The sequence below is a fragment of the Streptomyces sp. NPDC049813 genome (genome assembly GCF_044465085.1).
Classification (GTDB): Bacteria; Actinomycetota; Actinomycetes; order Streptomycetales; family Streptomycetaceae; genus Streptomyces.
On record NZ_JBITLI010000028.1, the window covers coordinates 1 to 43449 of the forward strand.

The 43449-nt window shown below is 72.7% G+C and carries 42 protein-coding genes, 1 pseudogene and 1 riboswitch; of the genes and pseudogenes, 15 read left to right on the forward strand and 28 right to left on the reverse strand.

Going from position 1 to position 43449, the window contains the following annotated elements:
- The first annotated feature begins 326 nt into the window (after positions 1 to 326).
- Entirely contained in the window at positions 327 to 797 is a 471-nt protein-coding gene (locus ACIBW6_RS34385; protein WP_399066784.1) for a nuclear transport factor 2 family protein, read from the forward strand.
- 111 nt (positions 798 to 908) lie between these two features.
- Positions 909 to 2495, forward strand: a complete 1587-nt coding sequence (gene lnt, locus ACIBW6_RS34390) for an apolipoprotein N-acyltransferase (RefSeq protein WP_399066786.1) — start codon at positions 909 to 911, stop codon at positions 2493 to 2495.
- A 218-nt stretch (positions 2496 to 2713) separates the two neighbouring features.
- On the opposite strand, the gene ACIBW6_RS34395 is transcribed toward lnt, so the two are convergent.
- Complete coding sequence (locus tag ACIBW6_RS34395) at positions 2714 to 3619, reverse strand: Gfo/Idh/MocA family protein (protein WP_399066789.1); 906 nt, start codon at positions 3617 to 3619, stop codon at positions 2714 to 2716.
- A gap of 231 nt (positions 3620 to 3850) precedes the next feature.
- On the opposite strand from ACIBW6_RS34395, the gene ACIBW6_RS34400 reads away from it, so the two are divergent.
- Positions 3851 to 4312, forward strand: a complete 462-nt coding sequence (locus ACIBW6_RS34400) for a hypothetical protein (protein ID WP_399066791.1) — start codon at positions 3851 to 3853, stop codon at positions 4310 to 4312.
- A 49-nt stretch (positions 4313 to 4361) separates the two neighbouring features.
- Here ACIBW6_RS34400 and ACIBW6_RS34405 read toward each other — a convergent pair whose 3' ends face one another.
- From ACIBW6_RS34405 to ACIBW6_RS34435, 7 genes are all read right to left on the reverse strand, one after another.
- Complete coding sequence (locus ACIBW6_RS34405) at positions 4362 to 4940, reverse strand: hypothetical protein (protein WP_399066793.1); 579 nt, start codon at positions 4938 to 4940, stop codon at positions 4362 to 4364.
- 90 nt (positions 4941 to 5030) lie between these two features.
- Complete coding sequence (gene ung / locus ACIBW6_RS34410; RefSeq protein ID WP_399066795.1) at positions 5031 to 5714, reverse strand: uracil-DNA glycosylase; 684 nt, start codon at positions 5712 to 5714, stop codon at positions 5031 to 5033.
- 128 nt (positions 5715 to 5842) lie between these two features.
- Complete coding sequence (locus tag ACIBW6_RS34415; protein ID WP_399066796.1) at positions 5843 to 7420, reverse strand: ABC transporter substrate-binding protein; 1578 nt, start codon at positions 7418 to 7420, stop codon at positions 5843 to 5845.
- Between the two features lie 184 nt (positions 7421 to 7604).
- Positions 7605 to 8372: an SDR family oxidoreductase gene (locus ACIBW6_RS34420; protein ID WP_399066798.1), complete on the reverse strand. Its 768-nt coding sequence runs from the start codon at positions 8370 to 8372 to the stop codon at positions 7605 to 7607.
- A gap of 17 nt (positions 8373 to 8389) precedes the next feature.
- Positions 8390 to 9151: a 3-oxoacyl-ACP reductase FabG gene (gene fabG, locus ACIBW6_RS34425; protein WP_399066800.1), complete on the reverse strand. Its 762-nt coding sequence runs from the start codon at positions 9149 to 9151 to the stop codon at positions 8390 to 8392.
- Between the two features lie 144 nt (positions 9152 to 9295).
- Positions 9296 to 9679, reverse strand: a complete 384-nt coding sequence (locus ACIBW6_RS34430; RefSeq protein WP_399066802.1) for a DUF3037 domain-containing protein — start codon at positions 9677 to 9679, stop codon at positions 9296 to 9298.
- A complete protein-coding gene (locus tag ACIBW6_RS34435; protein WP_399066805.1) occupies positions 9676 to 10512 on the reverse strand; it encodes a HipA family kinase in 837 nt (278 codons plus the stop codon). The genes ACIBW6_RS34430 and ACIBW6_RS34435 overlap by 4 nt, the downstream gene beginning before the upstream one ends.
- Before the next feature lie 106 nt (positions 10513 to 10618).
- Between ACIBW6_RS34435 and ACIBW6_RS34440 the strand changes: the two genes are divergently transcribed.
- Complete coding sequence (locus ACIBW6_RS34440; protein WP_399066807.1) at positions 10619 to 11074, forward strand: Rieske (2Fe-2S) protein; 456 nt, start codon at positions 10619 to 10621, stop codon at positions 11072 to 11074.
- Here the strand turns inward: ACIBW6_RS34440 and ACIBW6_RS34445 are convergent.
- Positions 11061 to 11702 (reverse strand): cysteine hydrolase, encoded by a 642-nt coding sequence (locus ACIBW6_RS34445; RefSeq protein ID WP_399066809.1) that lies wholly within the window; start codon positions 11700 to 11702, stop codon positions 11061 to 11063. The genes ACIBW6_RS34440 and ACIBW6_RS34445 overlap by 14 nt on opposite strands.
- Before the next feature lie 162 nt (positions 11703 to 11864).
- On the opposite strand from ACIBW6_RS34445, the gene ACIBW6_RS34450 reads away from it, so the two are divergent.
- Positions 11865 to 12332, forward strand: a complete 468-nt coding sequence (locus ACIBW6_RS34450; RefSeq protein ID WP_399066811.1) for a pyridoxamine 5'-phosphate oxidase family protein — start codon at positions 11865 to 11867, stop codon at positions 12330 to 12332.
- 129 nt (positions 12333 to 12461) lie between these two features.
- On the opposite strand, the gene ACIBW6_RS34455 is transcribed toward ACIBW6_RS34450, so the two are convergent.
- Complete coding sequence (locus tag ACIBW6_RS34455) at positions 12462 to 13382, reverse strand: LysR substrate-binding domain-containing protein (protein ID WP_399066814.1); 921 nt, start codon at positions 13380 to 13382, stop codon at positions 12462 to 12464.
- 74 nt (positions 13383 to 13456) lie between these two features.
- Between ACIBW6_RS34455 and ACIBW6_RS34460 the strand changes: the two genes are divergently transcribed.
- Entirely contained in the window at positions 13457 to 14410 is a 954-nt protein-coding gene (locus tag ACIBW6_RS34460; RefSeq protein ID WP_399066816.1) for a DMT family transporter, read from the forward strand.
- Between the two features lie 267 nt (positions 14411 to 14677).
- Here the strand turns inward: ACIBW6_RS34460 and ACIBW6_RS34465 are convergent, their stop codons facing one another.
- Positions 14678 to 16018: an aminotransferase class I/II-fold pyridoxal phosphate-dependent enzyme gene (locus ACIBW6_RS34465; RefSeq protein WP_399066818.1), complete on the reverse strand. Its 1341-nt coding sequence runs from the start codon at positions 16016 to 16018 to the stop codon at positions 14678 to 14680.
- A gap of 37 nt (positions 16019 to 16055) precedes the next feature.
- On the opposite strand from ACIBW6_RS34465, the gene ACIBW6_RS34470 reads away from it, so the two are divergent.
- Entirely contained in the window at positions 16056 to 16736 is a 681-nt protein-coding gene (locus tag ACIBW6_RS34470) for a pyridoxamine 5'-phosphate oxidase family protein (protein ID WP_399066820.1), read from the forward strand.
- Positions 16737 to 16983: 247 nt separating this feature from the next.
- Here ACIBW6_RS34470 and ACIBW6_RS34475 read toward each other — a convergent pair whose 3' ends face one another.
- The 3 genes from ACIBW6_RS34475 to ACIBW6_RS34485 form a co-directional block, all read right to left on the reverse strand.
- Positions 16984 to 17877: a DMT family transporter gene (locus tag ACIBW6_RS34475; RefSeq protein WP_399066858.1), complete on the reverse strand. Its 894-nt coding sequence runs from the start codon at positions 17875 to 17877 to the stop codon at positions 16984 to 16986.
- Between the two features lie 720 nt (positions 17878 to 18597).
- On the reverse strand, positions 18598 to 19647 hold the full coding sequence (locus ACIBW6_RS34480; RefSeq protein ID WP_399066822.1) for an EamA family transporter: 1050 nt from the start codon (positions 19645 to 19647) through the stop codon (positions 18598 to 18600).
- 232 nt (positions 19648 to 19879) lie between these two features.
- A complete protein-coding gene (locus tag ACIBW6_RS34485; protein WP_399066860.1) occupies positions 19880 to 20407 on the reverse strand; it encodes a Clp protease N-terminal domain-containing protein in 528 nt (175 codons plus the stop codon).
- Between the two features lie 148 nt (positions 20408 to 20555).
- On the opposite strand from ACIBW6_RS34485, the gene ACIBW6_RS34490 reads away from it, so the two are divergent.
- Both ACIBW6_RS34490 and ACIBW6_RS34495 read left to right on the forward strand, forming a co-directional pair.
- Positions 20556 to 20762 (forward strand): hypothetical protein, encoded by a 207-nt coding sequence (locus ACIBW6_RS34490; RefSeq protein WP_399066823.1) that lies wholly within the window; start codon positions 20556 to 20558, stop codon positions 20760 to 20762.
- A gap of 89 nt (positions 20763 to 20851) precedes the next feature.
- Entirely contained in the window at positions 20852 to 21280 is a 429-nt protein-coding gene (locus ACIBW6_RS34495) for an SRPBCC family protein (RefSeq protein ID WP_399066825.1), read from the forward strand.
- 118 nt (positions 21281 to 21398) lie between these two features.
- On the opposite strand, the gene ACIBW6_RS34500 is transcribed toward ACIBW6_RS34495, so the two are convergent.
- Positions 21399 to 22019, reverse strand: coding sequence for a PadR family transcriptional regulator (locus ACIBW6_RS34500; RefSeq protein WP_399066827.1), 621 nt, complete (start codon positions 22017 to 22019; stop codon positions 21399 to 21401).
- A gap of 347 nt (positions 22020 to 22366) precedes the next feature.
- Between ACIBW6_RS34500 and ACIBW6_RS34505 the strand changes: the two genes are divergently transcribed.
- Both ACIBW6_RS34505 and ACIBW6_RS34510 read left to right on the forward strand, forming a co-directional pair.
- On the forward strand, positions 22367 to 22609 hold the full coding sequence (locus tag ACIBW6_RS34505; RefSeq protein ID WP_399066829.1) for a dihydrofolate reductase family protein: 243 nt from the start codon (positions 22367 to 22369) through the stop codon (positions 22607 to 22609).
- Positions 22610 to 22701: 92 nt separating this feature from the next.
- Positions 22702 to 23501 (forward strand): annotated as a pseudogene (locus ACIBW6_RS34510) (PhzF family phenazine biosynthesis protein).
- Positions 23502 to 23511: 10 nt separating this feature from the next.
- On the opposite strand, the gene ACIBW6_RS34515 reads toward ACIBW6_RS34510, so the two are convergent.
- Positions 23512 to 24312, reverse strand: a complete 801-nt coding sequence (locus tag ACIBW6_RS34515; protein WP_399066831.1) for a CPBP family intramembrane glutamic endopeptidase — start codon at positions 24310 to 24312, stop codon at positions 23512 to 23514.
- 186 nt (positions 24313 to 24498) lie between these two features.
- Here ACIBW6_RS34515 and ACIBW6_RS34520 point away from each other — a divergent pair, with 186 nt between their 5' ends.
- Positions 24499 to 26268 carry a substrate-binding and VWA domain-containing protein gene (locus tag ACIBW6_RS34520; RefSeq protein WP_399066832.1) on the forward strand — a complete coding sequence of 590 codons (1770 nt, stop codon included), beginning with the start codon at positions 24499 to 24501 and terminating at the stop codon, positions 26266 to 26268.
- A 6-nt stretch (positions 26269 to 26274) separates the two neighbouring features.
- On the opposite strand, the gene ACIBW6_RS34525 is transcribed toward ACIBW6_RS34520, so the two are convergent.
- On the reverse strand, positions 26275 to 27795 hold the full coding sequence (locus ACIBW6_RS34525) for a glutamate-cysteine ligase family protein (RefSeq protein WP_399066834.1): 1521 nt from the start codon (positions 27793 to 27795) through the stop codon (positions 26275 to 26277).
- Positions 27796 to 28316: 521 nt separating this feature from the next.
- Between ACIBW6_RS34525 and ACIBW6_RS34530 the strand changes: the two genes are divergently transcribed.
- Positions 28317 to 28904 carry a hypothetical protein gene (locus tag ACIBW6_RS34530; protein WP_399066836.1) on the forward strand — a complete coding sequence of 196 codons (588 nt, stop codon included), beginning with the start codon at positions 28317 to 28319 and terminating at the stop codon, positions 28902 to 28904.
- Positions 28905 to 29224: 320 nt separating this feature from the next.
- Positions 29225 to 29425 carry a DUF5999 family protein gene (locus tag ACIBW6_RS34535; RefSeq protein WP_399066862.1) on the forward strand — a complete coding sequence of 67 codons (201 nt, stop codon included), beginning with the start codon at positions 29225 to 29227 and terminating at the stop codon, positions 29423 to 29425.
- Between the two features lie 55 nt (positions 29426 to 29480).
- Here the strand turns inward: ACIBW6_RS34535 and gcvP are convergent, their stop codons facing one another.
- Complete coding sequence (gene gcvP / locus ACIBW6_RS34540; RefSeq protein ID WP_399066838.1) at positions 29481 to 32366, reverse strand: aminomethyl-transferring glycine dehydrogenase; 2886 nt, start codon at positions 32364 to 32366, stop codon at positions 29481 to 29483.
- Positions 32367 to 32549: 183 nt separating this feature from the next.
- Positions 32550 to 32644: riboswitch (glycine riboswitch) on the reverse strand.
- 114 nt (positions 32645 to 32758) lie between these two features.
- On the opposite strand from gcvP, the gene ACIBW6_RS34545 reads away from it, so the two are divergent.
- Positions 32759 to 33157: a PRC-barrel domain-containing protein gene (locus tag ACIBW6_RS34545; protein WP_399066840.1), complete on the forward strand. Its 399-nt coding sequence runs from the start codon at positions 32759 to 32761 to the stop codon at positions 33155 to 33157.
- 48 nt (positions 33158 to 33205) lie between these two features.
- Here ACIBW6_RS34545 and ACIBW6_RS34550 read toward each other — a convergent pair whose 3' ends face one another.
- From ACIBW6_RS34550 to ACIBW6_RS34595, 10 genes are all read right to left on the reverse strand, one after another.
- Positions 33206 to 34588, reverse strand: a complete 1383-nt coding sequence (locus ACIBW6_RS34550; protein ID WP_399066842.1) for a DNA polymerase IV — start codon at positions 34586 to 34588, stop codon at positions 33206 to 33208.
- Positions 34589 to 34634: 46 nt separating this feature from the next.
- A complete protein-coding gene (locus ACIBW6_RS34555) occupies positions 34635 to 35261 on the reverse strand; it encodes a MerR family transcriptional regulator (protein WP_399066844.1) in 627 nt (208 codons plus the stop codon).
- Positions 35262 to 35453: 192 nt separating this feature from the next.
- The gene (locus ACIBW6_RS34560; protein WP_005475662.1) at positions 35454 to 35927 is read right to left on the reverse strand and encodes a bifunctional nuclease family protein; all 474 of its coding nucleotides are present in this window, start codon (positions 35925 to 35927) and stop codon (positions 35454 to 35456) included.
- An 85-nt stretch (positions 35928 to 36012) separates the two neighbouring features.
- A complete protein-coding gene (locus ACIBW6_RS34565) occupies positions 36013 to 36744 on the reverse strand; it encodes a MerR family transcriptional regulator (protein ID WP_399066847.1) in 732 nt (243 codons plus the stop codon).
- A 22-nt stretch (positions 36745 to 36766) separates the two neighbouring features.
- On the reverse strand, positions 36767 to 37726 hold the full coding sequence (locus ACIBW6_RS34570) for an FHA domain-containing protein (RefSeq protein WP_399066864.1): 960 nt from the start codon (positions 37724 to 37726) through the stop codon (positions 36767 to 36769).
- Between the two features lie 64 nt (positions 37727 to 37790).
- A complete protein-coding gene (locus tag ACIBW6_RS34575; RefSeq protein ID WP_399066849.1) occupies positions 37791 to 38696 on the reverse strand; it encodes a DUF881 domain-containing protein in 906 nt (301 codons plus the stop codon).
- 5 nt (positions 38697 to 38701) lie between these two features.
- Positions 38702 to 39034 (reverse strand): small basic family protein, encoded by a 333-nt coding sequence (locus tag ACIBW6_RS34580; protein ID WP_031069011.1) that lies wholly within the window; start codon positions 39032 to 39034, stop codon positions 38702 to 38704.
- Positions 39031 to 39936, reverse strand: a complete 906-nt coding sequence (locus tag ACIBW6_RS34585; protein WP_399066851.1) for a DUF881 domain-containing protein — start codon at positions 39934 to 39936, stop codon at positions 39031 to 39033. The genes ACIBW6_RS34580 and ACIBW6_RS34585 overlap by 4 nt, the downstream gene beginning before the upstream one ends.
- A 91-nt stretch (positions 39937 to 40027) precedes the next feature.
- On the reverse strand, positions 40028 to 42523 hold the full coding sequence (locus tag ACIBW6_RS34590; protein WP_399066854.1) for a sugar phosphate nucleotidyltransferase: 2496 nt from the start codon (positions 42521 to 42523) through the stop codon (positions 40028 to 40030).
- Positions 42524 to 42637: 114 nt separating this feature from the next.
- A complete protein-coding gene (locus tag ACIBW6_RS34595) occupies positions 42638 to 43246 on the reverse strand; it encodes a CDP-alcohol phosphatidyltransferase family protein (protein WP_399066856.1) in 609 nt (202 codons plus the stop codon).
- Positions 43247 to 43449: the final 203 nt, after the last annotated feature.

Sequence of the window (43449 nt, forward strand, 5' to 3'; positions counted from 1 at the left end):
GCACCGCGGCAAGCTCCCCAGCCCTCATACAGCCAGCGAACTACCACCCACCCACCACGACAAGACCACGTAACAAAGCACTACTAGGGCCTGTCTGACAATTCCCGTCTGCCCCACGACGCCTGGCACGCACTCTCGCCGCACCGGGCGCAAGGCCAAGTACGTCCAGTACGAGGCCTTGCACCCGGCACGCCGAGAGCACGCACCAGACGCCGCGGGGCCGCCCTCCGGGCGACGACGGGAATTGTCAGACAGGCCCTAGCGGCGCACAGCCCGGTGGCGCACGCCTCTTGGCGGGGGAACACCGGGGGCTCGACACTTGGCCGATGACGCAGCGCGTGGAACTGGCGACCGTCCTGGACCGGCTCGCGGTCGACGAGTTGGTGACGGGGTACGCCGTGGCCGTGGACGACGGGGACTGGGCGGCCTACCGCGCGCTGTTCGCGCCGGACGGGCGCGCCGACTACCGGGACGCCGGCGGCGTGGAGGGCAGCGCGGCGCAGATCGCGCGCTGGCTGGCGTCCACGATGGAGCTGTTCCCGATGCGCCAGCACCTGATCGTGAACCGGCTGGTGCGGTTCGACTCCGTCGACCGGGAGATCGGCGACACGGCCCGCGTCCAGGCCGACTACGTCAATCCCATGCGCCTGGCCGGCGAGGGCACCGCCCCGGACTTCGTGTGCGGCGGCCGCTACGCCTTCGGGCTCGTGCGCACGCCCGGCGGCTGGCGGCTGCACCGGGTGACCGTCCACGAGAAGTGGCGGCGCACCCCCGAGCGGGCCGCTCCCGGTGCCTGACCCGCTCCCCCGCACGGACCGCCGCCCCTGTCCTTGATCGCGCGCGACGCGCACACTGGGGGGACGCGGCGGGCGTCGCCGGGTGTCGTACGGACGGGGAGGCGCGGGCACATGGGGCGATGGCGGCAGCGGCTGGACACGTCGCCCTGGTGGCGCGGGGCCGCGGCGGTCCTCGCGGGCGCGCTGCCCGCGCTCGCCTTCCCCGCGCCGTCCCTGTGGTGGTGCGCCTACGTCGTACTGGTGCCCTGGATGCTGCTGGCGCGCTCCGCCGTGTCCCCGCGGCGCGCGGCCCTGGACGGCTGGCTCGGCGGTCTCGGGTTCATGCTCGCGGTGCACCACTGGCTGCTGCCGAGCCTGCACGTGTTCACGGTCGTGATCGCGGCGCTGCTCGGTGCGCTCTGGGCCCCCTGGGGGCTGCTGGTCCGCCGGCTGCTGCGCGGGGCGCCTTCCGCGGCCCGGGCCGGGGCCGCGCTGGTGGCCGTCCCGTCGGCCTGGCTGATGGTCGAACTGGTCCGCTCCTGGCAGGGGTTGGGCGGCCCCTGGGGGATGCTCGGGGCCAGCCAGTGGCAGTCGGCACCGGCGCTGCGGCTGGCTTCCGTGGGCGGCGTGTGGCTGGTGAGTCTGCTCGTGGTGGGGGTCAACACGGCGCTCATGGTGCTGGTCGTCGCGCCCGGGACGCGGGCCCCCGCGGTGGCCGGGCTCGTCGCGACGGCCACCGTCACGGGCGCGGCCTGGGCGTGGGCTCCGCGCCCGGAGACCGACGGGCAGGTGCGGATCGCGGTGGTGCAGCCGGGCATCGTCAAGGGCACTGCGGGCGCCGACAGCGCGGAGCGCCGGTTCGCCCGCGAGGAGGCCCTCACCCGGCAACTGGCCGGGCGGGACGTCGACCTGGTGGTCTGGGGGGAGAGCAGCGTCGGCCACGACCTGACCGAACAGCCCGCCCTGGCCCGCCGGATCGCGGCGCTCTCCCGCGCCGTCGACGCGGACGTCCTGGTCAACGTGGACGCGCGCCGCCCCTCCGCCGACGCGACCGGCGGCCAGGGCATCTTCAAGAGTTCGGTGCTGATCGGCCCGGACGGGCCGACCGGCGAGCACTACGACAAGATGCGGCTCGTCCCCTTCGGCGAGTACGTGCCGGCCCGCTCGCTGCTCGGCTGGGCGACCTCGGTCGGGAAGGCGGCGGGCGAGGACCGGATGCGCGGCACCCGGCAGGTCGTCATGGACGCCCGGCACGGCGGGCGGACGCTGCGGATCGGGCCGCTGGTCTGCTTCGAGTCGGCGTTCCCGGACATGACGCGCGCGCTGACCCGGGACGGGGCGCGGGTCCTGCTGGCCCAGTCGTCGACGTCGTCGTTCCAGCACAGCTGGGCGCCCGCGCAGCACGCGTCGCTCGCCGCGGTGCGGGCCGCGGAGACCGGCCGGCCGATGGTGCACGCGACGCTGACCGGCGTCTCCGCCGCGTACGGGCCCGGCGGCGAGCGCGTGGGCGGCCTGCTGGCCACCTCGGCGAGCGCGGCCCGCGTGTACACGGTGCCGACGGCCCACGGCACGACGCTGTACGTCCGGTTCGGCGACTGGCCGGTGCACGTAGCGGTGGCGGCGCTGCTGGCCCTCGCGGCGGCGGAGACGGCCCGCCTGCTGCGACGCCGGCCGCGGCCCGCGGAGGTGGTGCGGGTCGGAGTCGGCCAGAGCCGGTGAGCCGGCCCGGCGCCGTGGCGGGCGCGCGTACGTCAGCCCGTGCGGGGCTCTTGTGCGTCAGCTCGTGCGGGGCCTGTACGTCAGCTTGTGCGGGGCCCGTGCGTCAGCTTGTGCGGGGCCCGCGTGCCAGCCCGTGCGGGGCCCGCGTGCCAGCCCGTGCGGGGCCCGCGTGCCAGCCCGTGCGGGGCCCGCGTGCCAGCCCGTGCGGGGCCCGTGCGTCAGCCCGTGCGGAGTGCCACCTCGCGCACGACCCGTTCGCACAGTTCGTGCGTGGCGAGCGCGTCGCGGGCGCTGAGCACCCGGCCCCCGCGGACGGCGTCGAGGAAGGCGAGCACGACCTGCTCGATGCCACGCTGGCGGGCGACGGGGACCCAGTCGCCGCGGCGGCGCACGGTGGGCTGGCCCTTGTGGTCGATGACGTCCGCGAGGTTGACGACCTGTCGCTTGGTGTCCTGGCCGGACACCTCCAGGATCTCCTCGGTGGAGCCGCTGAGCCGGTTCATGACGCCGAGCGCGGTGAAGCCGTCCCCCGCGAGCTGGAGCACGACGTGGTGCAGCAGGCCGTCCTCGACGCGGGCGCGCACGGTGACGTCGTCGATGGTGCCGGGCACGAGGAAGCGCAGGGTGTCGACGACGTGGATGAAGTCGTCCAGGACCATCGAGCGCGGCTCCTCGGGGAGCCCGACCCGGTTCTTCTGGAGCAGGATCAGCTCGCGCGGGTGCTCCAGGCACTGCGCGTACCCGGGCGCGTGCCGCCGGTTGAAACCGACGGCCAGGCTGACGCCGTCCTCCTCGGCCCGCCGCACCAGCCGCTCGGAGTCGGCCAGTTCGTAGGCGAGCGGCTTGTCGACGTACGTGGGGACGCCCGCCTCCAGGAGCCGCGTCACGATCTCGGGGTGCACGGCGGTCGGCGCGTGCACGAAGGCCGCGTCGAGCCCCTGCGCCAGCAGCGCGTCCAGGTCCGTGTGGCGCCGCCCGGCCGGGACGTGGAACTGGTCGCCGACCCGCGTGAGGGTCGCCGGCGTCCGGGTCTGCAGATGCAGTTCCACCCCGGCCAGCGTGGTGAGCACCGGCAGATAGGCCTTCTGCGCGATGTCCCCGAGTCCGATGCAGCCGACCTTCACGTCCGTGTACTCCTCTGTAGCCGTGCCCCGTCGCGTCCGCGCAGCATACGGGGGCGGGGCGCGGGCCCGCCGGGGCGGTGGCCCCGCACCCGTCCTGCCCGGCACCGCACCACCCCGCCCCCTCCGATCCACCCGCCCTCCGTCCACCGCGGCAGCGGCCCGTCACCCGTGCGGGCCAACCTCGTCCGCTCGGGTTCCCTTGCCGCGACCGTGTCCAGCAGAGTGGCGCGGGTGCTCCGAAAGCCCAGCTCAGCCGCGCTCCTGTTGACCGCGGCCGCCGCCGTCACCGCCACCGCGTCCGGATGCGTGAGCGTCCGCGCCCCGGTCGCCCCGGACCCGTCCGGTCCGTCCGTCACGGCACCCGTGCCCCGTCCCGAGGGCCACGCCGGGCGGCCGCTGGTCCAGGCCCCCGCGCGCGAGGCGCTGAAACGGACCGGCCCGTCGCCGCGCCCGGCCCCGGCCGCCCCGCGCACCGCCGCGCCGGTCCCGCCGCCGCGGCCTGCGGCACCGGTGCGGCGCGCGGCACCGCGTCCCGCGGCCCGGACCCCCGCACCGCGCCGCGCGCCGGCCCCGGCGGCCACCCCGAAGGCGCCGCCGACCACCACCGACGTCTGTGCGCTGGGCCGCAAGTACGGCGGCTGGGACCCGGACAGCCCGCAGTCCGTCATCTGCCGCGGCGCGTACGGCGGTTGAGCGACACCGCGGGGTCGCGGCGCCCCTGGACCCGCCGCGCAGCGCCCCCTCAGGTCCCGCTGCGCGGTGGTCCCAGCGGATCGCCGCCGGGGCGGCCGGGGCTACGGCCGGGTGGGCCGGCGGAGCCGTCGTCCTCGTCGGCCCCGCTGTCCGGCAGTGCGGCCACCCGCTGTTCGAGCCGTCGCAGGGCGGCGCGGACCCCTGCCCCGTACCCGTCGTCGCCGAGCGCGTCGACCACCGCCCAGGCGCGGGCCAGCTGGCTCCGGGCCGCGCCGGGACGGCCCAGCTTCACGTAGTCCGCCGCCAGATTGAGATGCAGCGACGGGTACAGGGCCCGCAGCGCGAGGGACTCCTCGTGCGCGGCGAGCCGCTCGCCGGTGAGCCCGTCGGCGGCGGACAGCGCCCGCAGGTCCCAGGCCAGCTCGTCGGCCGGGTCGTCCTGCGTGTCGGCCATGTAGTGCGCGAGGGTGCAGCGGTGCAGCGGGTCGCCGTCCGCGCCGATCTCCGCCCACAGTCCGAGGAAGCGCTGGCGCGCCTCCTCGCGGTCCCCGGCGTGCGCCAGCATGACCACCTGTCCGATGCGGGTCATCATGGCGTCGTCCGCCGCCTGCTCGCGCTGCTGTGCCACCGGCTCCTCCAGAAGATCGTCGACCGGTCGCGCGCCGGTCGCGGTGTCCGACGCTAACGGCCGCCGTCGGCCGTCACGGTCAGGCGCGGCTCAGCCCAGATCCGGGATGCGCCAGTCGATCGGCTCGTGGCCCTGCGCCGCCACCGCCTCGTTGATCTGCGAGAAAGGCTGCGAGCCGAAGAACTTGCGCGCCGACAGCGGCGAGGGGTGCGCACCCTTCACCACGATGTGCCGCTCGGTGTCGATGAGCGGCAGCTTCTTCTGCGCGTAGTTCCCCCACAGGACGAAGACGGCCGGGTCGGAGCGGTCGGCGACGGCGCGGATCACGGCGTCGGTGAACTTCTCCCAGCCCTTGCCCTTGTGCGAGTTGGCCTCGCCGGCCCGGACCGTCAGCACCGCGTTCAGCAGCAGTACGCCCTGCTCGGCCCAGGGCATCAGGTAGCCGTTGTCGGGGATCGGCGTGCCCAGCTCGGCCTGCATCTCCTTGTAGATGTTCCGCAGCGACGGCGGCGTCCGCACGCCCGGCCGCACCGAGAAGCACAGGCCGTGTCCCTGGCCCTCCCCGTGGTACGGGTCCTGGCCGAGGACGAGGACCTTCACCCGGTCGTAGGGCGTCGCGTCGAGCGCGGCGAAGACCTCCTCGCGCGGTGGGTAGACGGGCCCCCTGTCCCGCTCCTCCTCGACGAACTCGGTGAGCTCCTTGAAGTAGGGCTTCTGCAGTTCCTCGCCGAGGACGCCGCGCCAGGACTCGGGCAGCATCGCGGTGTCGGTCACGTCAACAACCTCCGGGGTACGGGCACCTGTCCGGCCGCGCGCGGGTCCCCCCGAGAGCAACCGGTTCTCGATACCCACGAACCTACCGGCGCCCACTGACAACGACCGCCCCGCACCCGGGCCCCGGCTCACCAGCTGGTCTTGCGCCGGAGCTCCCACATCATCATGATCGCCGACGGGTCGAGGGCGCGTTCGCCGCCGGACACCTCCTCGCTCGCGGCGATGTACTGCTTGCCCTGCCACAGCGGCAGCAGCCGGGCGTCGTCGGCCATGATCCGCTGCGCCTGCTCGAACTGCCGCACCACGGCGCCCCGGTCGCGTGCGCCGCGCGCCTGCGGCAGCAGCTCGTCGGTGATCTCGGGCGACTCGTACGGCGTGTTCAGCGCGTTCTCCTCGCCCACGAACGGCGCGATGAAGTTGTCGGCGTCCGGGAAGTCGGGGAACCAGCCGCGCCCGAACACCGGGTACTCCCCGGCGCGGTACCCCTGCTCGTACGTCTTCCAGGGCCGGCTCTTGAGGGTCACCGTGAACAGTCCCGACGCCTCCAACTGCTCCTTGAGCGCGGCGAACTCGGGCTCGGTCGCCGACCCGTAGCGGTCGGTGGTGTACCAGAGGGTGAGCGGCACCGGTGCGGTGATGTGCGCCGCGGCGAGGATTCCGGCCGCCTTGGCGGCGCTCGGGTTGCCGAAGTCGTCGAAGAAGTCGGTGGTGTGACCGGCGAGGCCGCGCGGGACCATGGAGTACAGCGGTTCGACGGTGTCCTTGTAGACCTCGTGCGCGATGGCCCCGCGGTCGACGACCTGCGCGATGGCCCGGCGCACCGCGCGCTTGCCCGCCCAGGGGTCCTTCGGGTTGAAGACCAGGTAGCTGATCTCGGTACCGGCGCCCTCGACGAGTTGCAGGCCCTCGGCGCCGCGCCCGCCCTGGAGGTCGACGACGTCCTCGGCCGCGAGTCCGCGGAAGGTGACGTCGATCTTCTTGGCCTTGAGGGCGGCGACCATCTCGGAGGACCGCTGGAAGTAGCGGATCGTCACGGCGCTGTTCTTGCGGTCCGCGAAGCCCTTGTAGTGGGAGTTGCGGACGAGCCGCGCCTCCTTGCCGTCCGTGTACGCCTCCAGCGCGTACGGGCCGGAGCCGGTGACCCGGCCGTCCGTGCGCAGTTTCCTGGCCGGGTACTCCGCGGGGTCCACGATCGACATCGCCGGGGTGGCGAGCACGAACGGGAACGTCGCGTCCGGCTTGCGCAGACGGAACGTGACGTCGCGCCCGCCGCGCGTCTCGACCCGGTCGAGGCTGCCCAGCAGCCCGTTCGGTCCGCCTTTGACGCCGATCGCGCGGATCCGGTCGATGGAGTACTTCACGGCCGCGGCGTCGAGCGGGTCGCCGTCGGAGAACCGCAGGCCCGCGCGGAGCCGGCAGTGGTAGACGCGGTTGCCGCTGTCGGCGAAGGAGCACGCGGCGGCGTCGGCCTCGGGTCGGGCCGCGCCCGAGGGGAAGGCGACGAGGGTCTGGTAGACGTTGCGGAACAGCTCCCAGGAGCCGTCCCAGGAGGCCGCGGGGTCGAGGGTGCTCGGTGCGCTGGTGGTGCCCACCACGAGGGGATCCTCGTCCGCGGAGGCGCCGGACTCCAGCAGGCCGCACCCGGCGACCAGGGCGGTCGACGCCGTCACCGCAAGGGTCCGTGGGGCAAGCAACCGTCTGAACACGCGCACGCTCCTCGATCGGCCATGCCAAGAGTCGGCAGACCATACCGCAGTGCCCCGCCGGGTCAACTCCCCTTCCCGGCGGGGCACTTCGACGTCACGGTGTCGGACGATGCGTAACTGTGCGGGTCGGCGGCCGGGCGGCGTCACCCGGTGCCGGCAGCCGCCGCCCGCCCCCGGCCGCGGGTCAGGCGACGCCCGCGTTGAGGAAGATGCCGCCGTCCACGACGAGGGTCTGCCCGGTGATCCAGTCGGCCTGGTGCGAGGTGAGGAACGCGGCGGCACCGCCGATGTCCTCGGGCACCCCGAGCCGGCCCAGCGGGTAGCCCGCCGCCGCCTCGGCCTCCCGGCCCTCGTACAGGGCCTGCGCGAACTTGGTCTTCACGACGGCCGGGGCGATGGAGTTGACCCGCACCTTCGGGGCGAACTCGTGCGCCAGCTGGAGCGTGAGGTTGACCATGGCGGCCTTGCTCATGCCGTACGCGCCGATGAAGGGCGAGGCCGAGACACCGGCCACGGAGGCGATGTTGACGATCGCGCCGCCGTGCTCGCCCTGCCAGGCCTTCCAGGTCTGCTGCGCGAACCCGAGCGCGGAGACGACGTTGGTCTCGAAGACCTTGCGGGCCACGTTCAGGTCCAGCTCGGCCATCGGGCCGAAGACCGGGTTGGTGCCCGCGTTGTTGACGAGGAAGTCGACCCGGCCGAACGCCTCCATGGTGCGCTCGACGGCGGCGGCCTGGTGCGCCTCGTCGTGGGCCTTGCCCGCCACGTAGATGACGCGGTCGGAGCCGAGTTTCTCCACGGCCTCCTTCAGCGCGTCCTCGCCGCGGCCGGTGATGCAGACGCGGTCGCCGCGCGCGACGAAGGCCTCGGCGATGCCGTAGCCGATGCCGCGGCTGGCACCGCTGACCAGCGCGACGTTGCCGGACAGGGGCGGGAGTTCAGAAGTCGTCATGTCCGTTGCCTCCGGGCTTAGTTGAGCGGTCCGCCGGCTACGTACATGACCTGGCCGGAGACAAAGCCCGCCGCGTCGCCGGTGAAGAAGGCGATGGCGTTGGCGATGTCCTCGGGGCGGCCCACGCGCTGCACCGGGATCTGCGTGGCGGCGGCGGCCTGGAAGTCCTCGAAGCCCATGCCGACGCGCTCGGCGGTGGCCTTGGTCATCTCGGTGACGATGAAGCCGGGGGCCACGGAGTTGGCGGTGACGCCGAACTTGCCGAGCTCCTTGGCGAGGGTCTTGGTGAAGCCCTGCAGACCGGCCTTGGCGGCGGCGTAGTTGACCTGGCCGCGGTTGCCGAGCGCCGACGAGGAGGAGAGGTTCACGATGCGGCCGAACTTGGCGTCCACCATGTGCTTCTGGACGGCCTTGGACATCAGGAACGCACCGCGCAGGTGCACGTTCATGACGGTGTCCCAGTCGGAGGCGCTCATCTTGAACAGCAGGTTGTCGCGCAGGACGCCCGCGTTGTTCACGAGGATCGTGGGCGCGCCCAGCTCCTCGGCGATGCGCGCGACGGCGCCCTCGACCGCCGCCTCGTCGGAGACGTCGCAGCCGACGGCGAGCGCCTTGCCACCGGCGGCGGTGATCGTCTCGACGGTGTCCTTGCAGGCGGCCTCATCGAGGTCGATCACGGCCACGGCGCGGCCCTCTTCGGCCAGCCGGACGGCGGTGGCGGCGCCGATGCCGCGCGCCGCTCCCGTGACGATCGCTACGCGCTGCTCAGTGGTGGACATGCTCTCGGTCTCCTCGCCCTAGAGGGCGGCCGCCGCCCCGGAACGGGTGAGCGACCGCTTAGTACCCTGTGCGGGTGACGCTAGAAGCCCTGGCACCCGGTGTCAACGTACCCACCGGGTGCCCCTGATCACTCGGCCCTCCGCTCAGCGCACCAGGAGCGTGAGCAGCCGCTCCGCCTCGGCCGCCGGATCCGCGGTGAGACCGGTGTGCACGGGGCCCGGCTGCACCACGGTCGAGCGGGGCGCGATCAGCCACCGGTAGCGGCGTCCCGCGTCGTCGGCCGCGGCCTGACCGGCGCTCTCGCCGCCCCGGCAGTGCCGCTCGACGGCGTCGAGCAGGGCGCGGACGCCCACCACGTCGGCCTGCGGATCGAGGGCCAGGAGGCGTGCCTCGTCGAGGTGCGTGAGCGCGGTGACGTAGGACCGGGCGCGGCAGTACAGGACGACGCCCGCGTTCATCTGCTCCCCGCGCTCGACGCGCGGCACGACCCGCAGCAGGGCGTACTCGAAGACCTCGCGCTCGTTCATCGTGCCTCTCCTCGTGCCTCTGCTCGCGCCTCGCCGCGTGTCACCCAGCCGGGCGTGCGCGCGGGCCCGGTCGCGGTGGTGCCGGGCAGTTCGACCCGCTCGTGGACGGTCGCGGCGCGCTCGGCCAGCAGCTCGACGTACGCGCGCCGCACCGCGTCGGGGCCCGCGAACCCGGGCTCGTCCGCGAGCCAGACGTCGGGCACGTCGGCGGCCGCCTGCCCGAGGACCTCCTCGGTGACCAGCGGCGCGAGCGCGGCGGCGGCCGCGGCGACGTCGGGGCCGAACGGGGCGAGCGCGTGGTCGGTGGCGTCGTAGGGCCGGCCGGTCCAGGCGGCGGCCCCGCGCCAGTTGTGGTGCCAGATCATGGTGGCCCCGTGGTCGATGAGCCACAGGTCGCCGCCGTGGACCAGCATGTTGGGGTTGCGCCAGGAGCGGTCGACGTTGTTGACCAGCGCGTCGAACCAGACGATCCGGCCGGCCTCCGCGGGCCCGACGGTGTACGCGAGCGGGTCGAAGCCGAGCGCGCGCGGCAGGAACCGCATCCCGAGGTTGGTGCCGCCGCTCGCCTTGAGCAGCTCCTGCACCTGCGGGTCGGGCTCCCCCAGTCCGATCACCGGGTCCAGGTCGAGCGCGACCAGCTCCGGCACCCGGAAGCCGAGCCGGCGTGCGAGCTGCCCGCAGATCACCTCGGCGACGAGCGTCTTGCGGCCCTGTCCCGCGCCGGTGAACTTCATGACGTAGGAGGTCAGGTCGGAGGCCTCGACCAGGCCGGGGAGCGAGCCGCCCTCCCTCAATGGGGTGACATAGCGGGTCGCCGTGACGTCGGTGAGCATGCGCCCAGGTTAGGAGATCGGTGATCCGTTGAACGCTCCGGGATCACGGCACGTACGGGTAAGCACCCCCACGGGATCCAGGCCCGCCCCTCGAAAGGAACCGAGCATGACCGTTTCACCGAACTCCGCGCCCCTGGGCGCGGCGCCCGCCCGCCGGACCGTCGTCGCGGCGGTCGGCGCCGTGGGGCTCGCGGCGGCGCTGAGCGCGTGCGGCGACGAGAAGGGCGGCTCGTCCGAGCCCGCGGGCGACGCCGCGTCGGCCGGGGCCGGCGGGGGCAAGGAGCTCGCCAAGACGTCCGACATCCCCGAGGGCGGCGGCAAGGTCTTCGCCGACGCGGGGGTCGTGGTGACGCAGCCGAAGAAGGGCGAGTTCAAGGGCTTCACCACCACCTGTACGCACCAGGGGTGCGCGGTGACCGGCGTGGCGGACGGCAGCATCGACTGCCCGTGCCACGGCAGCAAGTTCTCCATCGCGGACGGCAGCGTCACCAGTCCCCCGGCCACCCGGCCGCTGCCCGAGAAGAAGATCACGGTCAGCGGCGACTCGATCAGCCTCGCCTAGGGCGCTTCCATGCCGCGAGCACGTCCGGTGTCGTGGTGACGGTGGCGACCAGGGCGAGCGTGTGACGGATCATCGCGGGGGTGTAGTCGGCGGGCACCCCCGCGATCGCGTCCCTGGGGACGACGACGGTGTAGCCGAGGTTCACCGCGTCGAACACGGCGTTCGGGATCGCCACGTTGGCGGAGACACCGGTGACGACGAGGGTGCGGCAGCCGAGGTTGCGCAGGAGCGGGTCGACGTCGGTGCCGGCGATCGGGGAGAGTCCGTGCAGGCGGCGCACGACGAGGTCCTCGTCCGCGACCTCGATCGGCGGCGCGATCCGGACGGCCGAGGTCCCCCGGAGCTGCTGGACGGGGAGGCGTTCGGCGGCGCGGAAGAGCCGCCCGTTGCGGTTGGCGCCGCGGCCGTCGGGGCGGCGCTCGGCCACGGCGTGCAGCACCTGGACCCCGGTGTCGTGGGCGGCGGCCACCAGGCGCGCCACGTGGACCAGCGCACCCGACGACCGGGCCTGCGCGGCCAGTTCGGGCAGCGCGCTGTCGGTCCCGACGACGCCCTGCTGGCATTCGACGGTGAGCAGGACGGTGCTCGCCGGGTCGAGCAGTTCGGCAAGGTTCTCGCGCGTCGGCATGGCTCCCCCTGTACGTCCCAGGTGCGTCGGCGGTCGGGCGGCACGCCGGACCGTCCCGTCCGGCGTTCGACGGATGCTGGAGACTAGCCACCATTGCGTGGGCGCGGAAGAGGCCGCATGCTGCCTTCCTGACGCAGCGTCAGTCGACGACAGGGAGTGCCCATGACCGCCACGCAGCGCCGGGGCCGCCGGATCATGATGAGCCCGCAGGAGCGGGAGGCGTTCCTCGCCGGGCAGCGCACCTGCCGGGTGGCCACGGTGTCCGCGGACGGCACCCCGCACGTCAGCCCGCTCTGGTTCGTGTGGGACGGGACGTCGCTGTGGCTGTACTCGCTGGCGCGCAGCCGCCGCTGGGCCGATCTGCGGGCCGACGGGCGGGCGGCCGTGGTGGTCGACGCGGGCGAGGAGTACGGGGAGCTGCGCGGCGTGGAACTGTCCGGGCGCGTCGCGTTCGTCGGCGAGTCCCCGCGCACGGGCGAGCCCTGTCCCGAACTCGAAGCGGTGGAGCGGGAGTTCGCGCGGAAGAACTTCGGCATGGCCGAGATGTTCCACGACGGCCGGCACGCCTGGGCGCGGCTGACCCCCGACAAGATCACGTCCTGGGACTTCCGCAAACTGGCGGATCTGTAGGAGGTGGGGCGCCCTCGCCGCCGGTCTGGGGCGGGACTGTGCGGGGCGGTACGGGCGGGGCCCGTGGCGTGGGCCGGTCCGTGCGGGGGCGGTGCGAGCGAGGCCCGGGGCGTGGGTCGCTCGCGCGGGTCAGTCGCTGTCGGCCGACCTGCCGAGGTCCGCGCCCACCTTCTGGAGCGCTTCCACGGCCGCCCGGATCGAGGGCCGGCGGTCGGCGTCCGCGCGCCAGACCACGTACACATGGCGCCGTACCTGCTGGCGGACCGGCACCGTCACGACGCCCGCCGGTATCGGCTCGCGGCCGAGCAGCGGTGCCACGCAGACGCCCAGTCCGGCGGCGACGAGGGCGAGCTGGGTGTGGGTCTCGGCGGCCTGGTGGCCGACCTTGGGCTCGACGCCCTGGGCGCGCAGCGTGAACAGCAGCCACTCGTGGCAGAACTCCCCGTCGCCCCAGGTGATCCACTCGTCGCCGGCGAAGTCCTCCAGGCGGACCTCGGCGCGGTCCGCGAGCGGATGCCCCTCGGGCACCGCGATGGCCGCCGGGTCGTCGAGGATGCCCGCCTTCGCCAGCCCGCCGGGCAGCGGCATCGGCTTGTTGTGCCAGTCGAGCACGACGGCCATGTCCAGGTCGCCGCGGATCACCCCCGCGATCCCCGCCTCCGGCTCCAGCTCCCGGGACCGCACCCGCAGCTGCGGATGGTCGGCGCGCAGGGCGGCCAGCGCGCCCGGGAAGAGCCCGCGCGCGGCGGTGGGGAACGCGGACAGGCGCAGCTCGCCGACGACCCGGCCGCGCTGGGCCTCCAGGTCCGACTGGGCCAGCTCGACCTGCGAGAGGATGCGCCCGCTGTGCTCGGCGAGCAGCCGCCCCGCGTCGGTGAGCCGGACCCCGCGGCCGTGCTTGGCCAGCAACTGCTGGCCCACCTCCCGCTCCAGCTTCGCCATCTGCTGCGACACGGCCGAGGTGGTGACGTGCAGGGCGTCGGCGGCGCCGCTCACCGAACCGTGCCGGGCGAGCGCGTCCAGCACCCGTAGCCGCTCCAGACTCAACATGTAAGCGATGCTAAGCGATACCGGGCAAGGAATCTCGCTTGTGCTAAGAAGACGTGAGGGGCGATGCTGCGTGCATGAGCACCGTGACCCCCGCCGCCGCCCGCACCGCGGCGGACTCCCCGCCCCCCGCCCCGGCCCGGCCGCGCCGCGCCCTGGACTGGCGCCTGCGGTTCGGCGGGCTCTCCCTCATCTGGGGCTTCAGCTTCCTGCTCATCAAGGTGGGCACGGACGGGTACGCGCCGTTCCAGGTCACCTTCGGGCGGCTGCTGTTCGGCACGCTGGTGCTGGCCGCCGCGATGGCCGTGAAGCGGGAGCGGCTGCCGCGCGGCGCCCGCACCTGGGGTCACCTCGCGGTCGCGGCGTTCCTGCTGAACGCGTTGCCTTTCTCGCTGTTCGCCTTCGCCGAGGAGTCGATCCCCTCGACGCTGGCCGGCATCTGCAACGCGACGTCGCCGCTGTGGGGCATGGCCCTCTCGCTCGTCGCCCTCTCGGAGGACCGGCCGACCCGGCGCCGGGTCGCGGGCCTGGGCCTCGGCTTCCTTGGAGTGCTGACGGTCCTGGGCGTCTGGCAGGGCTTCCACGGCCTGGACGTGACGGGCACGGCGCTCGCCCTGCTCGCCTCGTTCAGCTACCCGGTCGGCTGGATCTACGTGCGCCGCACGCTCGCGCAGACCGGCTACTCGCACCTGTCCATGACCGGCGCCCAGCTGTTGCTCGCCACGGCGCAACTGGCGGTCGTCACGCCACTGTTCACGTCCTGGCCGCGGCACTTCGCGGTGGTCCCGCTGCTGTCGGTGGTCGCGCTGGGGGCCCTGGGCACGGGGCTCGCGGTCCTGCTCCAGTACGGCCTGGTCGCGGAGGTCGGTCCGACGACCGCGCAGATGGTCACGTACTTCATCCCGGTCATCGCGACCGCGGCGGGCGTCGCCGTCCTCGGCGAATCCCTCAGCTGGTCCACGCCGGTCGGCGCGGTGATCGTCCTGGCAGGCGCGGCCCTCACCCAGTCCCGGGCCCGCGCCCGGGACTGAGCCGGTGGCGGGGGCGCCGCGTGCCGCCGACGGGCGGGGGCGCCGGGACGGCCGGAGTTGAGGGCGACAACTCGGCCCGGTTGTCACACCGCGTCAGGCAAGGCCGCGCGAACGTGGGCCCAGCCGACCGGAGCAAGCGTGAGGCCCGGCCCGGTCGTCCCGCCACGTCAGGCCTAGCGTCGCGCGAACGCGAACCCGGCCGACCGCAGCAGGAGCGGCAGGATGCCCGGAGCAGGGGTGCCGGCCCGGCCCAGCCGTCCCGCCGCGTCAGGCGTAGTGCCGCGCAGGCGTCGGCCCGGCCGCCGCCACCGCCGCGGCCACCACGTCCGCCACCGCCCCGATCTCCGTCGCGGCCAGCCGGGACACGGTGATCCGCACGCCCGGCCCGGCGTTCATCCGGAACCGGGCGCCGGGCGCCACCGCCCAGCCCGCGTGCAGCAGCCGCGCCACCGCGCCGGTCTCGTCGGGTACCGGCACCCACACGTTCATGCCGCTGCGCCCGTGTGCCGCCACCCCCCGCTCGACGAGGGCCGCGATGAGCGCGTCCCGGCGCGCCCCGTACGAGGCGGCGACGGTCCGCGTGTCCACCGCACCGCTCGCCCACAGCTCGGCGACCGCCCGCTGGACGACGCGGCTGACCCAGCCGGGGCCGAGGCGCTGCCGGCCGCGCACCCGGTCGACGGTGACGCTGTCGCCGGTGAACACCGCGAGCCGCAGGTCGGGCCCGTACGCCTTGGCGACGGACCGGACGAACGCCCAGTGCCGGGTGGCCCCGGCCAGCGGATGCGGCGGCAGCTCGACGATGCCGTGCCCGTGGTCGTCCTCGACGAGCAGGACGTCCGGGTACGCCGCGAGCACCGTCCGCAACGCCCGCGCCCGCGCCGCGCTCACCGCGGCGCCGGTCGGGTTCTGCGCGCGGCCGGTCACCACCAGGGCCCGCGCCCCCGCGCGCAGCGCCGCGTCGACGTCGTCCGGCAGCGGCCCGTCGTCGTCCACCCCGACCGGCACCAGGCGCAGCCCGAGCGCGGGCACGAGGTCGAGCATGCTGCCCCACCCGGGATCCTCGACGGCGACCGCGTCCCCGGGCTTGAGGTGCGCGACGAGGACGCGCTCAATCGCGTCCAGCGACCCGGACGCGACGGCCACGGGGCCGTCCGGCACCCCGTCGCGCCGCAGGTCAGCTCGGGCCCGGCGGACCAGCTCCGGGTCCAGAGGGTCGTCTCCGTAGAGCACCGGGGCACGGTCCGCGACGGCGGCCGCGGCGGCGAACGCCCCGGCGAGCGGGGGCAGCAACGCCGTGTCCGGGTTGCCGTCGGAGACGTCCCGCACGCCGGGCGGCACGTCCACCCGGATCTGTTCCCGCGCGGTCGTGGCCGGTTTGGGGCGTACGCGGCTGCCCTTGCGGCCCGCGGTCTCGATCACCCCGCGCTCACGCAAGGTGCGGTAGGCGGCGGCGACCGTGTTCGGGTTCACCTCCAACCGCTGCGCCAACTCCCGCATCGGCGGCAGCAGTTGTCCCGGCTCCAGGTCACCGTCGGCCACCGCGCGCTCGACGCTCGCGGAAATCTCCGCGGCGCGCCGCCCAGCGATCGGATACTCTTCTAGCACAAACCACAGTTTGCACTAGTGCAATGGAGTCCGCAACATGAGCGTCGCCCCCGAGCCGTCAGCCACCGCCTACGCCCCCACGGCGCGCACGGTACCGACCCGCTCCAAGGAGCGCGCCGCCTATGACCGTGCCCTGGTGCACTCGATACTCGACGAGGCGTACGTCTGCCATCTCGGCTTCGTGCGCGACGGCGCCCCGGTCGTCCTGCCCACCCTTTTCGGCCGCGTCGGCGAGCGCCTCTACGTGCACGGGTCCACGGGGTCGCGGCCGTTGCGGATGGCCGGCGACCGGCAGGACCCGGGCCTGCGGGTGTGCCTGACGGTGACGCACGTGGACGCGCTGGTGCTGGCCCGCTCGGCGTTCCACCACTCCATCAACTACCGTTCCGTGGTCATCCACGGCACCGCGCACCAGGTCACGGACCCGGACGAGAAGCGGCGCGCCCTGGACGCGCTCGTCGACCACGTGGTGCCGGGCCGCGCGGCGGACTCCCGCCCGGCCAACGCCAAGGAGCTCGCCGCGACGGCCGTGCTCAGCCTGGACCTCACCGAGGTGTCGGCGAAGCTGCGCACCGGCGGCCCGAACGACGACGCCGAGGACCTCGGCCTGCCGCACTGGACCGGGCTCGTCCCGCTGCGCCACGGCTACGGCCCGCTCGTCCCGGCCGACGACCTCGCGGAGGGCATCGAGGCCCCGGCGTACCTGCGGGAGCTGTGAGACGGACCGGTTTTCACGGCCTGGGCCTGCCTGCCTTGTTGCGCCCGCGTTCTTGGGCCTGCCTTGTTACGCCCGTATTTTTGGGCCTGCCTTGATGAACCCGCCTTGCAGGGCCCCTGTTGGTGCGCCCGCGTCATGGCGCTGTGTCGTTGTGCCTGCGGGCAGACTGCCCGCAGGCACACCGTCCGTCCGCCCGGCCATCAGGCCGGACGGACCGAGCCGTACGCCCCGCCCCGCCGGGCCCCGCTCAACCGCCCGACCGGGCCTCCGCCACGGCGAGGCCACAGACCGCCGCGAGCAACAGGGCCGTACCCGCCGACGTAGCCACGGTCAACCGCTCCCCGAGCAGGGTCACGGCGAGGACCGCCGCGGCCACCGGTTCGAGCAGCATGATCACGGACACCGTCGCGGAACGCACCACGGCCGCCCCGGCGAAGTACAGGGCGTAGGCGAGCGCCGTCGGCACGGAGGCCGTGTACGCCAGCAGGCCGACCACCGCGAGGTGGTGCGCCGTGTGCGGGACGAGCCCCTCGGCCGCGCCGAGCGGCAGCAGCACGAGCGCGGCGACGGCGAACGTGCCGACGGTCGTACCGAGTTGGTCCCCGGACCGGCCATGGCGCCCGAACCACCGCGTGAGCAGCGTCATCACGGCGTAACCGGCAGCCGAGACGAGCGCCCACACCACGCCCGCGGGCCGGGCGCCGACACCTCCGTCGCCCAGGATCAGCACCGCCAGGCCGCCGAGCGCGCCCGTGACGGCGACGACGCCGCCGCGGCCGAGCCGCTCCCCCATCGTCCACCGCGCCCCGAGCGCGATGAGCACCGGACCCGCGCCGAGTGTCACGACGGTGGCCACGGCGAGACCGGTCGCCGCGACGGCGGCGAAGTACGCGGTCTGGAACACGCTCAGGCACAGGCCGAGCACGGTGACGCGAAGGACAGCGCGGCCGAGGGGGCGGCCCGGACGCCCGCGGCCGGTGCGCAGGCGCCGCACCAGCCAGACGGCCGTCAGCAGCGCGAGACCGCCGGCGCACCGCCAGAACGACAGGGCGGCGGAGCCGAGATCGCTCAGCCGGAAGACGAGTGAGGCGGCACCGCCCGCGGTGCCCCAGGCGACACCGGCGACGACGAGGTACCACAGGCCCCGGGAGACCGACGGCCGGCCCGCCGACGGGCCGGAGGGGTCAGAGGGAAGGACCGGACCGACGGAGGCGGCGGCGGGACCAAAGGAAACAGAGGAATCAGCGGAAACAGCGGAAACAGCGGAAACGGACACGGCTGAGCCGCTCGGAACAGCTTGCGACACGTGGATCTCCACGGAAGGGGCCCCGCCGGAGCGGGAGCCGGGGACACGGACCGTCCTCGGCGGGCGGCCGTGTCCCCGCCCGGGACGTGCCCGGGCCGGGGATGCACGAAAGCGGCGGCCGCCCGCACCGGGCCCGGCAGGCGGATCCGTCCGGTCAGGGAGGATCGACGCGTGCCCACGGGCCGCACGGTGGTTCAGGCAGCACCGGCGGACCGGCACCGAGGGGTGACGGTCTCGCGGGCGGCCGGATTCACCGCACGTGCCCGGGTCCGGCCACGGCCCCGTCCGCCACTGACTCTGCGGATGCCGGAACCGGCCGGACAGGCCCTAGGGCGTGTTTTGAAAGTCCCGCCTGCCCCGCGACGCCCGGCACGCACGCTCGCGGCGTTGCCGAAGCGCCCGAATAGCTCCGCTATTAGGACGCTCCGGCGCCTTGCGATCGCACGCACCGGACGCCGCGGGGCCCGCCCTTCGGGCGGACGACGGGACTTTCAAAACACGCCCTAGACGGCCGGAGGCGGAAGAACGAGCGCGCGTGCATGCATGATCGACACCCTAGACCGCTCCGCCCGAGCGGGACAACGTGGTTTCCGGCGCCTCGGCCGTCTCGGCCCGTCCAGCGGATCGCCCGTCCTGCCCGGCCGGCGGCTCCGTCCCGGGCTTGGCTGACTGCGCGATGAACGCCCCGGCGAGCACCACCGCACCCCCCAACAGCTGCGGCGCCGACAGGTGTTCGCCGAGCAGCACCCACGCGAGGACCGTGGCGATGACCGCTTCGAGGCAGGCCACGACGCCGGCCACCTGCGGCGAGAGCCGCCGCACGGACACCACGCCGGTGAGGTACGCGACGACGGTGGCGAGCAGCACGATCCAGCAGAGCAGGAGCCAGGCGGGCACGGAGTCGCCGTTCATGGTGGCGTCGCCCGCGAGCACCGACCAGTCCATGCCCCAGGGGCGGGCGATGACGGTGAGCACGGCGGCACCGATCAGCAGTCCGTACGCGATGACCCCGAACGGATCGGGCACCTCGCCGCCGGCGGCCTCCGCGTCGCTGCCCTGGTCGGACAGGACGAAGTAGCCGACCTGGCAGCAGGCCGCGCCGAGCGCGAGGAGCAGCCCGAGGGCGTCGAAGCGGAGCCCCGCCCACACCTCGACCACGCACGCGAGCCCGCCGACGGCCAGCACCACGCCGAGCGCGGCGGCGCGGGTCACGGGCTTGCGCTGGACGAAGCGGACCCAGCCGAGGACGAGGGCGGGCGCCAGGTACTCGACGAGCAGGGCCACGCCGACGGGGATGCGGGAGATGGCGGCGAAGTAGCAGGCCTGCACCCCGGCGACGGCCAGCAGGCCGAATCCGAGGAGGAGCAGGGGCCTGCGCCGCACGAGCGCGCGGTGGCGCCAGGCGACGGGGAGCATGACGAGGGCCGCGCCGGCGACGCGCAGCCACACCACGGAGAGGGAGTCGAGCCCCGCCTCGATCAGTGGTTTGGCGGCGACGCCCGAACCGCCGAACGCGAGCGCGGAGATCAGGGCGAGCCCCAGACCGAAGCCGCGCCCGCCGGTTACCTGTTGCTTCTCAGACCCCTGTGACCCGTGCACCGGCACATCATGACAGGGGCGGTCAGGACCGTCATCCCCGATGACCCCTGTCTCACGGACCGGACGCCACGGTCCCGCCGAGCCCCGTCCACAGACTTACGGACCGGACGCCACGGTCCCGCCGAGCCCCGTCGACAGACGTGACGCGATCGCCCCCGCCGACCTCATCACACAGACCCGGCGCCAGAGACCCCCAAGGGCCCCCGCCGAGCCATGCCTCCCCCCGCTCCCCGCTCCCTCAGCCCAACCTCCACCGCAACCGCCCCACATCCACCCCGGCCCGCCCGAGCACCTCGACCGCGCGGCACTCCCCGTCCGCCGCGAGCGCCGCCAGGACGTCGACCCCGCGGGCCCGCGTCTCACCGCGCGCCGCGGCCCGCCCGGCCCCCGCCTCCATCGCCGCGGCGGCCTGCGGCGACCAGCCGAGGGCGCCGCCCGGGACGGGCACCGCGCCGGAGTCCTCCACGGCGCCCTGCCACCGCAGCCCGTACCCGATGCTGCGCTGCACGAGATAGCCGAGCAGCCGCGCGACCTGGCCGCCGTCGTCGAAGGCGGCGCGCACGTCGGCGTCGCTCTCCAGGAGCGAGTGGAGCAGGTGCGCGGTGTCGATCTGCCGGTCCGCGTCCCGCATCGCGCGCCGCCGGGCCCGCACGACGACCAGGGCCAGCTCGTCGCTGAGCGGCGCGTCGCCGAACGGAGGGGCTTCTTCCTGGGGATGGCCGTACGCGGTGGCGCCGGACGGGGTGGGACTCTGCACGTACCCCACCTCATCAGGCGGGATGTCCGGGAACATCCCCGGAGGGGAGCATCTTCGCGTCCGACACAAGGTGGGCAACGGCGCCCGGCGTCTCCTCCTCAGGGAGGAGGGCGCCCCACCGCAACCGCCACCCCCTCACCACTCGTCCGTCACAGACATGGAGAGCGGGTGCTGGCTCGTGGCCCTGCCCGCGAGCGACGGCAGGCAGTACGTGTACCGGGTGTACGCCCCGGACGACGCGCTCCTCGCCGACCTGTTCTGGGAGGCCTGGCACTGCCACGACGAGGGCCCGCACCCGCGCGCGTACGACCTGTTCGACGCGGCGCGGATCGAGCGCGTGGGCTCCACCGCCGCCGATATCTGACGGGTCATCAGTATTGAATGTTCGCGGCGGGGCGGTTACGTTCCGCGCCACCACGACCCGCACAGCTCTCTTCACGAAGGGGTGGCCGCATGGCCGAAGTCAGCGCGGAAGCACGCATGGAAGCACCCGTGGAGAAGGTCTGGGCGCAACTCACCGACTTCACCTCGTACGGGGAGTGGAACGCCACCCACACCGGCTTCCCGAAGGGCGCTCCCGCCTCACTGGAGGTCGGCGGGCAGTTCGAGGAGAACATGAAGCTGATGGGCTTCCCCGCCGAGGTCACCTGGACCGTCGAGGAGCTGGCGAGCCCCCGCACCCTCGCGATCCGGGGCAAGGGGCCCATGGGGGTGATCGTCGGCACGCGCTACACCCTCGTCCCGGACGGGAGCGCGACGACGGTCCGCGCCGACGGCGAGTTCACCGGCGCCGCCGTCTCGCTGATGGCGGGGAAGCTGAAGGACTCGGCGACGGCGGCCCTGCACGAGTCGCTGCGCCGGCTGGCCGGCCTGGTGGCCTGAGCCGCACCGGCCCACCCTCTTCCCCCGCCGGGCCGGTGCACGGACGAAGAGGCGCCCCGTACGTGTCGTACGGGGCGCCTCTTCCGCGCTCTGCCCTGTGGCTGGGCCCGCACGGGGCTCAGTCCTCGTCGGCGAGGATCAGGTACAGCTTCTTGCGCGCGTCGTTGATGACGGAGAGCGCCTTCTCGCGCTGCCCCTTGCTGCCGGTCTTCCAGACCTGGCCGAACGCCTCCATCAGACCGAAGCCGGCCTGCCGGATCTCGTTCATGGCCTCCCAGTCGACCCCGCGTCCGGCTTCCTCCCAAGGAGCCTCGGGCCCCTCCTCGGCGGCCGTGCGCCCGGCGTCGGTGAGCGAGAAGAGCTTCTTGCCGCCCTCGCTCGCGCTGGCGATGAGACCCTCGTCCTCCAGCAGCTGGAGCGTCGGGTAGACCGAGCCGGGGCTCGGCTTCCACGCGCCGCCACTGCGCTCGGCGATCTCCTGGATCATCTCGTAGCCGTGCATCGGGCGGTCCTTGAGGAGGGCCAGGATCGAGGCGCGCACGTCACCGCGGCGCGCTCGCCCCCGGGGCCCGCCACCGCGGCCGCCGCGTCCGCCCCAGGGTCCGGGGCCGCCGAAGCCCGGGCCGAAGGGCCCGAACGCCGCGCGCCGGCCGTCGAAGCCGCCGCGCTCGAATCCGCCCCGGCCCTCATGGCCGGGTCCGTGGTGTCCATGTCCGTGGTCGTGTCCGTGGGTACGCATGAGAATCAGTCCTTTCATCACTGCTCGTGCGGTTCGATGATCGCGATCATTGACCGATCGCGATGCCTCAACGATATATCGGAAGATGTCGTCTGGCAACCCTCTCTCCGTACGGGCCGAGAACGTCGCCCTTCCCCTCGGCACTCGCCCACCGACGTTCGCCTCGCTGCGCGCGATGAAGCCGGCGTCGACGCCGCCCGTGCCGTCGGCGTGGTCCCGCAGGGCGGCGACCATCCAGTCGTGCGGTCTCTCCATCCCGTCGCCGAAGGGGGCGTCCAGCCGCTGGTGGACTTCGGTGGCGGGACGGCGGCACCACGTTCCACTTCACCGACGAGCCGGAGGAGACCGTGCTGCGGCGGGCCTTCGACGCGGCACAGGGGCGTGACGTGCGGCTCGGCGGCGGCCCGGCCACGATCCAGCAGTACCTGCGCGCGGGCCGCGTCGACGAACTGCACCTGGTGATCGCCCCGCTGCTCGCGGGCCGTGGCGACCGGCTGCTCGACCACGTCCCGGACGGCGTCGCCGGCTACCGCGTCGCCGAACTCGTCAGCTCGGACGCGGTCACCCACGCCGTGCTCGTCCGCCGCTGACGCCGCCGGCGCGGCCCGGGAACGCGCGAGGATGCCACACACACCGGATTGGCCTTGGTCCGGCGCCCGGCGGCTGAACTACCGTCCCCGGCATGCGCATTCGTATCGTCGACGCCTTCACCACCCGCCCCTTCACCGGCAACCCGGCCGGGGTCCTCCTCCTCGACGCCTTCGCCGACGACGCCTGGCTCCAGAGCGTCGCCGTGGAGGTCAACCACGCCGAGACCGCCTTCGCGCACCCGCTGCCCGCGGGCGGCGAGGCGGACTGGGCGCTGCGCTGGTTCACCCCCGGCACCGAGGTCGACCTGTGCGGGCACGCCACGCTCGCCACCGCCCACGTGCTGCACTCGACGGGCGCGACCCGGGGCCCGGTCCGCTTCGCGACCCGCAGCGGCGTCCTCGTCGCCACCCCGGGCGACGACGGCTCCTACACCCTCGACTTCCCGACGGCGCCGCTCACCGAGGAACCGGTGCCGGCCGGTCTCGCCGAGGCGCTCGGCGCGCGGCCGCTGTCCGTGCACGACACCGGCGGCTCGGTGGGCGACCTGTTGGTCGAGCTGGCCGACGAGAAGACGGTCCGGGCCCTCACCCCCGACCTCGACGCGCTCGTCCGGGCCGGCGACCGCGGCGTCATCGCCACCGCCCCCGCCGAGGACCCCGCCCAGGGTCACGACTTCGTCTCCCGCTGCTTCTTCCCGCGGATCGGCATCGACGAGGACCCGGTGACGGGCAGCGCCCACACCGCCCTCGCCCCGTTCTGGGCGCCGCGCCTCGGCCGCACCCGCCTCACCGGCCTGCAGGCCTCGGCCCGCACCGGCCTGGTCGGCGCGGAGAGCGCACTTTGCTGACCGGCAGCGCGGTCACGGTCATCGACGGCACCCTGCACGCGTGAGCGCGCCGGTTCACGCGGTGGGCAGCCAGTCCACCTTGCCCGCGAGCAGCGCATATCCGACGAACGCCCCGATGTCGAGCAGCGAGTGGGCCACGACCAGCGGCCCGACCCGCCCCCAGCGCCGGTAGAGGAAGGCGAAGACGACGCCCATCGCGAGGTTCCCGAAGAAGCCGCCGATGCCCTGGTAGAGGTGGTAGGAGCCGCGCAGCACGGACGAGGCGACCAGCGCCGTGCCGGGCGTCCAGCCGAGCTGCCCGAGCCTGCGCAGCAGGTACCCGACGACGATGACCTCTTCGAGGACGGCGTTCTGCACCGCGGAGAGGATCAGCACCGGGTACTTCCACCACACGTCGGGCAACGCCTCGGGCACCACCGTGAGGTTGAAGCCGAGACCACGCGCCGCGAGGTAGAACGCGATGCCCGTACTGCCGATCACGGCGGCGAGCGCCGCGCCGCGCGCGCCGTCGTACCACGGCCGGCGGCGGTCGAAGCCGATCGTGCGCAGGCTCGCGCCCTCCCGCAGCAGGAAGTGCGCGACGAGGGCGACCGGCACCAGCGCGCTCGCGATCCCGAAGAGCTGCCAGGCGAGATCGAGCCACGGCCGTCCGGGGGCCGCCGAGGCGTTGAGCGTCGCCGCCTGGTCCTTCAGACCCCCGGGCTTCGTGACCGACCCGACGAAGCTGATCAGCGCCGACACCCCGCTCGCGCCGAGTGAGAGCCCCAGCACGAGCAGCGTCTCGTCCCGCAAGAATCGCCGCGAAAGCCCCTCACCGGGAGAAGATCCGGCCACCGTCCCCGCTTCCACCTGCACACCTGCCTTACTTGGGTAATCCCGCCGCATCCCCCGCGCCGCCCCACTAGGGTCTCGAATGCAGGTACGAAAGATCGCGCGCGACAGGCCAGGGGGGCGAGCGCCGCTGTCCGGCGCACCACACCTCCCTTGCTCCACCGCTTATATCGCAACTGCCTTTGCGGCTCAGGGAGGGGCTCCACCGTCATGGGACGTCACCGCAGCACGCCCGACGAGCACGGAAGACCCGCGGCGGCTCCGCGGCCCCGGTCGCGGGGCCGCTCGGTGGCCCTCGCGACGGCGCTCGTCCTGCTCGTCGCGGCCGGCACGGCCGTGGCCGTCCGCAGTGATCTGCTCGGGCTCGGCGACTCCTGTGCCGAGGCGGTCCACCTCGACGTCGTGGCCTCCCCCGACATGGCGCCCGCGCTGCGGGCGGCGGCCACCGCGGCCCGCGAGCAGAAGGTCACCTCGGACGGCAACTGCCTCGACGTCTCGGTGACCGCCCGCGACTCGTACAAGGTCGCCGGCGCGCTGCGCGCGAAGAAGGGCGGCCAGGGCTACCAGGTGTGGGTGCCGGACTCGGACCTGTGGCTCCAGCGTGTCGAGCAGGACGCCAAGGGCACCCCGGTGACCGCGGCCGGGAACGTCGCGACGTCCCCGATCGGCGTCGGCATGGTCCCGGCGGCCGCGAAAACGTTCGGTTGGCCCCGCAAGACGTACAGCTGGACGCAGCTGGCGGGCGCCGCGCTGGCGGAGGACCGGCTGCGGCTGGGCGCCGCCGACCCCGCGCGCAGCTCCACCGGGCTGCTCGCGCTCACCAAGCTGGCGGGCGGCGCGCGGACGTCCCCCGACGGCGACACCCGGGCCGCCGCCCTGGCGAAGACTCTCTCCCGGCGCACGTCCGACAGCGACGGACAGCTCCTCGAGACGGTGCCGCGCGACGACTCCGGCACCGAGCAGGGCAACCCGCGCCGCAACGAAGCACTGATCCTCTCCGAACAGGCCGCGTTCGCGCACAACGCCGAGGACGCCACCGGCAGCTCCCTCGACCTCTTCTACCCGAAGGACGGCTCACCGGAGCTGAACTACCCGTTCGCGCTGGTCGACGAGGACGCCCTGAGCACCGACGAGAGCCGCGCCGCGGTCCGCTTCATGACCCTGCTCAGCGCCCCGGCCGGGCGCGCGGTCCTGGCGCGGCACGGCTTCCGCACCGACGGCGGCGGCTCGCCCGGGGCGGTGGCGGCGCGGGCCGGCGCCCGCTCCCCGCAGCCGTACGCGGAGCCCGCCTCGCCCCCGGCCGGCGCCGAGGAGATCGAGGAGACCCTCGGCATGTGGACGATCACGGTGCAGAGCGCCCGCCTCACCACGGTCGTGGACGCCTCGGCCTCGATGGGGAATCCGGTGCCGGGCCGCGGCGAGTCCCGGATGGAGGTGACGAAGGCGTCGATGCTGGCGGCCCTGTCGACGTTCACGCCGGAGGACGAGATCGGCCTGTGGGAGTTCTCGACCCTGCTCGACGGCGACCGTGACTACAAGAAACTGGTGCCGACCGAGCGGCTCGGCGACCGGGCGGGCTCCGCCACCCAAGCCGACCGCCTCTCCGCCGCCTTCCGCTCGCTGCGGCCCGTGCCCGGCGGGGCGACCGGCCTGTACGACACGACGCTCGCCGCCTACAAGGAGGCGACGGCGTCGTACCGGAGCGGCGCGTTCAACGCCGTGGTCGTGGTGACCGACGGGGTCAACGAGGACCCGGGCTCGCTCTCCCGCAGCAGCCTCGTCTCCCAGCTGGAGACCCTCTCCGACCCCGAGCGCCCGGTCCCGCTCATCGTCATCGCCGTGGGCCCGGCCACCGACAAGGACGAGATCGAGCAGATCGCCGGGGCGACCGGCGGCTCGGGCCACCAGATCAGCGACCCGGCCGACATCCAGCAGGTGATCCTGAAGGCCATCGTGCAGGCGGGCACCCGGGGCGGCTGAGCGGCGTCAGCCGAGCGGGACCGCGGGCTCCGGCAGCCCGACGGGCCAGGTGTGCACCGGCTCGCCCAGGTGCATCAGCTCGGCGTATCGGCGGGTGGTCGCCGCGAGCGCCGCCTCGCGCTCCAGTCCGCTCTCCAGGGCCCGGTGGTACGTCGCCGCCTGCCAGGACGCCCCGTTCATGCGCCGTGCGCACCGCTGCTCGATCACTCCCAAGTAGTGGTCCCGGTCGGCGGGTTCGACCCCCCAGGCGTCGAGCCCGGCCGCCGCGAGCGGCAGCAGTTCGTCCCGGACCAGGGTGGTGGCCGCCACCTGCTCGGTGCCGCCGAACCGGCCCCGGCGCGGCCACTCAAGGCGGGCGTCGATCCCCTCCCGGCAGGCGGTCTCGAAGTTGCGGGCCGCCGCCTCGAAGGGGAGCCGCGACCAGACGGGCCGCGCCTCCTCCGCCAGGGCCCGTACCAGCCCGTAGTAGAAGGCGACGTTGGCGATGACGTCGGTGACGGTGGGTCCGGCGGGCAGTACCCGGTTCTCGACGCGCAGGTGCGGGACGCCGTCGGCGACGTCGTAGACGGGCCGGTTCCAGCGGTACACGGTGCCGTTGTGCAGCACGAGTTCGGCGAGGCTCGGCACCCCGCCCTTGTCGAGCACCTCCAGCGGCCGTTCCTCGTCCACGATCGGCAGCAGCGGCGGGAAGTACCGCAGGTTCTCCTCGAAGAGGTCGTACGCCGAGTCGATCCACCGCTCCCCGAACCAGGTCCGCGGCCGCACCCCCTGCGCGGCCAGCTCGGGCGGGCGGGTGTCCGTCGACTGCTGGAACAGCGGCGGCCGCGACTCGCGCCACAGCTCGCGTCCGAAGAGGAACGGCGAGTTGGCCCCCATCGCGATCTGCACCGCCGCCACCGTCTGCGCCGCGTTCCACACGGCGGCGAACCGGTTCGGAGTGACCTGGAGGTGCAACTGCACGGACGTGCACGCCGCTTCCGGCACGATCGAGGAAGAGGTGCAGGTCAGCCGCTCGACCCCGTCGATGTCGAGGGCGAAGTCCTCCCCGCGCGCGGCGACGATCGACTCGTTGAGCAGGGTGTAACGGTCGACGTCCGAGAGGTTCGCCGAGACCAGGTCGTCCGCCTGCAACGTCGGCAGGATGCCGATCATCACGATCCCCGCGTCGACCTCGTTCGCCTTGCGGTGGGCGTAGCCGAGGCCCGTGCGCAGCTCCTCGGCGAGCTGGTCGAGAACGCGGCCGCCGAGCCGGTGCGGGGCGATATTCACTTCGAGATTGAACATCGCGAGTTCGGTCTGGAAATCCCGGCTCGCGATCCTCTCCAGTACTTCCGCATTCATCATCCTCGGCATCCCGTCGGGCCCGGCGAGATTCAGTTCGATCTCCAGCCCCATGAGATTCTTGGGCCGGTCGAACCGCTTCTCGTCCAGCAGCCTCCCGAGGCCCGCGAGGCACTCCTGCACCTTCTGCCGGTAGGCCCGGCGGTCGGCCCGGCCGACCGCCGCCGCAGCGACCTTCTCCCCCATGGGAGCATCCCTCCTCGCATGGGCAGCCCGACGATCCGGCCGCATGTCACGGTGGATGATGCCCAACCGGTGTGATCGAAACGCCCCGCGCGGGTCCGCGGAGCAGTACGCTCGATGCAGTTACCCGGCGGCACATTCCTTAGGCATGGGGCCTTTTACAGATTCACCTGGGAGGGCCTGGTGAAAAACGCCGACGAGTATCAGCCGACCGCCCGATCGGGCAACGCCGAGGTCATGCGGTCAAGGCTCCCATAAAATCGGGCGGGCGCCGACAAAACACCGCCGGAGCGACGGCCGAATAGCTCCTTGCGCACCCACGCGGCTCTGGTAGCGGAAACACCGTGTGAACATATGTCGTATAAACTCCGCGGACGGACGGAGAGTTGGCCCCCGTTTCGAGGCCCCGCCCCCTCTGATCCGCGTCACGTCGCGCTTTTCCGCGTACCCGCAGCAGACAGCGCCGTCCGCTCGTCCCGCACCGCCCTCGCACCACGTGCCTGTCGAATGAGAGGCGACCCACCATGCCGCTGCATGTCCCCCCGGCTCCAGCGCCTGCCCTGCGCAGCGTCCTCGCGGCCCTGAGTTCTCCCACCGCCGTCCGTGAGGCCCGCACCCCGTCCCTGCGCGCCGCGCAGGGACCAGCAAGTCCCGAACTGCCTTTGCCGGTCTACGAGTTGGACCGCATCACCGAGACCACCGGCCGTCCCACCCCCGCCCGCCTGACCGGCTGGCGCTTCCTGGTCCGGTGCGCGGACCGGGCGGTGGCGGCCGCCGACACCATGCTCACCCCGGACGGCTGGGCCTTCTCGCACTTCTTCGAGGGTCCGTACATCACCTCCACCGAGCGCGCCCTGCGCCAGGCGGAGTCGTTGCCGGGGACCTACCAGCCGCGCCTGCTCTCGGTGCCGGAGCTGTACATGCTCACCCTGTGGCTGCACGGCGACCCCACGGCCGACCCGGCGAGCGGCGATCCGGCGGCCGACGACATCCTGGTCCCGCTCGCCCCGGCGCCCCCGGGCATCGCGGCCTACCGCCCGCACCGGGTGGCGGAGCTGCTGCCGGTCCTCGCCCTGCGGCTGACCTCGCCACGGGCCGCCCTGCTGGCCTGAGCCGACCGGAGGGAACCACGCCTCTCAGAGCTGTGCCCCGCGGCATCCGACCGCGGGGCACAGTCCTGCCCGGGCGGACTAGTCCGCTCAGGCCACCCCGAACCACCCGAAGAGGCCGGGCAATTGAGCTGAACCGCCCGCACGGGTGATGCGTCTTGCTCAAGTGAGGACCGCTGCAAGGAAATGCCTGCGGATCGACGCCCGCAGGGCAACACTGGGTTCCGACCGACTGAAAACGGGGGGCGGCCATGGACATGACTTCCAGCCGCAGCACGGACGCCGACATCATCGAGATCACTACGCAGCGAAAGTACCCAGCCATGTGCCAGCACCAGCCATCGTGCCCGACAGCAGACTCCGCGGACAGGGAGGCCGCCCTCCCCGTGGCTCACCACCCGGAGCAGGGCTGGAGCCTCCTGTGCAACGGGGTGCTGCTCTTCGAGGACACCGGCGAACTGCTGCCCAACGGCACGGTCATCGCCCCGCACCGCCCGCTGGCGCCGGTGGTGACGGCGGCGTAGCCGCTGTGCCGCGCCGAGGGCCGCGCGGTCGGCCGCGCGGCCCTCGGCACCTCCCTCACGCCTCGTAGGCGTCCAGGGGCGGGCACGAGCACACCAGGTTCCGGTCGCCGAACGCCTGGTCGATACGGCGCACCGGCGGCCAGTACTTGTCGGAAGCGCTGACCCCCGCGGGGAAGACACCCTCCTCGCGGGTGTACGCGTGCTCCCACTCCCCGCCGAGCATCCCGGCCGTGTGCGGCGCGTTCCGCAGCGGATTGTCCTCGACCGGCCAGGCGCCGGAGGCGACCCGCTCGACCTCGCCGCGGATGGCGATCATCGCCTCGCAGAACCGGTCCAGCTCGTCGATGTCCTCGCTCTCGGTCGGCTCGATCATCAGCGTCCCGGCGACCGGGAACGACATGGTCGGCGCGTGGAAGCCGTAGTCGATGAGGCGCTTGGCGATGTCGTCGACGGTGACGCCGGTCGCCTTGCTCAGCGGCCGCAGGTCGATGATGCACTCGTGCGCGACGAGCCCGCCGGGCCCGGTGTAGAGCACGGGGTAGTGCGGTTCGAGCCGCTTGGCGATGTAGTTGGCGGAGAGCACCGCGACCTGCGTCGCCCGCTTCAGCCCCTCACCGCCCATGAGCCGCACGTACGACCACGAGATCGGCAGGATGCCGGCGGAGCCCCACGGAGCGGCCGAGATCGGTCCGACACCGGTCTCCGGTCCCGCGGCCGGCTGCATCGGGTGGTTCGGCAGGTACGGGGCGAGGTGCGCGCGCACCCCGACCGGGCCGACACCGGGGCCGCCGCCGCCGTGCGGGATGCAGAACGTCTTGTGCAGGTTCAGGTGCGACACGTCGCCGCCGAAGTGCCCCGGCTTGGCCAGGCCCACCAGCGCGTTGAGGTTCGCGCCGTCGACGTACACCTGGCCGCCGGCGTCGTGCACGGCGGCGCAGATGTCGGCGACGTGCTCCTCGAAGACGCCGTGCGTCGACGGGTACGTGATCATGAGGACGGCGAGCTGCTCCGCGTGCTGCTCGATCTTGGCGCGGAGGTCCGCGACGTCGATCTCGCCGTCGTCGGCGGTCTTCACGACGACGACCTTCATCCCGGCCATCACGGCGCTCGCCGCGTTCGTGCCGTGGGCCGACGACGGGATGAGGCAGACGGTCCGCTGCGCGTCCCCGTTGGCCCGGTGGTAGCCGCGCACGGCCAGCAGCCCGGCCAGCTCGCCCTGCGACCCCGCGTTCGGCTGGAGCGAGACCTTGTCGTACCCGGTGACCTCGGCGAGCCGCTCCTCCAGCTCGGTGATGAGCGTGAGGTAGCCCTGCGCCTGCTCGGCCGGCACGAAGGGGTGCAGCTGCCCGAACTCGGGCCAGGTGACCGGCTCCATCTCCGTCGTCGCGTTCAGCTTCATCGTGCAGGACCCCAGCGGGATCATGCCGCGGTCGAGCGCGTAGTCGCGGTCGGCGAGCCTGCGCAGGTAACGCAGCATCGCGGTCTCGGAGCGGTACTGGTGGAAGACGGGGTGCGTCAGGATCTCGTCGGTGCGCAGCGCCGCACCGGAGAGCACGTCCGCCGTCGCGGCGTCCAGCGCCTCGATGTCGGCCTCGACGCCGAACGCGCTCCACACGACGTGGAGCCGGTCACGCGTGGTGGTCTCGTCGCAGGCGACCGACACGTGGTCGGCGTCGACCAGGCGCACGTTCACCCCGCCCTCCCGGGCGGCGCGGACGACCTGGGCGGCCGTGCCCGGCACCCGGACCGTCACGGTGTCGAAGTACGTCCCGTGCACGACCTCGGCGCCGCCCGCGGTCAGACCGGCGGCGAGCAGCGTGGCGTAGCGGTGGGTGCGGCGCGCGATGGAGCGCAGGCCGTCCGGCCCGTGGTAGACGGCGTACATGCCGGCCATGACGGCGAGGAGCACCTGCGCCGTGCAGATGTTGCTCGTCGCCTTCTCGCGACGGATGTGCTGCTCCCGCGTCTGCAGGGCGAGGCGGTACGCCTTGTTGCCGTCGGCGTCGACGGAGACGCCGACGAGCCGCCCGGGCAGGGACCGCGCGAACTTCTCCCGTACGGCCATGTAACCGGCGTGCGGGCCGCCGAAGCCCATCGGGACGCCGAAGCGCTGGGTGGTGCCGACGGCGATGTCCGCGCCGAGCTCGCCGGGCGAGGTCAGCAGCGTGAGGGCGAGCAGGTCGGCGGCGACGGTGACGACGGCGCCCAGCTCGTGCGCCTGGTCGATCACGGGCTTGATGTCCCGCACGGCACCGGAGGCGCCCGGGTACTGGAGGAGCACGCCCACGACGCCGCGCTCGGCGACCTCGGCGGGGATGCCGTCGCCCAGGTCGGCGACGACGATCTCCACACCGGTCGGCTCGGCGCGGGTCTCTATGACCGCGCGGGTCTGCGGCAGCGCGTCGGCGTCCACGAGGTAGACGCCGTCCTTGACCTTGCCGACGCGCCGCGACAGCGCCATCGCCTCGGCGGCCGCGGTGCCCTCGTCGAGCAGGGAGGCGCCGGAGGTCGGCAGCCCGGTCAGCTCGGCGACCATGGTCTGGAAGTTGAGCAGGGCTTCGAGGCGGCCCTGCGAGATCTCCGGCTGGTACGGCGTGTAGGCCGTGTACCAGGACGGGTTCTCCATGACGTTGCGCAGGATGACGGGCGGGGTGAACGTCCCGTAGTACCCGAGCCCGATCATCGAGCCGAGCACCTCGTTGCGGTCGGCGAGGGCGCGCAGCTCGGCGAGGACCTCGGCCTCGGTCCTTGCGGCGGGCAGCTCCAGCGCCTCGGCGCTCTTGATCACGTCCGGCACCGCGGCCGCCGTCAGCTCGTCGAGCGAGCCGTAGCCGACCTGCGCGAGCATCTTGGCCTGCGCGGCGTCATCCGGACCGATGTGGCGCTGCTCGAAGGGGATGCCCTGCTCCAGCGCGGAGAGCGGAGTACGGTTGGCGGTCATTGCGGAGGCCTCCTGGTCAGTGCGACCTGCGAGGGGCACCACGGCGTGGGTGCCCGGACGGCCTCCCCCTCTGTCATCTCAACCTGAGAGCTTCACCGGCCCGCCCGCACGATCGCGCGGCGCGCCGGCTTTCACCGTCGGTGAGGGCGGACTACGTGCACCCGCCCTGCTTTCCAGAGTGACCTCGTCCGTGCGGTACAGGGGCCTGAGAGATTCCGGGGAGGATTTGCTCCTTCGGCGCCTCCGACGACTTCCGGAGACTCTCCCGCACGGGGTCAGCAGCCGTTTGCCAGCCTACCAGCGGCGTCATCGGGGAATCCCTCGAGTGGCCGCCTTCCCCAATGTGCTCTTTCGTAGTGCTTACAAACGAGTTGCGACCTCCGGGAGGGCCCGTGCAGACCGACATCGATCCGCGCACCTTGATCGGCCGCAAGGCGTTCGACCGCACCGGAAGCAGACTCGGCACGATCGACGAGGTCTACCTCGACGACGCCACGGGTGTACCGGAGTGGGCGGCGATACGCACCGGCCTCTTCAGCCGCGACGCCTTCATCCCGCTGGCCCCCAGCGAACTGGTCGACGGCACCCTCCGCGTCCCCTTCGAACGCGCCCTGGTCAAGGACTCCCCCGATTTCGGCGTGGGCCGCCACCTCTCGCCCGAGCAGGAGCTCCAGCTCTACCACCACTACGGCCTGGCCCTGCCGTCCCCGGGGGCACCGGAGACACCCGACGTCCTGTTCGGCCGCATCGCGGGCACGGAGCCGACCGAGCCGAGCCCCTCCGGCGATTGAGGAGCGGGTCCGGGGCGGAGCCCCGTGTCAGCGGCGCCCGCACCTGCTCTACGCCTCCGCCTCGCCGCGGCCGGCGCCCGGTTCGACCAGCGGCAAGGGCTCCCCGGGTTCCAGCGACGGATCATCGACGAGAAACGTCCGCACCCGCCCGGGCCCCGCCGCGTACGGCGTCTCGAACCGCACGGTCACCCGCCCGAGCCCGCTGCCCTGCACCCACCCCGGCCCGTATTCGGCATGGCGGACATCGTGCCCCGCCATCCACCGCCGCTCGGGCACCGGCTCGGCGGCCACCTCGACGGCCGCGACCGGCTCCTCCCCCGCCCCGACGGCCTCCCCCGCGGGCCGGTCCTCCTCCGCGGCTGCGGCCTGCGCGAAGAGGTCCTCCTGCGTGTAGTCGGCGAGGCCGCTCACCCCGACCCCGAGCAGCCGCACCCCGCCGGTCGTGTCGACGGACTCCAGCAGCCGCGCGGCGGCCTCCCGCACCACTCCCGGGTCGTCCGTGGGCCCACGCAGCGTCTCGGAGCGCGTCAGAGTGGAGAAGTCGTAGCGCCGCACCTTGAGGACCACGGTCCGCCCCGACCGCTCGGCCGCCCGCAGCCGCTCCACGCAGCGGTCGGCCAGCCGCTGGACCTCCGCACGGACCCGCACCCGCTCGTGGATGTCCACGTCGTACGTGTCCTCGACCGAGACCGACTTGGAGTCCCGCTCGGCGACGACGGGCCGGTCGTCGTGGGCCAGCGCCATCGCGTACAGGTGCGCCCCGTGCGACTTCCCCAGCAGCCGCACCAGCTCGTCCTCGCCCGCCCCGGCGATCTCCGCGACCGTGAGGATCCCGGCCCGCCGCAGGTGGTCCCCGGTGGCCGGCCCGACCCCGGGCAGGATGCGCACGGACTTCGGCCCGAGCAGCCCCCGCTCGGTCCCCGGCCGGATCAGCACGAGACCGTCCGGCTTGGCCTCCTCCGACGCGATCTTCGCCAGCATCTTGGAGGCGGCGAGCCCCACGGACCCGGTCAGGCCGGTCACCCGCCGGATGTCCGCCCGCAGCCGGTGCCCCACGGCCTCCGCGGACGCCTCGTCCCAGGCCACCTCACCGGCCTCCAGATCGACGAACGCCTCGTCCAGGCTCAGCGGCTCCACCAGCGGCGAGAGCCCCCGCAGCAGCCCCATCACCTGCTCGCTGATCTCCCGGTACAGCCGGAACCGCGGCACGAGGTACGCCGCATGGGGGGCGAGCCGCCGCGCCTGGCCCATCGGCATCGCCGAGTGCACCCCGAACCTGCGCGCCTCGTACGACGCGGTCGCCACGACACCTCGCGGTCCGAGCCCGCCGACGACGACCGCCTTCCCGCGCAGGCTCGGCTTGGCCGCCTGCTCCGCCGAGGCGTAGAAGGCGTCCATGTCGAGATGCAGAATCGTCGGACCGTTCCTCACCCCACCGATGCTGCCCTACGCCACTGACAACCCGGCCGCGCGGCGCTCACCCGGCGCGGTTGCGCCGCCTCGCCAGCTCGTCCGCGGGATTGGGCCGCACCAGTGTCTCCCCGGTGTCCAGGCGCTCCCCGTGCAGCTGCGACAGGGCCCGCTCCACGTCCTGCCAGACCACGCCCACCGCGATCCCGAAGATGCCCTGTCCGCCCTGGAGCAGATCGTGCACCTCGGCCGGTGACGTGCACTCGTACACGGTCGCGCCGTCGCTCATCAGGGTCATGCGCTCCAGGTCCGCGAAGCCCCGCTCCCGCAGGTGCTGTACGGCCGTACGGATGTTCTGCAAGGAGACGCCCGTGTCCAGGAACCGCTTGACGACCTTGAGGACCACGACGTCCCGGAAGCTGTAGAGCCGCTGTGTGCCCGAGCCGTACGCGGCCCGTACGCTCGGCTCGACCAGACCCGTTCTGGCCCAGTAGTCGAGTTGCCGGTACGTGATGCCGGCCGCCGCACACGCGGTGGGTCCCCGGTACCCGACATCCCCCTGCTCGGAAGCCGCTTCGCCGCTCTCCCCCGCCACCGCAGACAATGCCTGCGGGCGCTGCGGAGTGTGATCGGCCGCGCTGCCGTGAAACGAGTACGGACCGCCCGTCGCCGTACCGTCGCCGCTGCTTCTCACGCCGACCTCCTCTTTGACCTGCCTTCTCGACGGTAGGCAGTCACAAGGGGTGCGTCAACGAACGCCACACTCGCCACGCCGAGTGATAATCACCCTAGGAGTGGTTTCCCGTGTCCCACCGCGGGGAAAGGCTAGCTGAATGCGCGGAGGCGGCCGCCCGGGAGCGACCGCCTCGTGGTCAGGGAGCGCCGGTCACTGGCTGTTGGTCCCGAAGTCCTCGGGTGAGATCTGGTCGAGGAACTCGCGGAACTTCTCCACCTCGTCCTCCTGCTCGTCCGGGATGGCGATCCCCGCGTCGTCCAGGACCCCGTCGCTGCCGAAGATCGGCGTCCCGGTGCGCAGCGCGAGCGCTATGGCGTCCGACGGGCGGGCGCTGACCTCGACGCCGCTTGCGAACACCAGCTCCGCATAGAAGACACCTTCCCGCAGGTCGGTGATACGGACTTCCGTGAGCTCCTGTCCGACCGCTTCCAGCACGTCCTTGAACAGGTCGTGCGTCAGCGGACGCGCGGGAGCCATGCCCTGCTGGGCGAAGGCGATCGCGGTCGCCTCCCCCGGTCCGATCCAGATGGGGAGGTAGCGGTCGCCTCCCACTTCACGCAGGAGCACGATCGGCTGGTTGGAGGGCATTTCCACCCGGACACCTACGACGTCGAGCTCGTTCACACAGCAACCCTAGGACGTGCCCGGCCGGTTTGGGTAGTCGGGCATCCGCCGCGGGCCGGGCCCACGGCGCTCGCCCGCCCCGCGATCAGGGCAGACGCACCCCGAGTGCAGTCTGCACCAATGCCGCGTGCAGCCGCACGGTGAGGCCCGCCAGTTCCTTGGCCCGGGCCTGCGCCAGGGCTCTGGTCTGCGGATTGCGGTGCACCTTGAGCGGCGCGACCACGGAGTCCACCAGAGCGGCCTCCCGGTCCGCGGCCGCCCGCATGACCCGCAGGTGCCGCGGTTCGATACCGAACCGGCCGAGTTCACCGATGAGCTCGGCCACCGACACCGACGCGGCGTCGTAGCCGCCCTCCGGCAGCGGGACGACGAGCCCGTACGACTCCCACTCGTCGAGCTCGTCCTCCTCGATGCCCACGGCGGCCAGCAGCTCGTCCCGGCCGATGCGCACGGCGGTGGGAGCCGCCTCGGCGTCGTCCAGGGCGTCACCGGGCCGCCCAGGGGCCGGTACGGGCAACGCCTCGCCCGGTTCCAGAGCGTCGAGCTGCTCCTTGATGACCTTCAGCGGCAGGTAGTGGTCCCGCTGCATCCGCAGGACGTGGGCGAGCCGCTCGACGTCGTCCGGGCTGAACTTGCGGTAGCCCGAGGGCGTCCGCTGCGGCTCGACGAGGCCCTCGGACTCCAAGAACCTGATCTTGGAGATGGTGACCTCGGAAAACTCTTCGCGCAGCACGTTCAGTACGGTGCCGATGCTCATCAGCCGACTGTCCGCGGTGGCGGTACCCGTTCCGGTACCGCCCCTCGGTGTGTGAAGCATGGACCTTCCTGAAGGTTCGGGGTCAGATGCCTCGCTGGCTCGCGTAGAAGACCAGCCGGTACTTGCCGATCTGCACCTCGTCGCCGTTGTTCACCGTCAGCGAGTCGATCCGCTCCCGGTTCACGTACGTGCCGTTGAGGCTGCCGACGTCGGAGACGGTGAACGAGCCGTCCTGCTGGCGACGGAATTCCACGTGGCGGCGCGACACGGTCACGTCGTCCAGGAAGATGTCGCTCTGCGGGTGGCGGCCCGCCGTGGTGAGGTCGCCGTCCAGCAGGAACCGGCTGCCCGAGTTCGGTCCGCGGCGCACCACCAGGAGCGCCGAACCCAGCGGCAGCGCGTCGACCGCGGCCTGCGCCTCGGGCGACAGGGTCGGCAGCTGCGTCTGGCCGGTGGCCTCGGGGTCGTAGGACTCCAGACCCGAGATGGAGATCGTGGACGTCGTCTCGGACGGCCCCTCGGGGACCGCTCCGCCGCGCAACGGCGCACCACAGTTGGAGCAGAACCGGCTGTTCTCGCCGTTGCGGTTCCCGCACCTCGTACAGACCATGGCCGACATGGACGGATCCTCCTGCCGCGGCTGCCCACCAGGGGCATGGGACGCGTACGGGCCGGAACCGGACCCTTGACCCGTACCTGAGGTCGACGGTTCTCCGAAACCTATGCGGCCGGAACCGGCAGGGTCAACAGACGACGCGCCGCGGCCCGACGGGTCGCCACCGATCTGGTCCCGGAACAGCGGGCGCTCGCCCACCTGCGTCTCCGGCACGTCTCCCTGGCGCGACGCACGATGACGGTTGTCCTCACGCGCGCTCTTGCCGAACAACTTCGCAAACAACTTCACGGGCGATTCCCCTTGACCGAAACAGACCCGCCCGTGGGGCAGGACGAACCCTGACTGCACACATCGGCGTACTTCATGGACACGGACATCCTCACAACGTCCGGATCCGCCAAACAGTTTCCACCACGCACCCCGTATCGGGTGCGCCGACCCCCCGCAACCTCATGCCCTCGCACGACATCCCCCATGCGCCCGCCCCCCACTATGAGGACGACCGAGCGTAGTCAGGCTGTCGCGCGGCTCGCAAGGCGTCCACGACGATCTTCTCCGACCGGCTCACAGCCACCGTGGCCTGCTCTTTCTCCAGCGTCTGCACCACACCTCCAGGGATGTTCAGGGCCGGTTCGAGGTCCTGCGGCTTGCCGATGACCTTGAAGACGTACGGCTGGCCGATCTTGTGCCCGTCCACGCTGACCCCCTTCCCCCCGCTCCCGTCCGTCAGATACGTACCGGCCACCACGCGCACGTCGTTGACCTGGATCGCCTCGGCGCCCGCCGCGCGCAGCTCCTGCACCGCGTCGAGCAGCATGTCCGGCTCGACGGCCCCCTTCGTGTCGGTGACCGTCATGGTGATCCCGGGGCCCTGCGCCGCCACGGTGCCCGCCAGGATGCCGAGCTGCCGCTCCTTCTCGACCGTCTGCTTGCGGGCCTCCTCGGCCTGGTCCGAACTGTTCTCCAGCTCGGTGCGCTGGTCCTCAAGACCCTGCTTCTCATCTTCCAGACGCTGAGTCCGGTCGTCGAGTTCATCGAGGATGCGCACGAGATCTTCTTGTCGCGCACCTCGCAGGGCGCTGTTGTCGCTGGTGGACCGCACCTGGATGGCGAGTCCGAGGCCCAGGACGAACAGCAGCACGGCGACGGTGAGTTGCGCCCGCGACACGCGCGGCGGCCACAGACCCTGCGCGAGCCGCTGCCGCCCGGTCAGCCGGTCCTCGCCGTCCGGCCCGTCCGCACGGCCGGATCCGTCCCCGCCGGCCTGGTCCGCCGGCGGCTCCGCCCCGGTCCCCCGGGCGCCGCCGGCCACCTCGGCGGGCAGCTCCTTGCGCAACCGGTGAGCCGGCTCGCCCGCTTCCCCGTTCCCGGGGTTCTCGCCCTGTTCCGCGTTCATCGGCCTCACGCCCGGAAGACGTGCCGGCGGATCGCGGCAGCGTTGGAGAAGATGCGGATGCCGAGGACGACGACGACCCCGGTGGACAGCTGCGCGCCGACGCCCAGCTTGTCGCCCAGGAAGACGATGAGCGCGGCCACCACGACGTTCGACAAGAAGGACACGACGAACACCTTGTCGACGAAGATCCCGTCCAGCATGGCGCGCAGCCCGCCGAACACCGCGTCGAGCGCCGCGACCACGGCGATCGGAAGGTAGGGCTCGACAACCGCCGGAACCTCGGGCCGGACGAACAGCCCGACCACGACTCCCACGACGAGACCCAGTACGGCGATCACGATGTGCCCTTCTGCTCTGCTCTCGGCTGTGCTGTACGAACGATCACGCTGGGTGCGGCGGGGAGCCGGATGTCGTCCTGGGCCGAGATGCTGGTCCGGATCCCGAAGTTCTCCTGCAGGGCGTGCAGATACAAGCCGTCAGGACTGTTCTGGAACCGGGTGCTCAGCCGCTGGCCGTCCCCCACCGCGAGCACCGTGTAGGGCGGCACCAGCGGCTTGTTGTCGACCAGTATCGCGTCACCCGCGGCCCTGATCGCGGACAGGGCGGTGAGCCGCTGCCCGTTGATGCTGACGGCCTCGGCACCCGACTGCCACAGGCCGTTGATCACGCGCTGCATGTCCCGGTCGCGCACCCGCCCGGTGTCGGAGAATCCCGCGCTCTCCCGGGGCCCGCCGCCGCCACCGGACTCGGCGGACTTGGCGTCGTCGACGACGAGCTTCACGCCGGGGCCGTGGACCGCGAGCGCGCCCGACAGCACGCCCGTCAACTCGCCCTGCTCACCGCCGTGTTTGCGCAGCGCCTCGCGCTGCATGTTCCCCACGTCGGTGCGGAGCGAGTCGACCCGGCCCTCCAACTTGTCGGCGGACGAGGTCTCCTGCTCGATGCGGTCGATGAGCTCCTCGCGCTCCTTGGCCACGACCGGCGCGGCGACCCGGGCCTGCGCGGCTCCGACCGTCACCACGAGCGCGGCGAGCACAAGGCCGGCCGCCAGTCCCAGCTTCGCGCGCAGCGTCTTCGGCAGTCCGCTCTGCCCCGACGCCCGTCTGCGGGCCGCGGCTTCCGCGTACCCGTCGTCCAGGCTGTGGTCCATGACGTTGGTCAGCAGCGACATGGAGGCGTCCGGGCGCGCAGGACGCTTGGGGGTGCTCCGAACGGGGGGCTGCTGCGGCATGCCGCACATCGTCGCACGTCGCGGCCGTTACCTCCGAATGGCCCCGTCCGGCGTGCCGGTCGGCGCCCCCGCGGGGACGCCGACCGGTCGGGGCGAGGACTCAGCGGCCCGCGCTGTCCACCACCGCGGACCACTCGTCGAGCAGTTGCTGCGCGGAGGCGTCGTCGGGGCCCTCGGCCCACAGATGGGTGACGGCCTCGGCCGGGTCGGGCAGCACCATGACCCACCGGCCGTCCGCCTCGACCACGCGCACCCCGTCGGTGGTGTCCACGGACCGATCGCCGGCCGCCTCCACGACGCGCCGCATGACGAGGCCCTTGACCGCCCACGGCGTCGCCAGATCCCGCTTGAGGACGTGCGCCCGCGGGATCCGCGCGTCGATCTGGCTCAGTGTCAGCTGCGTCCGCGCGACGAGCCCGATCAGCCGCACGAAGGCCGCCGTACCGTCGAACACGCTGCTGAACTCCGGCACGATGAAGCCGCCGCGGCCGTCCCCGCCGAAGATCGTCTCGTCCTCGCGGCCCACTCGCGTCAGGTCGTCGGGCGACGTGTTCGTCCACTCGACCTGCGTCCCGTGGTACGCGGCCACCTGCTCGGCGATACGCGTCGTCGTGACCGGCAGGGCCACCCGCCCGCTGCGCCGCTCGGCGGCGACGAGGTCGAGCATCACCAGCAGCGCACGGTCGTCCTCGACGATCCGCCCCTTCTCGTCGACGAGCGAGAGCCGCTCGCCGACCGGGTCGAACCGGACACCGAAGGCGGCCCGCGCCGAGGCCACGATCTCGCCGAGCCGGACGAGCCCGGAGCGCCGGGCGTCGGCCGTCTCGGTGGGCCGCGACTCGTCGAGCCCGGGGTTGATGGTCAGCGCGTCGACGCCGAGCCGTCCGAGCAGGCTGGGCAGCACCAGGCCGGCGCTGCCGTTGGACGCGTCGACGACGACCTTCAGCCCGGCGTCGGCGACACCGGTCGTGTCCACGTTGCGCAGCAGGGACCCGGTGTACGAGTCGAAGACGCTGGACGGGAAGTGCAGGTCACCGATCTCGCCGGGGAACGCCCGCCGGTACTCCTGGCGCGCGTAGACCCGGTCGAGCTTGCGCTGGCTGCCCTGCGACAGGTCGGCGCCCCGCTCGTCGAAGAACATGATGTCGACGGAGTCCGGCACCCCGGGCGTCGTCCGGATCATGATGCCGCCGGCGCTGCCGCGCGCCGTCTGCTGCCGGGCCACCGGCAGCGGCACGTTCTCCAGGTCCCGTACGTCGATGGCGCTGGCCTGCAAGGCGGAGATGACGGCCCGCTTGAGCGCGCGCGCACCACGCGAGTGGTCACGGGCGGTGGTGACGGTCGACCCCTTCTTGAGGGTCGTCGCGTAGGCGCCCGCCAGCCGCACGGCGAGTTCGGGTGTGATCTCCACGTTCAGGATTCCGGAGACGCCGCGCGCCCCGAACAGGTGGGCCTGGCCGCGGGACTCCCAGATCACCGACGTGTTGACGAAGGCACCGGCCTCGACCGTCTTGAACGGGTAGACCCGTACGTTGCCCTGGACGATCGATTCTTCGCCGACCAGGCACTCGTCGCCGATGACGGCGCCGTCCTCGATCCGTGCGGCGCGCATGATGTCGGTGTTCTTGCCGACGACGCAGCCGCGCAGATTGCTGTGCTCACCGATGTAGACGTTGTCGTGGACGACGGCCTTGTGCAGGAAGGCCCCGCTCTTCACGACGACGTTCGAGCCGACGACGGTGTGTTCGCGGATCTCCGCGCCCGCTTCCACCTTGGCGTAGTCACCGATGTAGAGCGGGCCGCGCAGCTCGGCGTCGGGGTGCACCTCGGCGCCTTCGGCGACCCAGACTCCCGGGGAGATCTCGAATCCGTCGAGCTCGACGTCGACCTTGCCCTCCAGGACGTCGGCCTGCGCCTTGACGTAGCTCTCGTGCGTGCCGACGTCCTCCCAGTAGCCCTCGGCGACATAGCCGTAGATCGGCTTGCCTTCCTTCATGAGCTGCGGGAAGACGTCTCCGGACCAGTCGACGGAGGTGTCGGCCTCGACGTAGTCGAAGACCTCGGGCTCCATCACGTAGATGCCGGTGTTGACCGTGTCCGAGAAGACCTGACCCCAGGTCGGCTTCTCCAGGAAGCGCTCGACCTTTCCTTCCTCGTCGACGATGGTGATGCCGAATTCCAGCGGGTTGGGGACGCGCGTCAGGCAGACGGTGACGAGCGCGCCCTTTTCCTTGTGGAAATTGACGAGTTCGGTGAGGTCGAAATCGGTCAGGGCGTCGCCGGAGATGACCAGGAACGCATCGTCCTTCAGCGCTTCCTCAGCGTTCTTCACACTGCCGGCTGTGCCGAGTGGCTTCTCCTCGTTGGCATAGGTGAGCTCCATCCCGAGCTCTTCGCCATCCCCGAAGTAGTTCTTGACCAGTGAGGCCAGGAACTGCACAGTGACCACGGTTTCGGTGAGCCCATGCCGCTTGAGCAACCTGAGCACGTGCTCCATGATCGGCCGGTTGGCCACCGGCAGGAGCGGCTTGGGCATACTCGAGGTCATGGGGCGAAGGCGGGTGCCCTCGCCTCCAGCCATCACGACGGCCTTCATGTCGGAAGCGTCCTCCTTGCAAGAGTCGACGGTCCGACCGACTACGCCCGCCCGATAACCCCGCACGCGCCGCGGCGGGGTCCTCCGGCTTCACCTGATGCCCAATGGGCGAGCTCAATCGGCCTTGGAGTCCGCCTTGACAAGTCGGCGGACTTGGACCACATACAGGATCCCTGCCCACCAATACAGCGTTGTACCCCATCCAGCGAACGCCCATCCGAAAATAGCAGCGAGTTCGTGGATCCACCCGCTCCCGTCGCTGAGCAGCAGGAGCGGGAACGCGTACATGAGGTTGAAGGTCGCCGCCTTGCCGAGGAAGTTCACCTGCGGCGGCGGATAGCCGTGGCGCCGGAGGATCCCCACCATGACCAGGAGGACAAGTTCACGCGCCAGCAGTATGGCGGTCAGCCAAAGGGGAAGAATGCCGCGCCAGGTCAGCCCGACCAGGGTCGACAGGATGTACAGCCGGTCGGCCGCGGGGTCGAGGAGCCGGCCGAGGTTGCTGATCTGGTTCCAGCGGCGCGCGAGCTTCCCGTCGAGATAGTCGCTGATCCCGCTGAGCGCGAGCACCAGCAGTGCCCAGCCGTCGCTCTTGGGGCCGCCGAACTCAGGCCTGAGGATGAGCCACAGGAAGAGCGGTACGCCGACGAGACGCGCCATGCTGAGGATGTTCGGGATGGTGAGCACCCGGTCCGTCTGGACACGGGTCTCCTGGACCTCCACCCGGGGGCCTCCTGTGGGGAAACGAGCCAACGATGCCTCATGACTTTACCCTCAGCCCGGCCGGCCTCGGACACGGGGTCTCCACAAACGCAGAAAACCCCTGTCCGTTAACCCGGACAGGGGTTTTCTCTACAATTAGTTCGGCGGCGTCCTACTCTCCCACAGGGTCCCCCCTGCAGTACCATCGGCGCTGTGAGGCTTAG

Bases quoted from the DNA above. Each gene is read 5' to 3' on its own strand.
- ACIBW6_RS34385 (WP_399066784.1), top strand. From the start codon at position 327: ATGACGCAGCGCGTGGAACTGGCGACCGTCCTGGACCGGCTCGCGGTC.
- lnt (WP_399066786.1), top strand. From the start codon at position 909: ATGGGGCGATGGCGGCAGCGGCTGGACACGTCGCCCTGGTGGCGCGGG.
- ACIBW6_RS34420 (WP_399066798.1), bottom strand. From the start codon at position 8,372: ATGACGACTTCTGAACTCCCGCCCCTGTCCGGCAACGTCGCGCTGGTC.
- fabG (WP_399066800.1), bottom strand. From the start codon at position 9,151: ATGTCCACCACTGAGCAGCGCGTAGCGATCGTCACGGGAGCGGCGCGC.
- ACIBW6_RS34430 (WP_399066802.1), bottom strand. From the start codon at position 9,679: ATGAACGAGCGCGAGGTCTTCGAGTACGCCCTGCTGCGGGTCGTGCCG.
- ACIBW6_RS34435 (WP_399066805.1), bottom strand. From the start codon at position 10,512: ATGCTCACCGACGTCACGGCGACCCGCTATGTCACCCCATTGAGGGAG.
- ACIBW6_RS34440 (WP_399066807.1), top strand. From the start codon at position 10,619: ATGACCGTTTCACCGAACTCCGCGCCCCTGGGCGCGGCGCCCGCCCGC.
- ACIBW6_RS34445 (WP_399066809.1), bottom strand. From the start codon at position 11,702: ATGCCGACGCGCGAGAACCTTGCCGAACTGCTCGACCCGGCGAGCACC.
- ACIBW6_RS34450 (WP_399066811.1), top strand. From the start codon at position 11,865: ATGACCGCCACGCAGCGCCGGGGCCGCCGGATCATGATGAGCCCGCAG.
- ACIBW6_RS34455 (WP_399066814.1), bottom strand. From the start codon at position 13,382: ATGTTGAGTCTGGAGCGGCTACGGGTGCTGGACGCGCTCGCCCGGCAC.
- ACIBW6_RS34460 (WP_399066816.1), top strand. From the start codon at position 13,457: ATGAGCACCGTGACCCCCGCCGCCGCCCGCACCGCGGCGGACTCCCCG.
- ACIBW6_RS34470 (WP_399066820.1), top strand. From the start codon at position 16,056: ATGAGCGTCGCCCCCGAGCCGTCAGCCACCGCCTACGCCCCCACGGCG.
- ACIBW6_RS34490 (WP_399066823.1), top strand. From the start codon at position 20,556: ATGGAGAGCGGGTGCTGGCTCGTGGCCCTGCCCGCGAGCGACGGCAGG.
- ACIBW6_RS34495 (WP_399066825.1), top strand. From the start codon at position 20,852: ATGGCCGAAGTCAGCGCGGAAGCACGCATGGAAGCACCCGTGGAGAAG.
- ACIBW6_RS34500 (WP_399066827.1), bottom strand. From the start codon at position 22,019: ATGCGTACCCACGGACACGACCACGGACATGGACACCACGGACCCGGC.
- ACIBW6_RS34520 (WP_399066832.1), top strand. From the start codon at position 24,499: ATGGGACGTCACCGCAGCACGCCCGACGAGCACGGAAGACCCGCGGCG.
- ACIBW6_RS34525 (WP_399066834.1), bottom strand. From the start codon at position 27,795: ATGGGGGAGAAGGTCGCTGCGGCGGCGGTCGGCCGGGCCGACCGCCGG.
- ACIBW6_RS34530 (WP_399066836.1), top strand. From the start codon at position 28,317: ATGCCGCTGCATGTCCCCCCGGCTCCAGCGCCTGCCCTGCGCAGCGTC.
- ACIBW6_RS34535 (WP_399066862.1), top strand. From the start codon at position 29,225: ATGTGCCAGCACCAGCCATCGTGCCCGACAGCAGACTCCGCGGACAGG.
- gcvP (WP_399066838.1), bottom strand. From the start codon at position 32,366: ATGACCGCCAACCGTACTCCGCTCTCCGCGCTGGAGCAGGGCATCCCC.
- ACIBW6_RS34565 (WP_399066847.1), bottom strand. From the start codon at position 36,744: ATGCTTCACACACCGAGGGGCGGTACCGGAACGGGTACCGCCACCGCG.
- ACIBW6_RS34575 (WP_399066849.1), bottom strand. From the start codon at position 38,696: ATGAACGCGGAACAGGGCGAGAACCCCGGGAACGGGGAAGCGGGCGAG.
- ACIBW6_RS34585 (WP_399066851.1), bottom strand. From the start codon at position 39,936: ATGTGCGGCATGCCGCAGCAGCCCCCCGTTCGGAGCACCCCCAAGCGT.
- ACIBW6_RS34590 (WP_399066854.1), bottom strand. From the start codon at position 42,523: ATGAAGGCCGTCGTGATGGCTGGAGGCGAGGGCACCCGCCTTCGCCCC.